Genomic DNA, 57,671 nt, shown 5'->3' with positions numbered 1-57,671 from the left:
GGATCGGCACCATCATGTCTCGGGGCAGGCTGACGACGGTGATGCGGCGGGGCTCCTCCGACACGTGCAGGAGGAGATTCACGTCATTGAGCGTGCCTTCGGAGTCGGCGCCGGTGCAGCGTTCGCCGAAGTACTGCGCATAGGCCTCTTCGCACGTGTCGACACCGGTGAGGAGCATGTTGAATCCGCCCTCGTACTCGCTGATGTCCGGCGGCAGCTCCTCGGTGCTGTCCAGCTCGACCGCGTTGGCCGAGACCGTGCTCGAGAGGTCGTAGACGATGTACGAGACGACGCCGAAGCCGCTCACCAGGACGACGGCGAGACCGATCGCGATGAACGTCAGAAGCTGGCTGACGGGGCCCGGCGAGTGGAGCTGTCCGTGTCGCGCGATGGTACGACGGCGTCGGGTGTGAGGACTCACTCGGTGCCTTTCGGTTTCAGCGTGCGGTGCGGGGGGACACCGTTCCCTGGAATGCGGAGGGTGTGGGATTCGAACCCACGAGACATCTCTGCCCACTGGTTTTCAAGACCAGCTCCATCGGCCACTCGGACAACCCTCCCGACAGACGAATCTGCCGACAAGCCGTGAGTCTAGCCGAGTTCTATTCTCTCGCGCTGACCTGGGCGGCCGCTGGAAGCGTGTTCAGTGCCATTGCGAGCCCGCCGTCCTCGACGTCGCCGGTCACCTCGCCCGCGGCATCCTTGACCTCTGCGGGCGCCTGCCCCATGGCGACGGCACGGCCGTCGAGCCCCAGCGCCCACCCGAACATGCCGATGTCGTTGCGTCCGTCGCCGGCCACGAAGACCTGCCCGCGCTCGAAGCCGAGCTCGGTGCGCACGCGCTCGAGCGCCGTGCCCTTGTCGACGCCCTGCGGCGCGATGTCGAGCCACGCCGTCCAGCCGATCGCGTACGAGACCTCGTTGAGTCCTGCGTCCGCGACGAGGCGGTGGAAGTCCTCCTCATCGTGCCCCGGCGACACGACGACGACACGGGAGACCGGCTCGGCGACCAGCTCTTCGAAGCCGACCTGTCGTCCGCCGTCGAGCGTCCAGTCGTCCAGGTGCTCGGTGTACAGCCTGAGCCCCGAGCCGAGCTCGACCATGTACCGGGCCTCCGGCAGGCGGTCGCGCAGGAGAGCGAGCACGGGAGACGGATCGAACGTCTCGATGTGCCACCGCTCCCACTCGTCGCCCACCCGACGCATGGTCACCGCTCCGTTCGAGCACACCACGAACTGCGGGGTCAGCTCGAGCTGCTCGACCCAGCGACGCGTGGCCATCCAGCTGCGTCCGGTGGCGATCGTCACCTCATGACCGGCATCCCGCAGCCGCGCGACGGCCTCGGGCACGCCGGGGCTCATCGTCTCGTCCTGCAGGATGATCGTTCCGTCGACGTCGAGCCCGACGAGCCAGGGGGCCGTCACGCGGTCGGCTCCAGAACCTCGAGCCCGCCGAGGTACGGCCGAAGCACCTCCGGCACGCGCACAGAACCGTCGGCCTGCTGATGCGTCTCGAGCAGTGCGACGATCCAGCGGGTCGTCGCGAGCGTGCCGTTGAGGGTCGCCACGGGCTGCGTCTTCGCGGTCTGGCCCTCGTGAGCCTCGGGCCGGTGTCGGATGTCGAGGCGGCGGGCCTGATACGTCGTGCAGTTCGAGGTGGAGGTGAGCTCGCGGAAAGCACCCTGCGTCGGCACCCACGCCTCGATGTCGTACTTGCGCGCTGCACTGGAGCCGAGGTCGCCTGCTGCGACGTCGATCACGCGATAGGCGAGGCCGAGCGAGGTCAGCATCTCCTCCTGCAGCGCGACGAGACGCAGGTGCTCAGCTTCCGCATCCTCCGGGTTCGTGTAGACGAACATCTCGAGCTTGTTGAACTGGTGCACCCGGATGATGCCGCGGGTGTCCTTGCCGTGCGAGCCCGCCTCGCGGCGATAGCAGGTGGACCAGCCGGCGTACCGCAGCGCGCCCTTGCCCAGATCGAGGATCTCGTCCTTGTGGTATCCGGCGAGCGCGACCTCGCTGGTGCCCACGAGGTACAGGTCGTCGTCCTTGTCGAGGTGGTAGACCTCGTCTGCGTGCTCGCCGAGGAATCCGGTGCCCTGCATGATCTCCGGCCGCACCAGGGTGGGCGTGATCAGCGGGACGAAGTCGTTCTGCAGCGCCTTGTCGAGCGCGAGGTTCATGAGCGCGATCTCGAGACGAGCCCCGACGCCGCGCAGGAAGTAGAAGCGAGCACCAGACACCTTCGCGCCGCGCTCCATGTCGATCGCGCCGAGGATCTCACCGAGTTCGAGGTGATCACGGGGTTCGAAGTCGAATGCGGGCACCTCACCGACTCGGCGCAGCTCGACGAAATCGGCCTCGCCCCCGGCGGGGACGCCGTCGATGACGACGTTCTCGATGCGTGCGAGAGCAGCGGCCAGGGCCTCGGCAGCCTCGTTCGCCGCCTGCTGCGCCTGCTTGACGCGCTCGGCGAGATCCTTGGCCTGCGCCACGAGCGCCGCCTTCTCGTCTTTCGGCGCCTTCGCGACCTGCTTGCCGAACGCGTTCTGCTCGGCCCTCAGCTCCTCGAACGCGGCGAGCGCCGCGCGGCGCGATCGGTCGGCCTCGAGCGCGATGTCGACGGTGCCCTGGTCGTTGCCACGGGCGGCCTGAGAACGGCGGACGATCTCCGGATTTTCGCGGAGGAGTGCGAGGTCGATCATCCACCAAGTCTATGGTGCGGCCCGGGCGCGTCCGCCGCGACCGGGTGGGTCGACGCCCGGGTTAGAGTAGCGCCATGACCACGAGCGCCACCGGCCGACGTCAGGCAGTGCTCATCTACAACCCGATCAAAGTCGACGAGAAGCATCTGCGGGCGAGAGTCCGCGCGCTCTCGAGCGAGGCAGGGTGGGAGCACCCGGCCTTCTATCCGACCACGATCGAAGACCCCGGCCAGGCTGCGACGGCCCAAGCCCTCGCCCGCGCTGTGGATGTCGTGCTCGTGGCCGGCGGAGACGGCACGGTGCGCGCGGTCTCCGAAGCCATCGCGAACACCGGGGTGCCACTCGCGATCCTGCCGAGCGGCACCGGAAACCTGCTGGCGCGCAACCTGGGGCTCCCGCTGGCCGACCCGGACGAGATGATCCGCGCGGCGCTGGGCGAGTTCCGCCACGCGATCGACATCGGCTGGGCGCGCCTGACGCGGGAGAACGGCGAGCACGAGGAGCACGCCTACGTCGTTCTCGCGGGCGTCGGGCTGGATGCCGACATGATCGCCAACACCCGCCCAGACCTGAAGAAGTCGGTGGGATGGATCGCCTACGTCGACGGAGCCGCGAGGTCGCTCGTGACCGCCGAGCCGTTCCGCTCCGTGTTCCAGATCGACGACGGCCGCCTGCACTCGACCAAGGTGCACAGCATCCTGTTCGCCAACTGCGGCACTCTGCCGGCGGGCATCTCTCTGATCCCCGACGCGTCGATCACCGACGGCGTCCTCGACGTCGCCGTGATCCAGCCCACCGGCATGTGGGGCTGGCTCGGGGTCTGGCGCAAGATCTGGTGGGACAACTCGGTGCTGCGGCGCTCACGCGCCGGTCGCCGGGTGCTCGAACGTCGGGGCCGGGATGCCTCGGTGCACTACTTCCGCGGAGCCGCCGCCGAAGCGGCCGTGACCTCCCCCACCCCGATCGAACTCGACGGCGATGAGTTCGGGACCGCGGTGCGCATCACCTGCCGCGTCGACCCCGGGGCGCTCCTGCTGGCCCTTCCCGCCGACCATCCGGTCGCGTCGTTCTGATCGCTGCGGCTCGGGCGTCCGAGTGCTGCGTCAGCCCCGTACCTCGACCGTGCCGTCGAGGCCGCCGCCGACGAGCGTGAGAGTGAAGGCGTCGTCATCGACGGCATCTTCGCCGAACTCCAGGATCGTCGCACGCGGCGCCATGTCCATGGTGCACACCTGGTCGTCGTCGGTCGCGAAAGTCGCCGTGCCCGAGGCGCCAGAGCCCTCGAGGTCCTCGACCACGGGGGCGCAGCTCGACGAGCCCCAGGTGAGCAGGACCAGCGAGCCGTCGTCGAACCAGCCGGCGGTCGGCGCGTACTCGGTCGATGAGCCGGGAGTGCCGGTGAACGAGGGGTCGCCGTCGAGATCGAGGTCGTCGACGACGTCGCCGTAGGTCACCTGCAGGGTGATCTCCTTCGTCGGGTCGACACCTTCCGGCAGCGCACCGACGCTCGCACGCGACGCCAGGTCGGCCGTGCATGCCTTCTCGCCGTCTCCCTCGGACTCCGGTTCGACGAGTATCACCGAGACGGTCTGCCCTTCCGCCGTCACCGTGTCGACCTGCGGAACGCAGGTGGAGGATCCCCAGGTGACGACGGCGAACATCCGGCCGTCGTCGAGCAGCGTGCCTTCGACGTCATCCGAGTCGTCCGTGCTCTGGCCGGGCCCGCTCGAGGGGTTCGAGGTCGCCTGCGACCCGGTGGCCCCAGGACCGATCGTGCACCCTGCGACGAGCAGCACGGCGGCCAAGGACGAGAGTGCGGCGATGACACGCGATGGGGATTCCATGCACACAGGGTACCGGCCGCAGTCTGCGGAGGGCACCCCCGCCTAGCCGCCCTACTGCAGCGCCGAGGTGAGGCGCGCGAGGTTGTCGAGGACGGTCGAGCGCAGAGGCTGCTGCATCCACTCCTCGAGAGTCAGCTCCCTGCTGAGGGAGCGGTAGACGTCTTCGACGGCGCGCATCTCGGAGACGAACTCCTCGCCCCGCACCAGCATCGACACCTCGAGGTTCAGACCGAACGAACGCATGTCCATGTTGCTCGAGCCGATCACGGCGACCTGGTCGTCGATGGTGAGGCTCTTCGTGTGCAGGATGTAGGGCTTGCGGTACATCCAGATCCGCACCCCGGCCTTGAGCAGCGCCTCGTAGTAGCTGCGCTGCGCGTGATAGACCATCGCCTGGTCTCCCTCTTCGGAGACGAACAGCTCGACCGCGACTCCACGGTCGACCGCGGCGGTGACGGCGAGCAGCAGCGCTTCATCCGGCACGAAGTACGGGCTGACGATCATGATCTTCTCTTTGGCCGCGTAGAGCAGCCCGAGGAAGAGACGCAGGTTGTTCTCGACCTCGAACCCGGGCCCCGACGGCACGACCTGGCAGTCGAGATCTCCCGACCCGGTCTCGGCGTGCGAGATGTCGATCTCCTGCAGGACCTCGTCGGTCTCGCTGTACCAGTCGCTGAGGAAGATGGCGTTCACACTCAGCACGACGGGGCCGTCGATGCGGACCATGAGGTCGACCCAGTGCAGACCGCGCTTGATGTTCTTGGGCAGGTTGTAGGTCGAGTCCGTGACGTTCTGCGAGCCGAGGAAGGCTACTTTGCCGTCGACGACGAGGAGCTTGCGGTGGTTGCGCAGGTCGGGCCGCTGCATGCGCCCCTTCAGCGGCTGCACCGGAAGCATCAGATGCCAGTTCGCGCCCATGCGATCGAGCCGCCTGACGGTCTGCCGATACTTCGGCTTCCATCTGTTCGCCCAGTGGTCGAGGAGCACGCGGACGTGCACGCCGCGCTCTGCGACCTCTTCCATCGCGCGGAAGAAGTTGTCTGTCGAGGCGTCGGCCTGGAGGATGTAGAACTCGATGTGGACGTAGTCCTCGGCCTTGCGGATCTCGTCGGCCATCGCGTCCAGCGACTCCTGATAGTCCGCGATCAGATGCGCGCCGTTGTCCCCCGAGATCGGCAGCGCTCCGAGCCTGTGGTTCATCTCGACGAGCGGGGGGAACCAGCTCGGCGCATCCGGTCGCAGGGTGCCGAAGTGCAGGTGCTCGCTCGTCTCGGCGATGTACTCGTTGATCTGATCCTGCTTGCGGCGGCGGGCGCGCGGCAGGCGCGGGTTCCCGATGAGCAGGAAGAGGAAGACGCCGATGAACGGGATGAAGAAGACAGCGAGCAGCCACGCCATCGCCGCAGTGGGTCGCCGGTTGCGCGGGATCACGATGATCGCCGTGATGCGGATCGTCAGGTCGAGGGCGATCAGGAACGCCGCGGTCCACCAAGCCCAGATCTCGGGCGTCATCCCTCGTCCTCTCGGCCGGTCGGCACTGCGACGCCGGGCGCGTCAGTGGGCACCGCGGACGGTGCGCTGGCTACACAGTAGCCGATGGTGCCGACGCCGCTCAGGAGCGCGGCGGCAGACCGCGCGCGGCCCGCTCCTCGGCCTCGATCCGTGCGTGCACCTTGCGTTCGGTGCGATCGAACCGCAGGATTCCGCGGAGCACGAAGAAGAACACGACGCTCACCCCGATGGTCGGGATGATCGACCATGCGGCTGCGAGCCAGAAGTTCTCCATGGCTCCATGGTACGCGACCCACTGCTCCTCCACACTCGGGGGCCTGCAGCTGATCGACGATCGGCGCTGTGGAATCGGACCGTCACGACAGCGGTGCGATGAGACTCGCCGGATGACAACACTGCTCCGTGCTTCCGGCTCCGCTGAGTTCCTCAGCATCGTCCCCTCCCTCGCAGGCTTCACCCCGACCGAGAGCCTCGTCCTGCTGCCGTTCCGAGGCACACGCACCTACGGTGCGATGAGACTCGACCTCCCCCGCGACGACGTCGAGCTCGAGGACTACGCGGATGCTGCGGTCGGTCTGGTCTCCCGAGTCGAGCGGACGGATGCGGTCGCCCTCGTCGTCTACACGGACGAGGCTGCGCAGCAGACGCGCGATGGGCTCGTCCTTCCCTTCGCCGTGGAGGTCGACGAACTCCTCGGGCGCGCGGAGGACGCGGGACTGCGAATCGTGGACGCGCTCTGCGTGACCCCCGGCGGCTGGTCGAGCTATCTCGTCGGCGACCCGCAGCTCCGCGCTCTCGATCGCACGGCCCCTGAGGTGCCCGGCGTCGGCGACGTCTCAGGCGACCAGCGTGCCGGCGCTGTTCTGCCGACCGCAGGCTTCGCCGACAGAGAGAGGGTGGGGCGAGCGCTGCGTGACGTCTCCGACCTCCTCGCGCAAGGCGGAGAGGCCCGGCCGACGGGCACCGAGAACCCCCAGGCGATCGCTGCGCTCGTGCTCCTCGAAGACATCCCGGCATTCTTCGAAGCCGTGCTCGCGTCACCCGATGATCTGCCGCCGTTCGCCACCGCCGCACTCCTCTGGTGCCTCGAGCGCCCGCTGTTCCGAGATGTGGCACTGACGCAGTGGGCGACCGATGTCCGCGGCGGCGAACGCACACTCGAGGCGCAGCTCACCTTCGCCGACTCCGGTTCCACGGTGCCGGACGACCTCGGCGAGGTCTTCCTCGGTCGAGGGCCCACTCCCGATCCGGAGCGGCTCGGGGCCGCCCTCTCACTCGTCCGGACCGCCGCATCGCTCGCGCCGCGAGACACCAGGCCCGCACCGCTCACCGCTGCGGCATGGCTCTCGTGGGCGCTCGGCCGATCGAGTCACGCCGGGCAGTACCTCGATCTCGTGCGGGCGATCGACCCCGAATACGGCCTCGCCGCGCTGCTCGAGACGATGATCAACGCGGCGATGCTGCCGGAGTGGGCGTTCAGACGCGGCGCGACGCCCGCTACTTGACCAGCGGGAACAGGATGGTCTCGCGAATGCCGAGCCCCGTGATCGCCATGAGCAGGCGATCGATCCCCATGCCCATTCCCCCGGACGGCGGCATGCCGTGCTCGAGTGCCCGCAGGAACTCCTCGTCGACGGGCATCGCCTCGACATCTCCCCGAGCAGCGAGCTTCGCCTGTTCGACGAAGCGCTCGCGCTGGATGACGGGGTCGACGAGCTCGGAATATCCGGTCGCCAGCTCGAAGCCGCGGATGTACAGGTCCCACTTCTCCACCACGCCCTCGATCGAGCGGTGCTCGCGCACGAGCGGCGAGGTGTCGACGGGGAAGTCCATCACGAAGGTGGGGCGCACGAGGTCGCCCTTCACGAAGTGCTCCCACAGTTCTTCGACCAGCTTGCCGTGCGTCGCCTGAGCGGGCAGGTCCACACCGTTCGCCTCGGCGAACGCGATCAGATCCTCGACCGAGTCGCTCGGCGTGATCGTGCGACCGGAGGCCGCCGACAGCGACTCGTACATCGAGATGCGATCCCATTCGCCGCCGAGGTCGTACTCGGTGCCGTCGGCCCAGGTCACCGTGGTCGAACCGGCCACCGCGATCGCCGCCTGCTGCACGAGCTCCTGCGTCAGGGCGGCCATCTGGTTGTAGTCGCCGTAGGCCTGGTAGGCCTCGAGCATCGCGAACTCCGGGCTGTGCGTCGAGTCGGCGCCCTCGTTGCGGAAGTTGCGGTTGATCTCGTACACCCGCTCGATGCCGCCGACCACGGCGCGCTTCAGGTAGAGCTCGGGCGCGATGCGCAGATAGAGCTCGGTGTCGAAGGCGTTCGAGTGCGTGACGAACGGACGAGCGGATGCTCCACCGTGCTGCACCTGCAGCATGGGCGTCTCGACCTCGAGATAGTCATGGCTGCCGAACGTCGCCCGAAGGCTCGCGTTGACCGCGGCGCGGGCGCGCACGGTCGTACGCGCCTGCTCGCGGACGATCAGATCGAGGTAGCGGCTGCGCACACGCCCCTCCTCGTTGAGCTCGGAGTAGGCATTGGGCAGCGGCAGGATCGCCTTCGAGGCGATCGCCCACGCATCGGCCATGATCGACAACTCGCCTCGGCGGCTGGAGATCACCTCGCCGTGCACGAACACGTGATCACCGAGGTCGACGTACTCCTTCCAGTCGGCGAGCGACTCCTCCCCGACGTTCGCGAGCGAGATCATCGCCTGGATCCGCGAGCCGTCGCCGGCCTGCAACGTCGCGAAGCACAGCTTGCCGGTGTTGCGGCTGAAGACCACGCGACCGGCGACGCCGACGACGACACCCGTCTCGGCACCGGCTTCGAGCTCGCCGTACTCGGCGCGCAGCGCGGGGATCTGGTGGGTCACGGGCACACTGACCGGGAAGGCTCCCCCGCCGGCGTCCGCTCGGTTCGCGACCAGACGCTCGCGCTTGGCCAGGCGCACGGCCTTCTGCTCGTGCACGTCTTCTTCGGTGGCGGCGGTGGTCGTGTCGGGCGCGGCAGACGCGTCAGTCATTCGGGGCTCCTTGAAAAGTCGTGTCCAGTTTACCGAGGTCGCGTCCCTCGCCCCGCGGTCGAGTCTGGGTAGCCTCGAAGCATGGCAGCCTCCAGACTCGCCCACGTTCTCGTCACGACCGGTCTCGCCGCCGCTGCGCTGCTCATGTCAGCGGCTCCCGCTGCCGCAGCAGCGCCACCCGCGGCCCCCGCGTCCGGTGCGACGGCGGTCCGCGCCGATGTCGACGACTTCGCGTACGCGTCGTGGGACGCGCGCTACGAGGTGGGGCTCGACGACGACGGGCGCGCCCGCATGCACGTCACCGAGACCCTCACGGCGCGCTTCCCCGACATCGACCAGAACAAGGGGATCGTCCGGGGACTGCCGACCAGCTACGAGAATGCGTGGCTCGATCCGCGTGTGCTGTCCGTGACCGACGAGACGGGCGCCGACGTGCCGTACGAGACCGAGAACGAGGACGGACTGCTGCTGGTCCTCACCGGCGACGACGACTACGTGCGCGGACTCACGACCTACGTCATCGAATACGAGATGCGCGACGTGATCCTCGCCGCCGACTCCGGCGTCGACGAGTTCTACTGGGACCTGCTGCCGCTCGACAGCACTCAGCGCATCGAGGCCTTCCATGCTGAGGTCGCGTTCGACGAGGCGATGACGGATCGGATGACCGGCGACGCGCGCTGCTACGCAGGCTTCCAGGGCTCGACAGACGAGTGCGATCTGATCGCATCCTCGGACGGCTCGCAGCTCAGCGTCGAGGCGACGGAGCTCTCCCCCGGCGAGGGCATCACGATCGCCGTCGGATTCGAGTCGAACACCGCCGCGCAGCCCTCGGCTCGGCAGCCCAACCCCGTGACCGACACAGTGCCCGCTGTCGCCGCGCTCGGTGGACTCGCGCTCTCGGTCGCCAGCTGGTTCACCGTCTCTGCCTTCAAGAGGAACCGGCGCAAGGCCAGCGGCATCATCGTGGCCCAGTACGACGTGCCGGACTCCCTGCCACCGCTGCTCGCCGCCGCGATCGTGCCCGGAGCCAAGGATCCGATCCCGGCCGAGATCATCCACCTCGCTGTGCGCGGCACGCTCCGCATCGAAGAGGGGACGGACGCCGAACAGCCGCGGCTGCGGCGCCTTCCGGGTGGCCGGATCCCCGACCAGCTCGATGTCGAGGCGCTGGACGCGCTGTTCGCCGGCGCGGACTCCGCGGGGGTCGCCGAACTCCCCCACGCGAGCGAGGAATTCGCCGCTCGCATGAAGACCCTGTCGCAGCACGGCATCGAGGCGGCTGTCTCACGCGGGCTCACCACGAAGGCCCGCAGCAGGGGCGCGATGATCGTGCAGTGGTGCGCGATCGGCATCGTGCTGGTCGGCTTCGCCCTGGGCATGTCGGGGATCATCGCGGGGAGGGTCTCGGCGATTCCCGCGTTCGTGGCGATCGCCTTCGGCGCGTTCCTCGTCTTCCTGTCATCCTTCTACAGCTTCTCGAGGCACACGGTGCTCTCTGCCGAAGGGGCTCGGCAGTACGAGTACCTCATGGGCGTGCGGGAGTTCATCCGCGTCGCTGAAGCCGATCGGCTGCAGATGCTCCAGTCGTACTCCGGCGCCGAGCGGCGACAGGACGGCAGCGCGAACGTGATCGTCGTCTACGAGCGCCTGCTCCCCTACGCGATGCTGTTCGGCATGGAGAACGAATGGGGAGCCCTGCTCGAGCAGGTGTACGCCTTCGAGCAGCGCGGGGCGACATGGATCGGCGACCCCAGCACACCGTTCGTCCACGGCCAGCTCATCGCATTCGCCGCCTCTTCGCAGGCTTCCGCGACGTACTCGGCGCCGAGCGCCAGCAGCTCGTCGAGCGCAGGCGGATCGTTCGGCGGCGGCTTCTCGGGCGGCGGCGGGGGCGGCGGCTTCTCGGGCGGTCGCTGACCTCAGAGGAGCGGCTGCGGGCCGGACGCGTCTCGGAGCGCCCGCTCGACGGTCGACTGCACGAGTGCAGAGAGATAGCCGCCCGGGTTCTCGATGCCGAGTTCGCCGAGGCGCGAGGTGGACTGCGCGATGATCGAGCGCGAGAACTCGGTGACGGTCTGGATCGCGTCGGCATAGGCCTCACGATCCGCCTCCGATATCACCACCGGCTCGCACCCCATCTCGACGGCCAGGGCCTGCGCGATGGGCAGCACTGCGGCGGGAGCGGTGACCGCCGCATAGCTCGCCTGCAGCTGACGCAGATCGACCGAGGTGCCCGTGAAGGCGATCGCCGGATGCACAGCGAGCGGGATGGCTCCGCTCGCGGCCGCAGGTCGCAGCACCTCGATGCCGTGACCGGGATCGGTGTGCAGCACGAGCTGGCCGAGCTGCCAGCCTCCGACCTCGGCGATGCCGGTGATCAGAGCGGGCAGCTGGTCATGCGGCACGGCCACCACGACGAGCTCGCTGCGACGCACGACCTCCAGAGCATCGAGGATCGGCACGTCCGGCAGCACTGCTGATGCCCGGTCATCGTCCGAGCCGCTGGTGATTCCCGTGATCGCGTGTCCCGCTCCGGCGAGAGCCGCACCGATGACGGGCCCCACGCGCCCGGCCCCGATGATGCCGACCCCGAGGCGCCCGTCACGGCGCAGCGGATCACTCACCGTTCGGAGCCGGCGGCGCCGGAGGTGCCGGAGAGACGGGCGGCGCAGGAGGCGGCGAGACCGGTGACGCAGGAGGCGGCGAGACCGGCGGCGCGGGCGGTGCCGGAGCCACGGCCGGCCGAGCAAGAGGCGCCTGCGGAGCCGCAGGAGGTGCCGGAGGCGCCGGAGGTGCCGGAGGCCCGGTCGGAGAACCGACCGGAGCAGCAGGCGGCGCGGGAGGCGGAGGAACGGGAGCCGCGAGATCGGGAGCCGCGGTGTCCGCCCCGGCGCCCGGGTACCCGGGAACCTGCGCCCCCTCGGCATCCGTCACGTACTCACCCCATCGATGGGTATGATCGCGCGCTGCGGCGGCGACCGCTGCCGAGCTCACGCCATCCAGGAGATACAGAGCGTCGTCGCGCTCGAGACCCGACAGATACCCCGTGATGAGGCCCTGCACGGAGTGCACCTGCGCACCTGAGACACGCTGCGCGCGATCGATCGGTCCCTGAGAGAGCGACACGCCCTGCAGTCGTGCCAGCGGGAAGATGGCCAGCTTGCGCCAGACGACTCCGCGCCTGAGCAGCAGTCCGAACTCGGTCAGCGCGAAGCCGTGCCGCTTCCACGACACCGGTCGGCGCCACCATGCGCGCCGCGGCATCGTCCGATAGGGATCGCCCTCGACCGGACCGAGGATGCCGTGCTCCCAGACGAGCGGGATGTCGGCGACCGGAGCATCCGGGAGGATCAGGGCGAGCACCCGTTCGACATCGGCGCGCTTGCCGACAGGCAGCACGACGTTGAACTGCTGTGCGGAGCCCGACGACTGCTGCGCGGCGCTCTTGCCGCTCATGCGGTTGATCCTGATGGTCCACCAGCCGAACGGACGCCACAGCAGCGACTGCGTGACCTCCACGGCGAAGATGCGCCCCGGCGGCAGCGTCTCGGTCACGGTCGTCAGCAGACCGTAGGTGATCCGCACGCCATCGGGTGTCGGAGCGATCGAATAGCGCAGCGACTTCGAGATCTGCGCCCAGGTGATTCCGACGATCGCGATGATCATGGGGATCCCGATGCCCAGCGTGATGCCGAGGCCGAGGAACCCGCCGATCGGATCGCCGTCGATCAGGGAGCCGATCGCGACGCCGCCGACCGCCACGCCGAAGATGATCCCGAAGAAGACGAACCAGATCACGCTCGAGATCAGCTGCGACCCGACCAGGCGACCGGTCGGGATCTTGACCACGCTCTCGGGCTCGACATCGGCGAGGTCGACGCCGCTGATCAGATCGTTGACCCCGGCGTTCACCGACCCGACGAGCTGCGCTCGCGCCGAACCAGGCGCACCGCCGGCGGCACCCGCGGCATCCGAGGGCCGCACTCCGGCTGCGGCATCCGCGGCTGTCAGTCTCGCCGCGCGCGCACCCGAGGCGAGACGCAGGATGTCGGTCCGCACCGCCTCTGCGCGCGGCGTCGCGAGGTACTCGAGCTCGACGTTGGAGTCTGTGCCCGCCCCGACGACCTCGAGCTTCGCGAGTCCGATGATGCGCGCGGGGAACGGGCGGGTGAGGTTGACGCCCTGAACCCGATCGAGCGGTGCGCGCCGGTGCGAGCGGAAGACGATGCCCTTGCGCACCTCGACATGATCGCCGGTGATCCGGAACTGCTGGAACCGCCACACGAACCAGAAGACGAGCACGAGCACGGCGACGAGCGCCAGCACGCTGAGCAGCACCACGATGAGCAGGTTGTTCTCGAAGACCCAGTCGACGGGATCCCCGCCCGAGTAGTCGTCGTAATGCACCTCATCGGGAGTGAAGAACTCGACGAACCAGGCGATGAGCCGATCACGCAGGTTGGCGATCGCGATACCCGCGATGATGATGAGCGCCAGCCCGCCCTTGAAGAGCGGGGTGAGCGGGTGCATCCGGTGCCACTCGCCGTCGGCGAGGGTCGCGTCCCGCTCCGGGGATTCGGCCGGTGCCGGGGGCGATGGGAAGGACTGATCGCTCACAGGCCCGTCCGGCGGGTCTCGGCGACGGCGATCAGGGTGTCGCGCAGCGCCTCGGCGGCAGCCTGGGCGAGTCCGGGGATCTGCACGCCTGTCGTCGCGGCGGCGGTGACCATCTTGAGCTGCGAGACGCCGAAGGCCCGGTCGAGGGGCCCCTGCGTGATGTCGACGAGCTGCATGCGGCCGTACGGCACCGCGATCATGCGCTGCCAGAGGATGCCCTTGCGGAAGACGATGTCGTCGTCGCGGAGCATGTACCCGATCGCCTTGGCCTGCCGTGGAAGGATCACCAGCGTGATCAGGGTGATGAGCACGATGACGCCTGCCGGGATCCACACCCAGGTCTGGTCGAGCACCAGCGCCAGCACGATGGCGGCCGCCAGCACGAACGCGACGAAGATCAGATTCTGAAGGACCTGCGAGACCACGTAGCGCGGCGAGATCTGATGCCAGGTGCCGTCGAGCTCCAGCCTCGCCTCGTTGCGCACGGTGCGCAGCTGCGAGTAGCTGCCCTGGTCGAGGGCAGCGAGATCGGTGACCTCCGTCGAACTAAGCGGTGCCGGGGTCCCCGGCTCGATCTCTGGGTTCTGAGTCATCAGGATCCTTCGGCAGGGTGCAGAACTGTTCGGCGATGAGCGCGACGACCGCGAGCACGATCGCGCTTCCGATCAGTGCCACCATCGCCACAGTCGACCCTACCGGGGGATCGATCGGCCTGGAGAGAAGGAACGCCAGCAGCCCCGCGCCGAACCCGGCCATGATGGCCCCGACCAGGCTCGACGCGCGGGCGAGCGTCACCGCACGGGTCGCGCGGAACGGATCGATGCGGATGCCGTTGCGAACGCTCGCACGCACCGGCCAGGCGACCCCCAGCGAGGCCCCCGCGATGAGCAGCAGCAAGACGGGCAGGAGCAGTGACGGCGTGAAGGTCGTGCGGCCCATCGCCGTCAGCATGTGGTCGAGGACGAAGCCCCCGGCCGTGGCGAGCACTGCGAGGACCGCGAGGAGTCCGAGCGAGGTGCGCTTCATGAGCGCTCCCGGCGACGCAGCCCGGCGACGAGCTCGGCGACGCGGCCTCTGCCTGGCAGCACGGCGTCACTGTCGAGCTCGAGCCACGGTTCGAGCACGAACAGCCGCTCGAAGGCACGAGGGTGCGGCAGCTGCAGACCATCGCCGTCGGCCGACTCGTCGCCGTATGCGATCAGGTCGAGGTCGAGGGTTCGATCGCCCCAGCGCTCATGGCGCTCACGCCCGTGCTCGTCCTCGATCGCGTGCAGCATGCCGAGCAGGATCGACGGGGCGAGGCGCGTGGTGACCAGCGCGACCGCGTTCACGTATCCGGGGGCCTCCGGATCAGGCCCGTCGAGCCGCAGCGCCACCGTCTCGAACAGCGACGACAGGCGCACGTCTCTGACCAGCGGCAGCCGCGCGATGCGCTCGGCTGCGGCCCGGATCGTGTCCTCGCGATCGCCGAGGTTCGCGCCGAAGGCGACGACGGCCACGGCCTCCTCCCGCCCGGGTCGGGGGCCGGGCAGGCTCGGCGGGTTGGCCAGGTTGCGACTCATCGCGATGCCTCCTCGGCGGATCGCTGCCGCGCCCGGCGCACCGTGACGGCGACATCGGAGAACGTGAGCGCGATCGGGGCGTGCGGCTTGTGCACGGTGACGGTGACCGAATGCACCCGATGGTCGGTGAGCGCGACGGCGGCGATGCGCTCCGCGAGCGTCTCGATGAGGTTCACCGGCTCGCCCGCGACGACCTCGGCGACCTTCTCTGCGAGCTCTCCGTAGTGCACGGTGTCGGCCACATCGTCCGATGCGGCCGCGTCGTTCAGCGGCATCCTGAGGCGAAGGTCGATCGTGAACTCCTGGCCGTTCTCACGCTCGTGGTCGTAGACGCCGTGCCGACCGAACACGGTGAGTCCTGTCAGGGCGATCTCGTCGAGGACATCCATGGTCCTACTTCCCCTCCCAGGCGTGCACGATGGCGAGAGCATCACGGGTGGCACCGACATCGTGCACCCGCACGGCCCACACCCCCGCCCGCGCGGCCAGCGCGCTGGTGACGGCGGTCGCGAGATCGCGCCGCGCTTCCGAGACCTCCTCGGGGTTCACTCCGATGGTCTCCGCGAGGAATCGCTTGCGTGACGTGCCGATGAGCACGCGCGGGCCGAGCGCGACGATCTCGTCGAGTCCGCGCAGGACGCCCCAGTTCTGTCCGCCTCGCTTCGAGAACCCGATGCCCGGATCGAGGATCAGCCGCGACGGCGCGATCCCCGATGCCGCGGCCTCGCCCATCCGCTCCTGGAGCTCCCCCGCCACCTCGCGAGCAGTCCGACGGTAGATGGCGTTCGCATACATGTCTTCAGGGCTGTCGCGCCAGTGGCCGATCGCATAGTCGGCGCCGGATTCGGCGACCGCCGCGAGCATCTCGGGGTCGGCCAGTCCACCGGAGACATCGTTGACGATCCGTGCCCCCGCACGCACGGCTGCCGCGGCGGTGGAGGCGTTGATGGTGTCGACGCTCACGGGCGCTCCGGCAGCGACGAGGCGCTCGATGACCGGGAGCACGCGCTCCTGCTCGACCTCGTCTCCCACCCGCTCGGCGCCGGGCCTGGTCGACTCGCCGCCGACGTCGAGCACGGTGGCTCCGTCGGCCCGCAGCCGCAGGCCGTGCTCGACTGCCCGATCGACGTCGAGATAGCGGCCGCCGTCGCTGAACGAGTCGGGCGTGACGTTGACGATGCCCCAGATGCCTGTCATCCGTGCGCCATTCCCAAGCCCGACGCCCCGATCAGCGCGATGAGCTCGGCCCGTGCGATCGGCTCGGTGTATTCGCCCCGGGCGGCGATCGTGAGCGTCGAGGCCTCCGGCTGTCGTCCACCGCGCATGGTCACGCAGCCGTGGCTCGCGTCGAGCACCACGAGCACGCCGCGGGTGTCGAGATGCTCGGCGATCGTGTCGGCGATCTGCTCGCCCAGGCGCTCCTGCACCTGAGGGCGACCGGCGAGGATCTCGACCACGCGCACGAGCGCTCCGAGTCCGACGACCTGCTCCCCCGGCAGATACGCGATGTGGGCACGCCCGGCGAACGGCAGCAGGTGGTGCTCGCACACCGACCGGAAGCGGATGTCTCTCAGCAGCACGGCACCCGACGGGAGGGTGTCGGGAGCAGGACCCCGAGCGACGCTGATCGTGTGCGCGAGCGGAGCCGCCGGGTCCTCGCCCACGCCCGCGAAGAACTCCGCATAGAGATCGCCCAAGCGGGTCGGTGTCTGCTTCAGTCCCGGACGATCAGGGTCTTCGCCGATCGCCTCGAGCAGTTCCCTGGTGAGCCGTTCGACACGCGCGCGGTCGACAGACACGGGTCAGGCCGTCGCGGGTCGAGCCTGGCCGGCTCCCGCCGATCCGGGCTGCGTGCGGGGAGCCGAAGTGGGCGCTTCGACCGAAGCCACCAGCGAGACGTCCTTCTTCGGGACCTCGATCGGAGGCCGCTCCGAGACGGGGCGGTCCTCGCTCGAGAGCCACAGCGGACGCTCGGGGAGCTTCTTCACCTCGGTGAAGATCTCCGCGATCTGGTTGTGATCGAGGGTCTCCTCCTCGAGCAGCGACAGGGCGAGGCGATCGAGGATGTCGCGGTTGGCGCTGATGACCTCGTAGGCCTCGTTGTGAGCCTGCTCGATGAGCGCGCGCACCTCTGCGTCCACCCGCTCGGCAACCCTCTCCGAGTACTCGCGTCCCCTGCCCATGTCGCGACCGGCGAAGGGCTCGCCGCCCTCGCTGCCGAGCTTGACCGGTCCGACCTGGGTGGTCATGCCGTACTCGAGCACCATCTTGCGAGCGATCGACGTCGCCTTCTCGATGTCGTTCGAGGCGCCGGTGGTCGGGTCGTGGAACACGATCTCCTCAGCGACGCGACCGCCCATGGCGTAGGTCAGCTGGTCCTGCAGCTCGTTGCGGGTGATGGAGTACTTGTCGTCGAGCGGCAGCACCATCGTGTAGCCGAGAGCCTTGCCCCGGGGCAGGATCGTGATCTTCGTGACGGGGTCGGTGTAGTTCATCGCCGCGGCAGCGAGAGCGTGACCGCCTTCGTGGTACGCGGTGATGAGCTTCTCCTTGTCCTTCATCACGCGGGTGCGACGCTGGGGGCCGGCGATCACGCGGTCGATGGCCTCATCGAGGGCACGGTTGTCGACCAGCTGCGCGTTCGAGCGAGCGGTCAGCAGTGCGGCCTCGTTGAGGACGTTCGCGAGATCCGCTCCGGTGAAGCCGGGGGTCTTGCGGGCGACGACTTCGAGGTCGACGCTCTTCGACAGCGGCTTGCCCTTGCTGTGCACCTCGAGGATCTTCTGGCGCCCGCGCAGGTCGGGGGCGTCGACGCCGATCTGGCGGTCGAAGCGGCCGGGGCGCAGGAGAGCCGGGTCGAGGATGTCGGGGCGGTTGGTCGCCGCGATCACGATGACGTTCGCGTTCGGGTCGAAGCCGTCCATCTCGACGAGCATCTGGTTGAGCGTCTGCTCGCGCTCGTCATTTCCGCCGCCCATGCCGGCGCCGCGGTGGCGACCGACGGCGTCGATCTCATCGATGAAGATGATCGCCGGCGCGTTCTCCTTGGCCTGGTTGAACAGGTCACGGACGCGGGAGGCGCCGACACCGACGAACATCTCGACGAAGTCAGAACCCGAGATCGAGTAGAACGGGGCTCCGGCCTCTCCGGCGACGGCGCGGGCGAGCAGCGTCTTTCCGGTTCCTGGAGGGCCGTACAGCAGCACGCCCTTCGGGATGCGGGCGCCGATGGCCTGGAACTTGGCCGGGTCCTGCAGGAACTCCTTGATCTCGTGGAGCTCCTCGATCGCCTCGTCTGCACCCGCGACATCGGCGAAGGTGACCGTCGGGGTCTCCTTGTTGACGAGCTTCGCCTTGGACTTGCCGAACTGCATGACCTTGCTGCCGCCGCCCTGCATCGACGAGAGCAGCCACCAGAACAGCAGGCCGAGCAGCACGAGGGGAAGAAGAAGGGAGAGGATGCCGTCGAACCACGTCGCGCGCGGCACGGCGTCGTTGAAGCCGTCCTTCGGTTCGGCGGCGTTGATCGCCGAGACGACCTCTTCGGCGCGCGCCTCGACGTAGTAGAACTGAACGTTCTCCGAGCCCTCGAACGCCTTCGACAGGGTCATGTCGACGCGCTGGTCTCCGTCGGTGTTCACGACCTCGGTGACCGTCTTGCCGGAGAGCAGCTCCAGACCCTCCTGGGTCGTGATCTGCTTCGGCGCGCCGAGGTTCGAGATCAGCAGGAAGCCGCCGAACAGCAGCAGACCGATCAGAGCGACGTAGATCAGCGGATTCCGAGTGAGCTTCTTGACATCCATGGTCGGATCAGCGTATCGCGCGGGCCCTAGGTGGCCGCTGTGCGTTCACCCACGGCGTAGCGGTGCGCCCCGAGCAGCCGATCAGCTGTAGACGTGGGGAGCGAGCACCGCGACATCGCGCAGGTTGCGGTAACGCTCGTCGTAGTCGAGGCCGTAGCCGACGACGAAGTCGGTGGGGATGTCGAAGCCGACGTACTTGCAGTCGATGACGACCTTCGCGGCCTCCGGCTTGCGCAGCAGTGCGAGCACCTCGATCGACTCCGCACCGCGCGACTCGAAGTTCTCGAGCAGCCAGCTGAGGGTGAGGCCCGAGTCGATGATGTCCTCGACGATCAGCACGTGCTTGCCGTTCAGGTCGGTGTCGAGGTCCTTGCGGATCTGCACCACGCCGCTCGACTTGGTGCTCGCGCCGTAGCTCGAGACCGCCATCCAGTCCATCGGGGCGTGGAAGGGGAGAGCACGTGCGAAGTCGGCCATGACCATGACCGCGCCCTTGAGCACGCCGACGAGGATGATCTCCTTGCCCTCGTAGTCGGCCGCGACCCGAGTTGCGAGCTCATCGAGCTTGGCGATGATCTCCTCCTCTGTGACGAGGATCTGAGCAAGGTCGTCCTGGATCTCCGCGGCGCGCATGGATTGATTTTAGGTGACGCACCGGCATGGTCCCGCACAGGATCCGCAGATCGTCCACCAGAATTCCGGGTACAGGTCCGGCATCCGCACTACTCTGGCGCTTGAACGGGCGTGGGCCCGCAGACGGAAGGATTCACCCATGGCACTCGACGACATCCTCACGCAGGTCCCGATCGACGACATCGCCGCGAAGCTCGGAGTCTCCCCCGACGTCGCCAAAGAGGCAGTCGAACAGGGCGGCGCGGTGCTGCTCGGCGGCCTCGCCAAGAACGCGTCCACCGCGGAGGGCTCTGCGGCGATCGAGAACGCTCTGAAGCGCCACCAGGGCAAGGCCGGGGCGGCGAAGGTCGACGACATCGATCAGGCCGATGGTGGCAAGATCGTCGCGCACATCCTCGGCGACGACGAGAAGCAGGTCACCGAGAAGCTGACGGAGTCGAAGGAGACCGCCGGCATCGACTTCGGCAAGCTCCTCCCGATCCTCGCCCCGATCGTGATGGGCCTGATCGCCAACGCCACGAAGGACAAGTCCGCGAAGCCCGACGCGGCAGAGACGCAGTCGGGTGGCGGCGGCATCGGCGATGTGATCGGCGGGATCCTCGGCGGCGGCAGCTCGTCGGGTGGCGGCGGCATCGGAGACCTGCTCGGCGGCATCCTCGGCGGCGGAAAGTCCTCGGGCGGCGGCGGCATCGGAGACCTGCTCGGCGGCCTGCTCGGCGGCAAGAAGTAGCAGCCGCCCCCGCCTGACCAGAACCCCTGCGGCCCCCGAGGACGGGACCGCAGGGGTTCTCTCGTCGCTGCGGGTCGCGGGATGCTGCGACTCAGCGCGCGGTGAAGACGATGCGTCCGCCCACCCGGGCCGCCGAGCACGACGGCAGGTCGATGGGTCCCTGACCCGCCCAGTCCGTGGCGAGCCGCGCGACCTCGAGAGTCTGCAGGCGCGTCAGGCTCACCCCGAACTCGCTGTCGACCACCAGTCGGATGATCCGATTGCGCAGAGCCGCCGGGTTGGCGGCGAGAGCGGCGACGCTGACCGAGATCCCTGCCTCGGCATGCTCGACGATGTCCTCGATCGTCTCATGGATCATCTCGTCGAACGCCTCGGCGTCTTCCCGCAGCTGTTCGGCCGTGCGCGCCAGAGCCTCGGCGATGCCGGGGCCGAGTTCCGCTTCGAGCACCGGCAGCACGCGGTCGCGCACACGCACCCGCGCGAATCGCTGGTCTGCGTTGTGCGGGTCGTCCCAGACCTCGAGGTCGGATGCCGTGCAGCACGCTCGCGTGGTCTCGCGCCGCACCGCGAGCAACGGCCGCACCCAGCGCAGCCCGTCGTCGTCTTCGCGCACCGGCGCCATCCCCTGCAGGCTCGCCGCCCCGGATCCGCGGGCGAGGCCGAGCAGCACCGTCTCGGCCTGGTCGTCGAGCGTGTGTCCGAGCAGCACGGCTGAAGCGCCGGCATCCGCGGCAGCGTCCTTCAGCACCCGATACCGCGCGTCGCGGGCCGCGGCCTCCGGACCGCCGTCCTCGCCCACCTCGACCCGGACGATGAGAGCGTCGAGCCCCAGCGCCGCCGCCGTTCGCGCGGCGCGTGCGGCGACAGCATCCGATCCGTCCTGAAGACCGTGGTCGACCGTGAGACTCCCCGCTCGGAGTCCGAGCTTGGGGGCTTCGAACGCGGTCGCCGCGGCGAGCGCGAGCGAGTCCGCTCCCCCGGAGAGAGCGACGACGACGGTCGATCCCGCGGGCAGATCGGCGAGCGCGGTGCGCACGGCGAGGCGGATCTCGGCGATGGCGGGTGATAGCGACGGCACAGACCAACGGTAGATCACGAGGATGGATCGCCGCGCAGGTCTCGCGCTCTGCAGGCTCTGCGTCCTAACCTGGCGCCGTGACGGATCACCCAGTGCGTTTCAGGGCAGTGCGGTTCAGGACAGAGCGGTTCAAGGCGTTCGTCGATGCCGTCGTCGCGATCGCGATGACTCTGCTGATCCTTCCGCTCATGGAATCCGTGTCCGAGGCCGCCTCCGGCACGCTCAGCACGGCCGAGTTCTTCGTCGAGCATTCGGGTCAGCTGCTGAGCTTCGGGCTGAGCTTCGTCCTCATCGCGACGTTCTGGATGGGCCACCATCGGCAGTACCGCGACGTCGAGTGGGTCACGGGCCCGCTGCTCTGGATCAACATCGCCTGGATGGCGACGATCGTCTGGCTGCCCGTGCCGACCGCGATGATCGGACAGATGGAGACCGACTCTCTGCAGCCGGTTGTCTACATCGGCACGCTGATCCTCACGCAGATCACGACCCTGGCGGGGTGGCTCTATCTGCTGCGTCATCCCGACTTCACGACGACGCCGGTCGACGTTCTGCGAGCTGGCGTGATCGGCGACCTCGCCGCGATCATCCTGTTCCTGATCGCCCTCGCGATCGCGGTGTTCGTGCCGTCGCTCGGCTACGCCGGGCTCCTCGTGCTGCTGCTGACAGGGGTCGTGACGACGCTGCTGAGCCGGGCGTCGCGGCAGGCGCCCAGGCCATCCACCGGCCGCGGGTAGGCTAGTGCGCGGCATCCAACCGTCATTTCTGAGGAGCACACGCATGGGCGCACACGACGCCGTCATCGAGATCCCGCGCGGCAGCCGCGTGAAGTACGAGGTCGACCACGAGACCGGACGAGTGCACCTCGACCGCGTGCTCTACACGACCTTCGGGTACCCCGCCGACTACGGCTACTTCGACAACACCCTCGGAGAGGACGGCGACCCACTCGACGTGCTCGTGCTTCTCGACCACGCGATCTACCCCGGCGTCGTCGTCGAGGTGCGACCCGTCGCCGTGCTCAAGATGAGCGACGAGGCCGGCGGAGACGACAAGCTCGTCGCCGTGCTGTCGAAGGACCCCCGTTGGGCACACATCCAGGACATCGGCGACGTCGCCGAGTTCACCAAGAAGGAGATCGAGCACTTCTTCGAGCACTACAAGGACCTCGAGCCCAACAAGTGGGTCAAGGTCGACGCGTGGGGCGACGCCGCAGAGGCGCAGCGCATCCTCGACGAGGCGATCGTCCGCTTCGGCGAGCAGGGTCACTGACCCCTCGCTGCAACGAGGAAGACCCCCGGATCCGCACAGCGGTCGGGGGTCTTCCTCGTCGTGGACGCGGAACTCAGACCGAGACGCCGCGATCCGCGAGGAAGGTGATGGGGTTGGTGTACGCGCCGTTGATGTAGACCTCGAAGTGCAGGTGGCAGCCGACGGATGCTCCGGTGTTGCCGGCGTAGGCGATGACCTGACCGGAGTTCACCCAGGTGCCGCTGCGGACCGCGAATCCACCGTCCCTGATGTGCGCATAGCCGGAGGAGACTCCGCCGCCGTGCTGGATGCGGATGTAGTTGCCGTAGTTGCCCCGGGGGCCGGCGTAGTCGACGGTGCCGGACTGCGCCGCGTAGATCGCCGCTCCGCAGCCGTTCGCGAGGTCGACGCCGTAGTGGTAGCCGGAGCATGCCGCGCAGGGCTTGGGACGAGGGCCGAACCCCGCGCTGCGGTGGCCGCCGTGCGGTCGGACCCAGCCTCCCGATCCGGGTGACCCGCCGACTCCTCCGCCGCCACCGCCACCGCCGCCATTGCCTGCGGCGGCAGCAGCGGCCTCGGCCGCTTCGCGACGCTTGCGTTCTTCCTCCGCGACGCGCACGCCCTCCTGGTAGCCGGCCACGGTCGTCGCCGTGGCGTCCTTCAGGGCGGCGAGCTGCGCCTGCATCGTCGCGAGGTTGGCCGACTGCTCGTCGAGCGCCGCCTGGGCGGCGTCGGCTGCCGCCTGGGCCTCGATCATCTTCTGCTCGGCGATCTGCTGCAGACGGTCGCGCTCGGTGCGGGCGACGACGGCCTGATCGGTGAGCGCCTGGGCCGAGTTGCGTGCGGCGACCGCGTTGTCGTGCACCGTCTGGTTGTACTGGTAGACCTTGTCCATCGTCCCGAGACGAGAGAGCAGCTGGTCGGCGTTGTCGGCCGAGCCGGCGAAGAAGAGTTCGAGGGCGGTGTCATCGCCCCCGTTGCGATAGAGCTGAGCGGCGAGCTGGGCGGCCTTCTTGGTCGCGTCGTCGGCGACGAGCGCCTGCTCGTCGGCCTTCGACTGGAGCTCATCTGCGACGGCGATGGCGTCGAAGTACGCCAGCTGTGCGGCGTTGTACTCCTCGCCGGCGAGGACGGCCTTCGCCTGCGCGTCTGCCACCCGCTGCTTGAGCGACTGGATGAGCCCCTCGATGCGCGTGACCTCGCCTGCCTTCGCGGCCTCGTTGTTCATCGCGTTCTGGACGTCGTCCCAGCTGGGATACGTCGCCGCGTACGCGGCGGTCACGCCGTTGGAGACGCCGAAGGCGCTGAGGGCGACGACGCTGAGCGCGCCGAGAGTGAGGGCGCCGCGACGGGTGACCGAGCGGTCCTTCCAGAACGCACGGCTCTCCGCGGGCGTCGGCGCGCAGCCGCAGTCGTCGGATGCCGCCGCAGCAGCATTCGTCGTCGAGTCCTTGTCGTTCACTCGGCCCCTTCCGCCGGTTTCACAAATGCCACACTAACAACTTCTTTCACATCCGCACCAGGAGGCGGACAGCGCGAGAGGACACAGCGATACGGGTCCATCGTCCTCCCGAACACGCCCGGGGTACAGCAGGCTCGCCCTCGATTCGCGTTTTGCTCAGATCTTCCCTTATGCTTGAGCGTCGGCAAGGAAGTCCTCCGGGACAGACTTCGGCCCCATCGTTTAGCGGCCTAGGACGCCGCCCTTTCACGGCGGTAGCACGGGTTCGAATCCCGTTGGGGTCACTCCTTCCGGTATAATTGAAAACAAGTATGGCCCTGTAGCGCAGTTGGTTAGCGTGCCGCCCTGTCACGGCGGAGGTCGCGGGTTCAAGTCCCGTCAGGGTCGCTCTAAGCGACGGGCCTTTCTCTTCGAGAAGGGCCCTTTCGTCTAGATGCGACAGGTCTAGCCCGTCGCACGGCTCTGTAGCTCAGTTGGTAGAGCGCACGACTGAAAATCGTGAGGTCACGGGATCGACGCCCGTCGGAGCCACAGGGTGATCATTACAGTCACCTTAGGAACCCTCGCCTAGCTTCTACATGGCGGGGGTTTCCGCTTTTCCCGGGCGGAGGCGATCTGCTCGCCGGACACCGCACTTGATACCGTCGATGACATGTTCGTCTTCGGAATCGCTGCCGCTGTCGTCGGGATCGCGATCTTCCACACCGCTCTCGGGATGACTCTTCGAGCCAACGCGACCACGCGAGTTCCGTTCGGCGGCAAGCCTCGGACGACGCCTGAGCGCTCGATCGCACTGCGGGCCGTGGGCGCCGGACTCATCGTGCTCGGCGCCGCGCTCGTGAGCACCGCGGGATGGCACTGGACGATCATGGTGGTTCTGGCCGGTCCCGTCGCAGCGCTCGTCGTGCTGATCCTCCACAACCGGCGCGTCAGCCGCGAGGTCTCGTTCACACGAGAGTGACGGCCGCATGGATGCAGTCCATGAGTGCGGCTGCAGCACGATAGACACGCAGGTCGTCTCTCGCGGTCGATATCCCACCCGACGTATGCGAAGTAATATATTGATATGGGACCTGACCTGCCAGTTGTGCCTGGGGCGCAGCGGAACCTCGGAGCTGAGGAGCTCTTCCGCCGATTGGCGACGTCGATCGCCGACGGCACTTATGCTCCGGGCGCGAAACTGAGCGACAAGGCGATCGCCGACGACCTCGGCGTCACCCGCACCCCGGTGCGAGAGGCAGTGCAGCGACTCGCGCGAGCCGGGCTGATGGAAGTCCACGCGAATCGCTACTCGATGGTCACCGACATCACCGACGAACGCTCACGCATCACCCGCGAGTTCGCCGCGTCTCAGGGCGGCGAGATCATCCGCGAGGCTGCACTCGCGCTGTCCGAGGCGGACCTCGCCATCGCGTGCGAGCTGATCGGCGAGGCGATCGAGTCGGTCGAGTCCGGCAAGGGCTGGATCGAGGCCCATGTCGAGCTCTTCGAATTCCTGACCGACCGTGCGCTGAACGATCTCTATCGACTGATGCTGAGCGACTTCTGGTATCTCGTGTTCCGCGATCTCTACCTCGGAGAACCGCGAGTGAACACGCGGGAGTCACTCGAGGAGCTCGAGTCCGCGATGCGCGCCCGCAGCGCGAACGCCGGCGTCAAGGCCGTGCAGAGGATGCTCCGCCTGAAGTAGCGGATCGACTCCGAGGAGTTGGTTCCGGTCCCCCGCGCCCGAACGGGGGGACCGGATCAGTCGATGAGAAGGTCCGCAAGCGCACCCACCCCCCAGTGGGCGCTCAAGACCGAGAGACTCGAGGGCACGTCTGGTTCGACCGACGGAGAGCAGCAGACTGCGGCTCGTCGTATTGCCAGCGTATTGGCGAGACGGGCGCTGACGCTGATCGGGGCTCAACCATTGACGCCGAGACGCTCGAACTGCTATGCCGAGATCCCTGCCCGAGCCGCCGGTGACGACGGGGTGAGTCCGGGCTGGATACGCTCGAACCATGCTCGAGACGTTCACCGGATTCGCGGTCGTGGGGGTGGCGATCGCCCTCGGGTACCTGCTCGGGCGGATCGATCTGCTCGGCCCGCACGCCCGGCATGTGCTCGGCCGCCTGATCTTCTTCGTGCTGTCGCCGTTCCTGCTCTTCACCGTGCTCGCCCATGCCGATGCGAAGATGCTCTTCTCCTCGCTGCTCCCCGTCTCGGCGATAGCGGCCGTCGCGATCATCGCGATCTACACGCTGGTGGCGCGACTCTGGTGGAAGCGCCCCGTCGGAGAGACGCTGATCGGCGCCCTGTCGGCCGGGCAGGTCAACTCGAACAACATCGGCATCCCACTGTCTCTGTACCTGCTCGGCAGCGCCGCCTACCCCGCGCCGGTCGTGCTCATGCAGCTGCTGGTCTTCACGCCGGTCTCGCTGACGATCCTCGATGCCGTCACGAGCGACCGGGTCTCGCTGCGCAAGACCCTCGTGCGCACGGCGACCAACCCGATCATCATCGCCTCGCTCCTCGGAACCCTCGTCTCGGTGCTGGGCATCACTGTTCCGCCCATCGTCATGGAGCCCGCGCAGCTGATCGCCGATGCTGCCGTGCCGGTGCTGCTGATCAGCTACGGCATCTCGCTGCACGGCCAGCGCGTCCTCGGAGCCCCCGGACACCGCCGAGACATCATCGTCGCCACATCGCTCAAGCTCATCGCGATGCCTCTGATCGCCTGGGTCGTGGCGGAGTTCGTCTTCGGACTCTCTTCGGCCGAGGTGCTGATCGTCGTCATCCTCGCGGCGCTTCCGACCGCCCAGAACGTCTTCAACTACTCGCAGCGATACGACATCGGCGAGACCATCTCGCGTGACACCGTGTTCCTCACCACGCTCGGCTGCCTGCCCGTGCTGATCCTCATCATGTTCCTGCTGGGGTGAGCACCGCAGCATCCCGCCGGCCGCCGACGCCGGAGAGGGTCAGCGGAAGATCGCGCATCACGACGACGCTGTCGAAGACCGCAGCCCCGGCGGGAAGCGCCTCGAAGAACGACGACCGAAGGTGGTGCAGACGGGCACCTTCGACCTTCCACGAATCGGACGCGAGCGCGACCGGTTCGACGGTGCGTCGGTCGCGCGCCAGTGACCACCCGATGCGACCGGAGCGGTAGAAGTCGGAGGCCTCGTCGACAGACGCGAACAGGGCACTCGACCACTCGCCGCCCACTTCGACATCGGCGTCGAGGCTGTGCCCGGCCGCCTCCATCGCGAGCGCGTAACGATCGCCGGATTCCTCGATCCGGAATCGCGCCCTCCGATGCACCCCGGGGAACAGTCGCCCACCGAACAGCACCGGATGCCATGCCGAACTGTGGCGTTCGAAGATGAAGACCCCCTGCTCGACGCCGTCGGGGCCGTCCCACTCGACGGCGATCCGATGAGCGGCGTTCTCGGAGCGGAGACCCCATCGACCGCTCGACCAACCCGGGCGGATCGATTCCAGACCCAGCACGCACACGCCGGCGACCGCAGAGCCGTCGACGATTCGAGGGCGGAACCCCGCAGGCAGCAGCGAGACGGCGACGTCAGGGTCCACCCGGTAGCTGATCAGAAGTCGTCGGCGCAGCTGCGCCCGTACGTCGCGAATGATCCTCATATTGTGAATCTAGCACTGTAGCTAAATTACTCCAAGGGTGTCGGCGTATCCGCCTCCCGTAGGTTGTATGCGTGGACAACGCGCTCATCTACGTCGCCGTGATCGCCGCGATCCTCGTGCTGGCGATCTTCCTCCCCCGCTGGGTGCGCCGCTCGACCGACGCGGCGGGAGGAAGAGAAGGGCGGCGCTACGCGACGACCCGCCTCACCGGGATCCTCGACGAACTGGACACGACCCTGGTGCTGCATGCGCCGGAAGCCACAGCACGCGAGGTCGTCGACGGTGTCGTGCTGCAGCAGCCGCGCAAGTTCACCCGGCTCGGGGGCGGGGGCTACGGCATCCGATTCATCGAGCCCGACGACGCGATCGTGCGGCTCGTCGACGATGAGCGCGGAACCCGGCTGGAGGTCGAGAGGGTCCGCGAGCACCTGGGCGTGCCGAACACCTCGGAGTTCTGGGCAGACCTGCGCTCCGGCGTCTCCGCGGCCGCGCACGTGAGGGGCATCGATGTCTCCCCGGGACGGCCGACCCACCACCGGCGCGACGAGGCGACGGGAACATGGATGCCGGTCTAGACCGACCGCACGTCGCGTACCGGAACACCGGGTGCATCTCACAGTCGCCGCAACTAGGCTGTGGTATTGCTGATGACGCACCGGCCCCACCACCAGCCGGCCTCGCGACGGCACCATTTCTCATCACAGCCCTCAGTCCCTCTGTGACCTGCGCCGGAAAGGCCGACCAATGAGTGAATCCCCCAATAACGACCGGACTCCCGACTTCTTCGACAAGCTGATTGAAGAGACGCCGCGTGAGCAGTCCGGCTTCACAGCGTCGTTCCGCGGCTACGACAAGGCCGAGGTCGACTCGGCTCTGAGCGCGCTGCGCAATCAGCTGCAGCAGGCGAAGGCGGACCTCGCCGCCACCGAGGCGCGCCACGAAGACGCCGTCGAGGCGCTCCGTGAAGAAGAGCGCATCGCCCGCGAAGAACTCGAGGCCGAGCTTCTCGCCACCAAGGCGAAGGCCGCGGAGACCGAGCAGCAGGTCGCCACCCTGACCAACGAGCTCGTCGACACACCGCGGGCGGACGGCCAGGAGGCGCCGTCGCGCGAGCAGTTCGAGGCCATCCTCCGCGTCGCCGAAGAGCAGGCGAACGTGCTCATCCAGAACGCCGCGGTGCAGGCGGACCGCCTGATGGCCGCAGCGCGCGAAGAGGTCACCACGCAGCGTGCCGAGGCGGATGCCGATGTCACCCGCATCATCGCCCACGCTCAGCACGATGCCGACCAGGTGCGCCTGAAGATCGACACCGAGTACACCGCGCACCAGGCGACTCTCGAGCGCGAGGCCGCGCACGCCGCCGAGCGGGTGCACCAGGCGACGCAGGAAGCCACGGCGATCCGCACCGAGGCCGAGAAGGGCGCTGCGGCGCTCCGCTCGCTCGTCACTCGCGAGACGACCCAGCTGCGTGCCGAGGCGGAGCGCGAGGTGCGCGAGATGAACGCGCGCGTGCTCGAGTTCGAGGAGACGCTCACCCGACGCCAGGACGACGCCCAGCAGGAGTTCCTCGTGCTGCACAACCAGGCCGTCGCCCACGCTGAGCGCATCACGAACGATGCCAACGAGCAGGTCGCCGCGTCCCTCGATCATGCACAGCGCATCTCCGCGAAGGCCGACGACTACGAGCGGCTGATGCGCTCGCAGGCGCAGACCATCGAAGCGGATGCCCAGGTGCGCGCCCGCGACACGCTCGACCGTGCGCGTGTGAAGTCGCAGAAGATCGTCGACTCTGTGACGAGTCACACCTCGGCAGTACTGCGGGATGCCGAAGACCAGGCGCGCCAGCTGCGCTGGCAGCAGCAGCAGCTCGCCAGCTTCATGGCCGAGGTGCGCGAGCTGATCCGCCCGGAGGGGATCTTCAGCGACCAGCAGAAGGAGGACGCCGTCGCCCCGGCGGCCGACGCTGACGACGACGTGCTCGACGTCGACACCCTCGATGCTGAGATCCTCGAAGATGACCAGGACGACATTGTCGAGCCCGTCGAGGAGTTCCGCGGAGACGAAACCCTCGACGACGAGATCCTCGACGACGATGCCGGGACCATCGACGGAAAGATCACCATCGAGGTCGTCGAGACCGACGAGAAGGCCTCACGCTGACCTCGATCTCCTGACGAACAGGGGCGTGGGCGGACATTCCGCTCACGCCCCTGTTCCGTCCTCAGCGGGCATCCACCGATCGGTGGATGCCCGAGTCCGTCGCTTCACGGCTACCGCGCGCGCTCTTACACGGGCACGCTGGGAACATGACAGACAGCGTGATCGAGGTGCGGGATCTCCGCAAGGACTACGGCGGGTTCGCCGCCGTCGACGGCATCAGCTTCGACATCGGCCGGGGCGAGACGTTCGCGCTGCTCGGCCCGAACGGTGCAGGAAAGTCGACGACCATCGAGATCCTCGAGGGATATCGACACCGCACGTCCGGCGAGGTGCGTGTGCTCGGCGTCGACCCGCAGCGCGGCGGGCTGGACTGGAAGGCACGCCTGGGCATCGTGCTGCAATCCACCGGCGAAGCGGGCAACTTCACCGTACGTGAGCTGCTCACCGAGTTCGCCGGGTACTACCCCCGCCCTCGCGACATCGACGAGGTGATCGCCGCGGTGGGCCTCGAGCAGAAGCAGCGCTCCCGCGCGGGAAAGCTCTCCGGCGGACAGCAGCGCCGCCTCGACGTCGCACTGGGGATCATCGGTCGACCCGAGATGCTGTTCCTCGACGAACCGACCACGGGTTTCGATCCAGAGGCACGCCGCCAGTTCTGGGATCTCATCCGCTCGCTCAAGGCAGAGGGAACCACCATCCTGCTGACCACTCATTACCTCGACGAAGCGGCTCAGCTCGGCGACCGCGCCGCGGTCATCACAGGGGGGCGGATCGCCGCGATCGGACCGATCGACGAGATCGGCGGCCCGGACGCACGCACACCGCTGGTGCGCTGGCGGGATGCGACGGGCACGCGTCATGAGCAGCGCACCCCGACTCCTGGAGCGTTCGTCTCGGGGCTGCAGACGACGATCGGCGAACCCGACGCCCTGGAGGTCGTCCGCCCGACCCTCGAGGACATCTACCTCGGCCTGATCCGAGAGCACGATGCCGCATCCGCCGCGGACCCCACGGCAGACGACAGCCTCACCGACCTGAAGGAGCCGGCATGAGCACCATGACCGCACCGACGCGCTTCGGCCTCCCCCGCACGATCCGACTCGGCGTGCGTCGCATCGGCTTCGAGCTGCGACAGTACTTCCGCGCGGGAGATCAGGTCTTCTTCACGTTCCTGTTCCCCACCGTGATGTATCTGATCTTCGCGACCATCTTCACCGGCGACGTCGGCGAGGGCGCTGACAAGGTGAGCATGGCGACGTACTACCTCCCCGGACTCATCGCGGGCGGCATCTTCCTCTCGGGAGTGCAGGGCCTGTCGATCGAGATCGCAGTCGAGAAGAGCGACGGCACGCTGAAGCGCCTCGGAAGCACCCCGATCTCGCCCGCGACATATTTCATAGGCAAGATCGGCGAGGTGTTCGTGACCGCGATCCTGCAGATGGCGCTGCTCCTCACCGTCGCGGTCGTGCTCTACAAGGTGCAGCTGCCCGTGGATGCAGAGTCGTGGGGCCTGTTCGCCTGGGTGTTCGTGCTCGGTCTGCTCTCGTGCACGCTGCTCGGCATCGCCCTGTCGGCGCTCCCCCGTTCGGGCAAGACCGCGTCGGCCGTGGTGATCCCGGTCGTGCTGCTGCTGCAGTTCATCTCGGGCGTCTACATCGCCTTCTCAGCCCTGCCCGAGTGGCTGCAGAACGTCGCCGCCGTGTTCCCGCTCAAGTGGATCGCTCAGGGGATGCGCGCGGCGATCCTGCCCGACTCGTTCAGAGTCGCAGAACCGGGAGGCGAATGGAACCTCGGTCTCGTCGCGATCATGCTGGCGATCTGGCTCATCGCAGGCTTCATCCTCAGCCGCGCGACCTTCCGCTGGATCCGTCAGAGCGGATGACATCGGCATCGCGGTCGCCCCGGCGCACGGTTCGACGTCATCGCGGCGTCGGGCTGTGCGTCGGGCTGTGCCGAACAGTGGAAGAGTGGTGCGCATGAGCCGCGTGATCCGCCGAGAGCGCCTGGGGTGGGACATCGCCGCGACCGCGCTGCTGCTCGCGGTGGCCGGCCTCTCCCTCACCCTCCCGCAGAACTTCCCCGGGTCACGCTGGGTGCTCGTCGCCATCACCGTCGGGGTCTTCCTCGTCTACGCGTTCGGCGCCCGCTCCTATGTCGGGATTCATGAGGGCGTCGAGGATCCTGCGCCCGCTGTCTCGGCGCTGCTGCAGGTCGCGATGATCTCGCTTCTCGCGGTGGGCGTGGCGATCGAGCCGAACATGCTGCTGCTGCAGACCCTGGTGCTGCCGCTCATCTGGATGACGTCACGATCGACCCTGCAGGCCGTGCTGGTCACGGTGGGCAACGGCGTCGTGCTCGGTCTCGCCTACGGCTACTGGGGCGACTTCACCGCCGATGCGCTCAGCACCGGTTTCCTCTCGTCCGGTCTGTCGACCGCGTTCAGCCTCGCTCTCGGCCTCTGGATCACGCGCATCGCCGAGTGGGGCGTCGAGCGCCAGAATCTCCTGGCGGATCTGACCGACGCACAGGCGGGCCTCGAGACGGCGAGCCGCGAAGCCGGTGCGATCGAGGAGCGCGCTCGTCTCGCTCGCGACGTGCACGACACGATCGCCCAGAGCCTCGCGAGCATCGTCATGCTCGCTGAGCGCGCGCGTATCGACGGCTCGCCCGCCGCGATCGAGCTGATCGAGAGCGCGGCACGAGAGGCGCTCGTCGAAGCCAGGGCTCTCGTGGCCGTGACCTCGCCCGCGCCGTCCGCCGGCTCGCTCGGAGACGCGCTCCGCCGCCTCGGCGCCCGCTTCGCGAGGGAGACCGGCATGCGCGTCGACGTGTCGGCATCGGATGCTGTGCTGGCGCGAGACGTGCAGGTCGTCCTGCTGCGTTGCGCGCAAGAGGGCCTCGCGAACGTGCGCAAGCACTCCGGCGCCGCATCCACTCGGGTCACCCTCGCGATCGCCGATTCCGCGGAGCTCCGCATCCGCGATGACGGCCGCGGACTCGGAGGAGTCTCGATCGACGATGACCGCGGATTCGGTCTTGCGGGGATGCGGGAGCGGGTCTCCCTCGTCGGCGGCACCCTGACCGTCGCAGACGGAACGCAGACCGGCACAGACCTGACCGTGCGCATCCCGCTGCACGCCGAGGCCACGACCGAGGCCGAGTCCACGGCCGAGGCCGAGAAGGAGACGACGCCATGATCCGCGTCATCGTCGCCGACGACCATCCGATCGTGCGGTCCGGCATCGTGGGACTCATCGCCCTCGATCCGGGTCTCGAAGTCGTCGGGCAGGCGGCGAACGGCGCGGAGGCGGTCGACCTGGCCGCTCGTCTGCGCCCGGAAGTCGTGCTGATGGATCTCCGGATGCCCGGCACCTCCGGCATCGAGGCGACGTCGCGCATCGCTGCAGAGCTGCCCGAGGTGCGCGTTCTCGTGCTGACGACGTACGAGACCGACGACGACATCCTCGGTGCGATCGAGGCGGGGGCGAGCGGTTACCTCCTCAAGGCCGCCCCGCAGGAGGAGATCGTCGCGGGGATCCGGGCCGTCGCTGACGGCCATACGGTCCTCGCCCCGACGATCGCCGCCACGCTCGTCACGCGGATGCGCGGCGACCGACCGGGCAGACCTCAGCTGAGCCCGCGGGAACGCGAAGTGCTCCGCCTCGTCGCGGCGGGTCGCAGCAACCCGGAGATCGCTCGAGAGCTGTTCATCGGCGAGGCCACGGTGAAGACTCACCTGATCCACGTCTTCGAGAAGCTCGAGGTCTCCGACCGCACGCGTGCCGTGACGCGGGCGCTCGAACTCGGCCTGATCTAGACGACGACGGAGAACGCGAACGGCCCCCATCCCGAGGGATGAGGGCCGTTCGAATCAGCGATGCGGACTGTCTACGCGCGGACGAACTGCGTGGCTGCGGGGCAGTCGAAGGGATCAGCACCGGCGGCGAGGCCGACCCGGTTGAGGTACTCGATGACGATCGCGTACGAGCGCAGAAGGCTCGTCTCGGTGTAGGGCACGTCGTTCGAGACGCAGTAGTCGCGGACGATCTCGCGGGCCTTCGAGAGGTGCGGACGCGGCATGTTCGGGAACAGGTGGTGCTCCACCTGATAGTTGAGACCGCCCATGAGCCAGGTGGCCCACCATCCGCCGCGGATGTTGCGCGAGGTGCGCACCTGCTTCGAGAAGAAGTCGAGGCGGGCGTTCGGGTCGATGATCGGCATGCCCTTGTGGTTCGGGGCGAACGACGCCCCCATGTAGACGCCGAAGACGGCGAGCTGCACGCCCATGAAGGCGAATGCCATGCCGAGCGGGAGCATCAGGAAGACCGGGATCAGAACGATCGCGAACCGGAGGGCGATCAGCCCCAGCTCGATCCAACGGCCCTTGGCCTTCTTGCTGGTCACCAGGTGCTTGACGCCGAGATAGTGGAGGTTGAGCCCCTCGAGCGTCAGCAGCGGGAAGAACAGCCATCCCTGCTTGCGCGTGATCAGGCGGACGATGCCGCGCGACTGCGCCGCATCCGTCTCGAGGAACGAGATCGTGTCGACCTCGATGTCGGGGTCCTTTCCGACCTGGTTCGGGTTTCCGTGGTGCTTGGTGTGCTTGGAGTCCCACCACGAGTAGCTGATGCCGACGACGCCGGCGGCCAGGATGCGAGCGAGGCGGAAGTTCGCCGGGCCCGAGGTGAGGATCTGGCGGTGCGCCGCCTCATGGGCGAGGAACGCCACCTGCGTGAGGACGAGGCCGAGGCCAGCGGCGATCAGCAGCTGGAACCAGCTGTCGCCGAGCAGGATGAAGCCGGTGATGAGTCCTCCGAGGGCGACGGCGAGGCCGGCGGCGACGAAGATGTAGAACCATCCGGCGCGCCGGAGAAGGCCCGTCTCCCGGACGACCTGCGACACCTGCTTGTAAGCGTGCGTCATCGGGGGGATGTCTGCGTTTCCGGAATACGTCTGGCGTACCGGTCCGAGCGTGGCCGCGGTCTTTTCGACCTGTGAAATGGAGATGTTGCTCTCCCGTCGATTGGAGCCCTTGAGCTGTGATAAGCCCAAGGCAGATCGCCCAACGCTTAACTCAACCTAACCCCCCGCACATGCGCCGTGGGGAATACATCGGCACCCCTTGACGATTCACAGGTCCTGTGAATGAAACGGTCAGGCGCGGGCTCGCCGAGGGCGTCTTCTCAGCGCCCGCGGGAGCGCGAACGAGAAGGTGCGTGCGCGGCGTTTCGGGGCGCACGCGCCCTCGAGTGCCTCGCGCGCGTCGTCGAGAGAATCGAAGGCGCCGAGCTCGGTCCCGCGCTGATCACGGGCGAGGTGGGTGGTGCCGTCGAACTCGATGAAACCGGCGAATTCGCCTGATCGGGTCGCGACGTGCACGTCTGCGTCGGCCTGTTTCCAGGTCAACGGGTCAGAAGGACGAAAAGTGGTCATGCTCATGGTCATACTCATTGCTGTGTGACGGGCACGCGATATCGCGACCCGCAAGATGTGAGATCAAGGGCGGATGCCGCGCGCATCGATGCACGTGGTCCGTAATGGCCCTGATCAGTGGCTCCGTGGACGGCCTAGATAGGGCCAGAACACACGGTGCTCCATCAGTCTAGCAGGTCGGCTTGGCCGGTGCTCGTTTCAGCTTTCGGTCGGGACCCACACACGCCGCGGGTGGCCCGACGACCCCGCCATGATCCAGGCCCCCTCGGGCTCGGGCCGTGCGTCATCGGCCGCATCCGCCGTCGCCGAGTCCTCCGTCACAGCGTTCTCCGTGACAGTGTTCTCCGTGACGATCGGCACCTGCTCCCTCGGCTCCGCGCTCTCCCCCGCCGCCCACGCGTCGCGGATGATCCGCCGAGGGTCGTACTGCCGAGGATCCAACGCCGTCCAGTCCTGGCGGATGCTCGCCACACCGGTCTCCTGCTCGGCTCGCCGCGCCGCGTCGCCTGAGAGCAGGGTGACACGGCGGACGAGCGCCCCGAGACGGCGCGCGTACTCGGGCAGCCGTCGAGGACCGATGATCACCGCCGCGATCAGCGCGACGAGGAACAGCTTCTCGATCGTGAGTCCGAACATCGTCATCCCTCCGTCGCGCGGGCGGTCATCGCAGCAGCGCTGCGGCGCGCTCTGCGGTCATGGAGCCAGGCGATGAGCAACGCCACCAGGAACAGCACGGTCATGGGAACGGCGATCAGGAACATCGACAGCACGTCGGCCGCCGGGGTCACGACCGCGCTGAACAGGACGATGGCGACGATGACGATGCGCCAGCTCCTCGCGATCGCCCCGGACGACACGACGCCCAGCAGATTGAGCATCACGAGGAACACCGGAAGCACGAAGGCGATGCCCGTGGCGAGCACGATCTTGAGGATGAAGTCGACGTAGTACGACGCCTGCAGCAGGGTGCTGTCTTCGGCCGAGGCGAAGCTCGCCAGCAGTTCGACCATGTGAGGGAACAGGAGGAGACCCGTCAGGCACCCGCCGGCGAACAGGGGGACGGATGCTCCGAGGAACCCGAACGTGTACCTCTTCTCCTTCGTGGTGAGGCCCGGGGCGAGGAACGCGAAGAGCTCGTACATCCACACGGGACTCGACAGAGCCACACCCGCGAAGAGTGCGATCTTGAGCTTGAGGTCGAACGCCCCGGTGATGCTGTCGTAGTTCAGGCTCGCATCGCGCGACTCGGCGAGCGCAGTGATGGGTGCCCGCACCACCTCGAGGATCTGGTCCGACAGGACATATCCGGCGGCCACCCCGACCAGGAGCGCTGCCGCCGCGCGGTACGAGCGCGTGCGCGCCTCCCGCAGGTGCGACGACAGCGGCATCCCGGTCGGAGCGGACGACGTGCTCGCCTCGACGGCGTCAGCGACGAGCGCGGACACGTTCTACTCCGCGGCCCGCAGGGCAGGCCTGACGATGTCGGCGGAATCGCGAGCATCCGCAGGACTGCCGACACTCGGTGTCGGCGCGATCCGCGCCTCGCTCGGGGTCTCTGCGACCTCCGACTTGAGGATGCGCATGGACTGGCCGACGCTCTTGGCGAGGGCGGGGAGCTTCGCGGCGCCGAAGATGAGGACGACGATCGCGAGGATGATCAGGGCGTGCCACCCTGTGAGGTTCTGAAGCATGTCTTCCTTCTTTCTCGTATGAGGTGCGTGGTTCGTGATCAGTCGGACGGCGGCTCACCACCGCCGCCTGGGCCGCCCTCGCCGCCCGACGGGGCGGAGCCCGCGCTCGGCGTCGTGGTCGTGTCGACGCCCACCACGAGCGACGCGGAGTACCCGCTGCCGGCGTCACCGGTGACCGTGGCCAGTTGAAGGGCCCCGGAGTCGTCGCCGAAGACGTTGTCGGAGGAGAGGCTCGTCTGCGCGAGGTTCTGCGAGGACCCCGGGTACCGCGAGTCGGCGTAGACGGTGGCGCAGACGTCTTCCGGCAGCGCCAGCTGGGAGGTGGCGATGGCGTTGGCCGAGTCCGTGATCGAGTCGACGTCCGGATAGACCTCGAAGTGGATGTGCGGCCAGCGGCCCGAGTAGCATCCGGGGAAGATCGACGTGAACGAGACCTTGCCGTCGGCATCCGCGACCTGCACTCCGCGGAGGTAGGTGACGTCCTCGAGGCCCGAGGAGTACATCGAGTACTCACCCTCGGCCGTGCAGTGCCACGCGTAGACCGCGACTCCCTCGAACGGGACGCTGCCGTTCGCGAGATCCACGACCTGCAGCTCGAAGGTCAGGGGGATGCCGTCTGCGGTCGCCGACCCGTCGATCGAGGTCGTGATGTCCTGACGCACGATGCCGGACTCCTCGAGGACATCCGGCCCGTTCGAGCCGTTGCCGGGGTATGGCCCTGCGGTCTCATCCGGGATCTCGCCCGTCGCTGTCGTGGCCGTCGATCCGGACGAGCCATCCGTGTCGGTCGTCGCCGTCGAGTCGCTCGTGCTCGACGTGCTGCTCTGCGACGGAGCGCATGCGGCGAGGACCAGCGCACCCACCCCGAGCCCGGCGAGTCCGAGCACGCCGCGGCGGGTCACCAGCGTGCGGATGTCGAAGGCGGCGCCCTGATCGACGACCTCCTCGTCGGCGCGGTCGAGCAGTCGCCCCTCGTAGGTCGGGCCCTCAGGGGTCTGGACGGGTTCGGGGATGCGGCTCATGATCGTGCTCCTCTCGGTGTGGATGGGTGTCGATGTACCCATGGTCACGGAGGGCCCGATCAGCGAGCTATGTCTCGTCTATGCGAAGACTATGACTCCCGGCGGACGGGCGGGTGCAGGACGAGCACGACGACGATCACGACGAGGACGGCCGCCGTGATCGCCACCGGGATCGGCAGGATCGGGTCGAGCAGCACCACCGCCGCACCGAGCGGGATGACCGTGTTCACGACACCGTCGGCGTGCTCGCGGATCGCGATCCACCAGATGCCGAGCAGGAACAGCGCGATGGGGATGGCCACCGTGAGAGAACCGACGGCGTGAGGGAGATGACTCTCGCCGGTCAGGACGTCGAGCTCGACCTCGATTCCGGCCGAGAACGCGGCGGCTGCGGCGAAGACGAAATAATGCGAGTACCCGTAACGGAGCGACCGCCCGAACGTCGTGATCGCCTTGTGGTGCGGCGGCCAGAAGTAGATCCACCACAGCGAGGCGGTCACCACCAGGGTCAGCACGGAGATCGAGATGAGCGGTACGAAGGAGTCGAGCTCGTTCCTCGCATCGATGATCGCGTTGGCGGAGGCGAGGAGGCTCTCGCCGAGCACGATGAGCGTGAAGAGACCGTAGCGCTCCGTGATGTGATGCGGATGCCAGGGCGTCTGCCTGCGGTGCTCGGCGAACACCGGCACGCTGATCTCGACGAGCGCGAAGACGACGAAGGCCACGATCTGGAAGGGCCCCGACGGGATGAACAGGAACAGCACCCACAGCGCCTGCACACCGGCGATGCCGAACGCGTACCGACGGGTCGCGGCCTTCAGCTCTCCCGCACCACGTGACGCGCGCAGCCATTGCCCGATCATCGCGAGACGCATCACGATGTAGCCGATCACCGGCAGCGTGAAGTCACCGCGCTCGAACGCCGCAGGGATCCCGGCCGCCAGCACGAGGACTCCGCCCATCTGCACGATCGTCGTGACGCGGTAGAGCCAGTCGTCGGTGTCGAATGATGTGGCGAACCACGTGAAGTTCATCCACGCCCACCACACCGCGAAGAACACCAGCGCATAGGAGGTGATGCCGTGGACGAAGTCGCCGTGGCTCAGCGCATGGTGCAGCTGGGCCGAGGCGATGCTCACCGCGACGACGAAGACGAGATCGAAGAACAGCTCGAGCGTGCTTGCGGTGCGATGGGGTTGCGCCGGATCCCTGGGCAGCATGCGGCTGAGATGGAATCGGGTCGCTGAGGTGGTCGTCACGCGGTCAGAATATCGGCGCCGCCGACCCCGGAGCGCATGTACTGGAATAAAGGTTGATCCACTCGCGTGAATTACCTTCCGCTGAACGTCCGGTTCCGCTAGAGTGAACGAAGTCTGCAGTGCCTGCTGCCAGCACCACCGTGTGGGACGGTGACCGCAACTCGTGATTTGGGATCACGGATGCAGCAGGACCCGAGGGGTCGGGACGCAGACGATGCCATGGACGTGGGGTCCGTGGTCTGGGGAATATCTGGGGAAAACTATGGCGCACTGGGGAATTTTGCGTACATTCACGGCTCAAGGGGCCTCGGCATGACTTCCGTCGAGGATGCTCTGAGCATCACCCGCACGGGTACGGTCTTCACGCCGGTCGCTGCTCCTCGAGCCGCCAAGTCGGTCACGCGCACGGTGGTCACACCTCGCGTGTCCGCAACGCTGGAGCGACGCCGTCAGTGGGAGCGGCGTTATCGGATGCGACTGCGGATCACGGATGCCGGGGTCATCCTGTTCGCAGTCGGAATCACAGCAGCGGTCCAGGTGATGACCGGTGTCGCAGGGGAAGAGGCCCTGCGAACCGGCACTCTGCTGGGCACGCTCTGGTATCTGATGCTCGGCGCGCTGCACACCCGTGACGCAGCGCTGTTCCGCGCCAGCGCCACCGAGTACCGCGGTGTGGCACACGCCAGCGGGCTGGCGTTCGGGATCATCGCCATGCTCAGCGTCGTGCTCGGTTGGCAGACGACGCAGCTCGTGCTGCTCGTCGGCCTGCCGCTCGGTGTTCTCACGCTGCTCGTCACCCGCTGGGCGTGGCGGCACTGGCTGACGGCGCAGCGTGCGCGAGGGCGTTTCGCCTCGCGCACGCTCGTCGTCGGCAACCGCGACGACGTCGAGTACGTCATCCGCACCCTGCACCCGATCGGCGCCTCCGGGTATCAGGTCGTCGGCGCGACGCTGCTCGACGGCAACGCACGCGACGTCGAAGCCCGCGGCGCGCAGTTCCCGGTGCTCGGCAACGTCAACTCGGTCTCGACCGTGGCCGCCGAGCTGGGCGCGGACACGATCATCGTCGCGAGCCGTCCCGACGGCGAGCCCGATTTCGTGAAGCACCTCAGCTGGCAGCTCGAGGGCACCGCAGCAGAACTCGTGCTCTCCAGCCGCCTCACCGACGTCGCCGGTCCGCGCATCTCCTTCGCACCGGTCGAGGGGCTTCCGCTCATCCAGGTGCAGATCCCCTCGTACGAGGGCGGTCAGCACGTGCTCAAGCGTGCACTCGACATCGCCGTCGCATCCGTCGCGCTCATCCCGATCGCACTGATCACGCCGATCCTCGCCCTGCTCGTGAAGCTCGACTCGCCGGGGCCCCTGTTCTTCTCTCAGGAGCGCGTCGGCCGAGATGGCCGCACCTTCCAGATCATGAAGTTCCGCTCGATGAAGACCGATGCCGAGCAGCAGCTCGCGACGCTCAAAGAGCAGAACGAGGGCGCCGGCCTGCTGTTCAAGATGAAGGACGACCCGCGTGTCACCCGAGTCGGCCGAATCCTGCGCAAGTTGTCGCTCGACGAGCTGCCGCAGTTCTGGAACGTCCTCATCGGCGACATGAGCGTCGTGGGTCCGCGCCCGCCGCTTCCTTCCGAGGTCACCGCCTACGACGGCACCGTGTTCCGTCGTCTCTACATCAAGCCGGGCATCACGGGTCTGTGGCAGGTCTCCGGCCGCAGCGACCTCTCGTGGGACGAGAGCGTTCGTCTCGACCTGCGCTACGTCGAGAACTGGTCGGTCATGAACGACCTGCAGATCATGTGGCGCACTGCCAAGGTCATGGTGCGGCCCAGCGGGGCATACTAGTCACAGAACACTGTGGTTCGGTCCGCCGGGGAGGCGGATGCAGAACCGTGACGCAGTGAAGTGGGTGCGGAAGCACCCGACATGAGGGGAAAATCACCGTGCCATCAACCGTCCGGATACTTGGCACCCATGGCGTTCCCGCCGCCTACGGCGGCTTCGAGACGGCCGCCGAGAACGTCGGTCTGTACCTGCGCGAGCAGGGGTGGAACGTCATCGTCTACTGTCAGATCCCCGGGGAGGGGCCGACGACGGTGGATGAATGGAACGGCCTGCAGCGCGTCCTGATCCACGAGCCCCGCGAGGGCTGGAAGGGGACCTCCGCGTTCGACCTGACCTCCATCCGTCACGCGATGCGAGCGCACTCGGATGGCGACGTCTGGCTCACTTTCGGCTACAACACCGGGGTGTTCGACGTGATCCCCCGGCTTCGCCGGATCCCCAATGTCATCAACATGGACGGCATGGAGTGGACCCGCAAGCGGTGGGGTGTCGTGAAACAGGGGATCCTGCTCGCCAACGAACGCCTGGCCGGCCTCGTCGGAGACGTGCTGATCGCAGACCACCCGGTGATCGCGACGTACCTCCGTCGGCACTTCGGGAAGAAGCGGGTGCAGACGATCACCTATGGCGCGCACGAGGTCACCGAGGCACCGACGGGCCCCGTCGAGGCGCTCGGCCTCGTCCCCGATCAGTACGCGACGATCGTCTGCCGCCCGATCCCCGAGAACTCGGTGCTCGAGATCGTGAAGGCGTGGTCGTCCGCGAAACGCGGCATGCCGCTCGTGGTCGTGGGTCCCTACGGAGATGATGATCCATACCATCTCGCCGTGCGCGCCGCAGCCTCCGATGAGGTCCTGTTCCCGGGGGCGATCTTCGAACCCGAGCGTCTGCAGTCGCTCCGCTTCCACTCCGCTCTCTACCTGCACGGGCACACGGTGGGCGGCACCAACCCGTCACTGGTCGAGGCGATGGCCGCGGGCAACGCCGTGATCGCCCATGACAATCCCTACAACACCTGGGTCGCCGGACCCGACAACGCCTACTTCACCGGAACCGACGATCTCGCCGGCCTGCTCGACGATGTGCTCTCCGATGACAGCAGAAGGCGGCGCATGGGCGCCGCCAGCCGTGACCGTTTCCACGCTGAGTTCACGTGGACCAAGATCGGCTCCGAGTATGAACACGCTCTTCGCACCGCGCTCGCGCGTCGCGGGCACGTACAGCAGCAGACAGGGGTAAACGCATGATCGATGTCGCAGTGGTCGGACTCGGGAAGATGGGGCTGTCTCATCTTTCGATGATCAAGGCCCATCCCGACGTGAATCTGGTGGGGGTGTGCGACGCCACCGGATATCTGCTCGACATCCTGGCCAAGTACACCGGGGTCAAGCCCTACAAGGACCTCGACAAGATGCTCGACGAGGCCCGCCCGCAGGCCATCATCATCGCGACGCCGACGCATCTGCACGCCGGGATGATCCGGAACGCACTCGAGCGCGGCATCCACGTCTTCTGCGAGAAGCCGCTCGTGATCGATCCGGCCGACAGCATCGAGCTCACCGCGCTCGCCGAGCAGAAGGGACTCGTCACGCAGGTCGGTTATCACAACCGCTTCGTCGGTGCTTTCAGCGAGGTCAAGCGCCTGCTCGACCTCGACGCCATCGGCACCGTCAACACGGCCCTCGCCGAGGCGTACGGCCCCGTCGTGCTGAAGCCCGCCGGGCGCACCTGGCGCAGCGAGCGCGCGACCGGGGGCGGCTGCCTCTACGATTACGCGGCCCATCCGCTGAACCTCCTCACCTGGTATCTCGGCACGCCGGACTCGGTGAGCGGAAGCCAGTTGACGAGCATCTTCTCGGCGCAGATCGACGATGCGGTCGCGAGCACGCTGCACTACCCGAACGGCACGGCGCAGATCATCTCGAACTGGTCCGACGAGTCGCAGCGCAAGATGACGACCAAGATCACCCTCTGGGGAACGAACGGGCGGATCTACGCCGACCGGCAGGAGATTCACGTCTACCTGCGCGACACCGCGACCATCCCCGACGGATATCGCGTCGGCTGGAACGTGCGGTACACGACCGACCTGACGGAAGCGCCCTGGTTCTATCTTCGGGGCGAGGAGTACAGCGCTCAGCTCGACTCGTTCGTGCAGCGCGCTCAGGCGGGCGCGTCCGCCGGGCTCAACGACTTCGCCTCAGCGGCGGTCACCGACAGGGTGATCTCGATGATCAGCGAAGATGCTCTGCGCGACGGTTCACGGCTCACCGCCGACGCCGCGTCGGATCTTGCAGTGAACACGGCACCGAAGGGGCGCATCGCGGCAGCACTGACCGCACTGCGCGGAGGGAAATGACCATGACGACACCCACGCGAACCATGGACCGGCTTCTGTTCGGTGACAACCAGTTCTTCGGCGTCAATCACATGTCCGAAGAGAAGGCCCGCGCTCAGCAGATGCGGTTCCAGGACACCGGTGCGATCATGGGGGTGCTCGATGCCGCGTACGACGAGGGCGTTCACACGTTCATGTGCACCACGCATGATCGCATCTCGGAGGTGACCGACCACGTCCGCGCACATCCGGACCGTTATGCGGACATGACGTTCTTCCCGTGCATGCCGTATGCGCACAAGTACGCGAACGCTGTGACGGAAGACGGGTTCCTCGGCGCGATCCGCAAATTCCTCCCCGAGGAAGGGCTGCTCGACAGCATCGCGCGCGGCACATCGTCGCTCGCTCGCAAGGACATCGAAGGCGTGACGACCCTGCTCATCGACGCCGAGATGAAGATGTTCGAGGGGCTCGACACCCCCGTCATCTGGCTGCAGAACGTCGTCGTCGATCTGCTGTCGGGTCTGGGATTCACCGACGCCTTCCGGATCTTCGCCGACCACGTGCGCAAGCGCTACAACGCGGAGCCCGGTTTCATCACCATGAACCTCCCTCGATTGCTCGATGACCTCGACAAGGCCGGCGTCGAGAACCCGATCGTGTGCTCCAACATCAACAAGCTGGGGTTCCGCATGTCCGGCGGCGTCGAGGCGTACCGTGACGCCATGGAGAAGCGCCAGTTCCGTGCCGTCGCGATGTCGGTGTATGCGAGTGGCGCGATCCCGCCTCGCGAAGCCATCGAGTGGGTGACCTCGCTGCCGAACCTCGAGTCGATCGTCTTCGGCGCATCCAGCCGTGCGAACATCGCATCGACGGTGAGCCTGGTCGACGAGTACTGGCCTCAGCGCTGACATGCCGAAGGGTGACCCGAACGTCGTCCTGATCGCCAACCCCGGCTCCGACCTGTACGGCTCGGATCGGATGGTTCTCGAGACCGTCCGCGCGCTCGTCGGCGCGGGGCGGAGGGTCGTGGTGACCGTGCCGATGGCAGGGCCCCTCGTGCCACTGCTCGAGGACGCCGGAGCCGAGGTCGTCGAGTGCGCGACGCCGATCGTCCGCAAGGGCCTGCTGAACGCACGGGGACTCGTGGAGCTGGTCGTGACGACGATCAAGGGCGTCGGCCCCGGCCTCAGACTCATCCGACGCGTCGACCCCGGCGCGGTGATCGTGAACACCATCACTCCCCCGCTGTGGATCCTCCTCGGCCGCATCAGCCGACGCCGCACGGTCTGTCACGTGCACGAGGGCGAGGGCTCCGTCGCCGGGATCGTGCGCCGCGCCCTGTACCTGCCGCTCGTGTTCAGCGATCGCGTCATCGCGAACAGCGACTTCACGCGTCGCGTCCTGGCGTCCTCCGCTCCTCGGGTCCGCGACAGGACGATCGTGGTGCACAACGCGGTCCCCGGTCCAGGTGAGGTCGTTCCACCGCGAATCGCGCTCACCGCCCCGACGCGCCTCCTCTACGTCGGTCGACTGTCGCATCGCAAGGGCGTGCATGTGGCGGTCGATGCGCTCGACGCGCTCGTTCGCGAGGATCGCGACGTTCGTCTCGACGTGGTCGGCGCCGTCTTCCCCGGCAACGAGGCATACCTCGATGAGCTTCGCGCCCAGGTCGCCCGCTGCGGACTCGAGGATCGGGTGTCCTTCCTGGGATTCAAGTCGTCGGTGTGGGACGACCTCGCACGCAGCGACATCGCCGTGATCACCTCCCTGGTCGACGAGACGTTCGGCAACACCGCCGTCGAGGCCGCTCTCGCCGCGCGTCCTGCGGTGGTGAGTAAGGTCGGTGGTCTGCCGGAAGCAGTGAGTTCGTCGCAGAGCGCGACGCTCGTGGCCCCCGGCGACGCTGCTGCGCTCGCGGCGGCGATCGCTGCCAAGATCGACGATTGGCCCTCGCAGGCGGCTCTCGCGGTATCGGATTCCTCGGCGGTCGCGGACGCGTTCTCGGTCGATCGGTACACCGACGGGATCCTCGCCGTACTTCCTCGCTGAAGGTCTAGCGAGATCTATCCACAGGACTCTTGTCCCCCATCCGGTGGACATGATAGGATCGCGCTCACTGGGGATAGCGTCATTTGGGGATGACGCAAGCCGATCGACTCGTTCTGAACGGGTCGACATCGGCAACCCTGATTGGGGAATCTGGGGAATCGACAATCATGGTGATTGCGCGTACAAGCATGTCCATCGCGGCCCTCGCGCTCTGCGTGAGCCTGGTCGCCTGCAGCGGCACCGGGGAGCCGTCGAGCGGAGCGGATCCGACGGTCACATCGTCGGCGACTCCCGCTCCTGAACCGTCCGCGAGCTCCGCGCCGTCGGCGAACTCGGGAGCGACCACCCCCGACGAGCCTGTCGCGAAGATCGAGCGTGCGGGGCACTCGGATGCACCGACCGTGAAGGCGGATCCGGCGGACACCTCGGATGCCGTGTCCTACGACGACGGCGTCAGCGTCCGCATCGACGACGTGTCGTTCGGCAAGGAGACGTCGCAGGGACCGGGGAGCTTTCCGGGCCGCGAATACGCCCGACTGACGATCACGATCGACAACGGCTCCTCCGACTCGATCGACCTCGGCACGTCGGTGCTCACGGTGCTCGATGCGAGCGGCGCGACCGCGGTGCGCGTCTACGCCGCCGAAGCGGAGGTCACCGACTTCGCCGGCACGGTGGCCGCAGGCAAGAGCGCCACCGCGACCTACGCCTTCGCGCTGACCGTGGATGCGCGCGACGAGGTCACCGTGGTCGTCGACTTCGACGGCGACCATACATCCGCCGTCTTCCGCGGAGGGCTCGGCTGACATGTCCACGCTGAGCCCGTCCGCGACCACCGATTCCGACCGCTTCCCGACACGAGGAACCTCCATGACACGCACCGCTCGCGGAGCAGACCGTCTCCGTCGCGTGATCGCCACGATCGCCACCGCCGCGACAGCCCTCGCCGCGATCGCATTCATCGCTCTGCCCACCGAGTCAGCGTCCGCCGACACACCAGGACAGCCCAACACCGTCACCGCTGACGTCCTGCCCACCTGGCAGATCAACGGTGTCGTGTGGAGTCAGGTCGTGGCCGGGAACACGGTGTACGTCACGGGCAGCTTCACGAAGGCACGCCCGCCGGGGGTCGCCGTCGGCGGGCCAGGCGAGATCGACGCGAACAACGTGTTCGCGTTCGACATCACCACGGGAAACCCCGTTCCGAACTTCAGCCACTCCTTCGACGCTCAGGGACTCGTCGTACGAGTCACCCCCGACGGCAAGACCGTCTACTTCGGCGGCGACTTCACGGCCGTCGACGGGCAGGCCCGCGCGCACGTCGCGGCCTTCGACGTCGCCACCGGCGCGATGCTCGACTGGGCGCCCCGCACGGACGGACAGGTGAGAGGTTTCGCCTTCGCGGGCGACACCGTCTACGTGGGCGGCAACTTCCGCTCCAGCGGCGGTCAGCCGCGCAGCGAGCTGGCGGCCTGGAACACCACCTCCAAGACGATCACGTCGTGGGCTCCGTCTGCGGCCGGAGACGGATTCGTGTGGGACATGCTGATGTCGCCCGACTCCTCCCGCGTCATCATCGGCGGCTCGTTCACCACTCTCAACGGCGCGACCGCATACGGCATGGCCTCTGTCGACACCGCGACCGGGGCCGCACTCCCCTGGGCCGCCACCGACAAGATCAAGACCGCCGGGCTCAACGGCGCGATCTCGAGCCTCAGCACCGACGGCACGCAGGTCTACGGAACCGGGTACGCGTTCGGTGCAGGAGCATCTTTCGAGGGGACCTTCGCGGCTGACCCCTACACCGGCCAGATCAACTGGCTCAACGACTGCCTCGGTGACACGTATGCGAGCTTCCCGCAGGGCGGCGTGCTCTACTCCGTCTCGCACAAGCACGACTGCAGCGTTGTCGGCGCCTTCGGCGACACCAACCCGCGCTCGCGCTGGGTGAAGGCGATCGCCGAGAGCACCACGCCCACGGGTGGCGTGATCACCAAGAAGGACGCCTACGGGTGGGACTTCACCGGTCTTCCCTACACGGAGCAGCTCAACTGGTACCCCGATCTCGAGTTCGGCACCTACACGAGCGCGCGTCAAGCCGCATGGTCGGTCACCGGAAACGCGAACTACGTCGTTCTGGGCGGCGAGTTCCCGAAGGTGAACAACGTGGCGCAGCAGGGCCTCGTCCGGTTCGGCAAGACGAACGTCTCGCCGCACGCCGTCGCCCCGGTCTACAACGCCGGCCTCACCCCCGCGCCGTACTCGAACGAGTCCGGAGTGGTGAGGGTCCCGTTCACCAGCGTCTGGGATCGCGACAACGCCACGATCACGTACGACGTGTTCCGCAGCCCCTCCGTCAAGATCGCGACCTTCACCCGCACCGACGGCCGGTTCTGGAACCTGCCGAGCCTGAGCATCACCGACAGCGGCCAGACGCCGGGAGCGCAGGTGCGCTACCAGGTCAGGGCCAAGGATGCCGACGGCAACGTGCAGTGGAGCGCCTGGTCGCCCTATGTGACCGTGTCGAGCACGCCGACCGCCACGTACCGCGCAGCGGTGAGGGCAAGCGGTGCCAGCCACCTCTGGCGCCTCGACGAGACGACCGGAACGCGACTGTACGACGACGTGGGGAACGCACCCGGTACGGCCACGAGCCTCACGCTCGGCTCGTCGGGCGCACTGCTCAACGACTCCAACGCGGCGATCACCTCTGCCGGGGGAAGCACGCCCAAGATGACGACGCAGGATGTCAGCACCGCGACGCCGGCCGCGACGGTCGAGGCGTGGGTGAAGACCACCAACACGAGGGGCGGGCGGATCGTCGGCTTCGGCGACTCCGCCACGGGCACGTCGACGTCGGGGATCACCGACCGAGTGCTCTACCTCGACAACTCGGGACGCGCGAACTTCGCGATCAACGACGGCTCCTACCGCACGATCTTCAGCCGCACCGCGGTGAACGACGGCAACTGGCACCACATCGTGGGCACCGTGGGCGCCGAGGGCATGCAGCTCTTCGTCGACGGCAAGCGCGTGGATCGCGATCAGGCACGCACCTCGCCGAGGATCTACGACGGCTACTGGCGCATCGGCGCAGACCAGACGAACGGCTTCACCAACAAGCCGACCAACGCCGGTCTCGCGGGCACGATCGACGATGTGGCGGTGTACCCGTCCGCCCTGACTCCGGCCGACATCCAGTCGCACTACCTCGCGAGCGGGCGTTCGGCCGCGTGGACCGCAGCTCCGACCGACGTCTACGGCGCCGCGGTGTCGACGGACAAGCCGGATCTCTACTGGCGTCTCAACGAGACGGCGGCAGGCACCATCGTCGACTCCGCCTCCGGCGGGACGACGGGCAACCTCGCTGGAACCGTGACCCGCGGGCAGACGTCCGCGATCGGGACCGGAACCGCGACCACCTTCAACGGCACGACCGCGCTCGTGGTCGCGCAGGAGCCCTGGACGGCGCCGACCACCTACAGCGCAGAGCTGTGGTTCAAGACGACGAGCAACAAGGGCGGCACGCTGATCGGATTCGGCAACGCCACCAGCGGGCTCAGCACCCAGTACGACAGACACGTCATCATGCAGAGCGACGGAAGGGTGCAGTTCGGAAGCGGTCAGCCGCAGACGACCCTGGTCACCCCCACCGCCTACAACGACGGCCAATGGCACCACGTGGTCGCCACTCAGGGCGCCGACGGGATGCGGCTGTGGCTCGATACGCAGCTCGTCGGCAGCAACTCGATGGCGGGTTCGGAGAACTACCGCGGATACTGGCGCATCGGCGCGGACAGGACGTGGGGCAGCACGTCCAGCAACTACATCGCCGGAACACTCGACGAGGTCGCCGTGTACCCCTCGGTGCTCTCGGAGCAGCGGGTTCGCGATCACTTCGCAGCGAGCGGCCGCACCGTTCCCGGGCGTGCACCGGTGGCGGCATTCACCTCGGTGGCCGACAAGCTGAAGATCGACGTCGACGCGAGCACGTCGACCGATGCCGACGGAGGGCCGCTCGCCTACGCGTGGGACTTCGGTGACGGCACGGTCGCGACGGGGGCGACGGCGTCGCACGTCTACACCGCCGGGGGCACCTACACGATCACGCTGAAGGTGACGGACAGCACCTCGCTCGTCAACACCCTCACCCGGTCGGTCACGGTCGCCCCTAACCAGGCTCCCACCGCGGCGATCAGCGCCACCACGGATCACCTCGACGTCGCGCTCGACGGATCGGCATCGTCCGACCCCGACGGCACGATCGCGTCGTACGAGTGGGACTTCGGTGACGGCACGACCGGCACCGGCGCCACCACGACCCACACCTACGCGACGGCGGGCGACTTCACCGTGACTCTCACGGTGAAGGACGACAACGGCGCCACTGCCACCAAGACGCGGGCCGTCACGACGACGCTGGCGCCGAACCAGGATCCGACGGCGGCGTTCACGACCGCGGCGAACCTGCTCGCAGTGACCGTGGATGCCACGACATCGACGGACCCTGACGGGACCATCGACATCTACGCCTGGGACTTCGGTGACGGCGGCACCGGATCCGGAGCGACGGCGTCCCACACCTATGCGAGCGCCGGCACCTACACCGTGAAGCTCACGGTGACGGACAACCGAGGTGGCACGGCGACCGTGACGCATGACGTCACCGTGGCGCCGAACCAGGCACCCTCTGCGGCCTTCACCACCTCGGTGGCGAACCTCGCTGTGGCTGTCGACGGCTCGGGCTCAGCGGATGCGGACGGAACCGTCGAGTCCTACGCCTGGGACTTCGGCGACGGCGGCACCGCTTCGGGTGCGACGTCGTCCCACACCTACGCAGCCGGGGGCACCTACACCGTGACCCTGACGGTGACAGACGATCGGGGGGCGACAGCCACCACGACGAAGTCGGTCACCGTCGCGGCACCGCAGGTGTGGGCGCAGGATGCCTTCACCCGGACGGGCACCAACGGATGGGGCACCGCGACCACCACCGGCGGCGCGTGGACCATGTTCCCGACCAGCGCGACGGCACTGAGCAAGTTCGCCGTCAACGGCACCGGCGGAACCGTCACCCTGTCGGCGGGGAACAACTACTCGGCCTCGCTCGCCGGCTCGACGCCGTCGACGAACACCGAGGAACGGTTCACGGTGGCCTTCAACCAGCCGTCCACTGGTGGCGGGTTCTACTTCTCCGCTCTCGGACGACAGATCGACACTGCCAACGACTACCGGGCGAAGTTCCGCGTGGCGTCGAACGGCGTCGTGTCCCTCTGGCTGACGAAGACGATCGCCGGGGTCGAGACGGTCCTCTCGTCGACGACCGTCCCCGGTCTGACGATCACGAGCGCCGACCAGCTGAGCGTCAAGTTCCAGGTGACGGGCACCAACCCGACGACCCTCAAGGCGAAGGTCTGGCGCACCGCCACCACAGAACCGACAGCGTGGACCCTTTCGACGACCGATGCCACGGCCTCGCTGCAGGCCCCCGGCTACGTGGGCGTGAACAGCTACCTGTCGTCCAGCGCGACGGCCGTGCCTGTCGTCTACACGTACGACGACTTCTGGGCAGGACCCGCACAGTAGTCAGTCATCCGTGACACGAAGGGCCGAGGCGATCACCGCCTCGGCCCTTCTGGGTTGATGACACGCCCTCACCGAAGGTCGGGAGTCGCGATGAGGGGGCACCGGGCCCCGATCAGGGGAACCGGATCGCGATCAGGGGAACCGGGCCCCGATCGTGGGTGTCGTCGATCCGAGGATCGTCGCCACGATCGCCGGAAGACCTCTGGCGGGGGCCGTCACACCCGCGAGCAGCCTTCCAGAGGCATCCGTCGCCTTCCTGCCCTCGACCGCGGTGGAGTTCGCGTCCTGCCCTGTCGTCGTCCGGTAATCCGCCCACGTCGTGAACACATACGGGTTCACATTGGCCGTGCCACGCGACCAGATGACGAACCACGTGGGCGCCGCAGCGCTGTTCCGCTGCACCACATTTCCGTCCGAGCGGATGTTGAGGTCGGCCGGGGTGTACCGGTGCGTGTAGTCCTCGACGCACACCGTGCAGTTTCCGGCGCTCTCACCGATGACGTTGTTCCCCATCGAGATGTCGCGGATCAGCCACGGCATCGTCGAATCCGGGAACGGGCGCCGAGCGTTGTGTCCCGGGACGGACGAATCCGTGGAGCTGCGGCTGTCCTGCACGATGTTCACAGCCCGGTCACCGCCGATGATCGTGTTGTTCCACAGGTTCACGCCGCCGGTGTTGTTGATCTTGACGCCGTTGCCCGCGTTCCGAAGGACGAGGTTGTTGACGAAGTCGATCTTCTGGGACAACTCGAGGAAAGCGCCGGCACCCCTGTTCTCGACGAGGTCGGATCCTGTGATGCGAACGTCGTAGACCGATTGATCGAGCCACACCCCTGGGCCGTCGTTGCGCAGCAGGGCGGAATCGCTCACGGTGACTCCCCGCGACTTCGCGATCTTCACGCCGCCGGACACGGGCGATGTGTTGAAGTGCTCGGCGTTGTTCTCGACGGCGAGGAGGTCATCGATCGTCAGCGCGTCAGCGTAGTTGGCGCCGAGCCCCATCAGGCCGTTGCGAGCCAGCGTCACATCGCGCACCGTCGCGTTCGAGGCGCCGACGAAGAGTCCGGTCGACGCCGTGTCGTAGATCACGACGTTCTCGATCGTCGCCTTCGGCGCTTCGACGGTGACGGCGCCCATCATCCAGACGGACGTCGCGTAGTTGCGGACACCGATGCCTCGGACGACCGCGCCCTCCCCGCGCAGCGAAAGCGCCTTGGTCAGAGTCGACGCGCGCACCGTGCGGCCTGCAGGGTCGCTGCCGAGATAGAGCCGGTCGTTCGCCACGTCGGTGAAGAAGGTGCCCGGCTTCAGTGCCGCCAGCGAAGAGACCTCGGCCTGAGCGGCGCCGTCGATCCAGACCTGCTCGGGGTGCGCGGCCATGGGATACGCCGCGTTCAGCCACCGCCAGCCGGGTTCTGTTCCGTCGGCCTCGCCCTTGGTGAAGGACGGCGTCGAATCGAAGTCGTACTTCCAGTCCGCGCTGAACCAGCGACCGCTGGAAGCCTGCCAGTTCTTCAGGGTCGAGGCGCCGTCGAACCAGACCGCCTCACCCGGATAGGACTGGATCGTGATCTTCTTGCCCGCGGGGATCACGACCGTCTCGTGATACGAGCCCGCGCGAAGCACGAGCGTCGAACCTGAAGGCGCCCGGTCGACTGCGGCCTGGACCGTGGCGAAGGGGGCCGCGGAGGTACCCGAGCCGGACGCTGTGCCGCTCGGGCTGACGAAGAGCGCTCCAGCGGAAACCGGATACTTCGTGGTTCCGACGAGCGCCGACCCCGCGCCCGTCCTCGCGCCGGCGACGTTCCAGACCGGGGCCGCTCCGGCCGCACCGGCGGGAGCCGTCGGGGTGGTCGGTGTCGTCGGAGTCGTGGGAGTTGTGGGAGTCGTGGGAGTCGTGGGAGTCGTCGGAGTCGTCGGAGTCGTCGGCGGAGCAGGCGTCGTCGTCGCCTTCGCGGTGACAGTGAGGTCATCGAAGAGGGCTGCCAGCGCGGGTGTGCTCCGCGAGACATAGAGCCGCACCCCCACGCGCCCCTGGGCCGCGAGGCGCTTCGCCGAGCGATCCGTGACAGAGAGCTTCCACGTGGTCGGCTTCGTTCCTGCCGCGGTCACCCGTGCATCGACCGTGACTGCGGTCGTCCCAGCGAGGCGGGTCTCGAGGACGAACGGGACGCCGGCCTTCACACGGAGCTCGGGAACCCACGCGTGGCCGAGGCTCGTCTGCACCCCCGCGTTCACGCGGAGCGTCTCGAGAAGCACCACGCCCTTCGGATCCACGCGGACCTGCGTCTGATAGAAGCCGTCGGCCGTGAGTCGCGACTGCAGGCTCACGTACACACCCGAACCGGACTTCGGCAGCTGCGGAAGCGTGAAGACCGTCGACTGAGTGGAGTCGCGGACGGAGAGACCGACCGGTCGCGCGGTCACGGTGGCACCCGGCGCGGCGGCGGACAGCTTCGCCTTGCCGTTCGCGACCGAGATCGAGGTCAGCGGTGAGGCGTCGTACGTTCGGCCGTCGGGCGCGGTCCCCAGGCCCTTGGCGACGGTGCGCGTCATCGAGTCTTGGATGAGGACCACGCCTGAGCTCTCTGCGGCCGCGGCGGGGGCCACGGAGGCGAAGGGAAGGAGTAGTGCGGATAAAGCTGCGATCAGGGGGAGGGAGTTTTTACGCATGGGGGGAGGGTCTCCGATGTGCTTCTCGTCACTGCAGGGTCGGGTGTGGCAGCTACGACATCCGACTTCGGTGGCGGATTGTCGTAGACAATAGCCTGAATTCCCTGCGCAGTGGCTGAGGATTCGCTGATACTGGTCTACAGACTGTCAGCGTTCGGAGCGAGTGCGGGCTCAGCCGAGCGCTGACATCTTCCGGAACCATATGGCCAGAGCGGCGGCCAAGTACAGCAGCGCGGCGAGGGCGAGGAGGCTGTATATCAGCATGAAAGCCTGCGGCCAGCCCCACAGCACGAACGCGAAACAGAGGATGCCGTAGTCCGTCGGAAGCCCGAGCAGAGAGCGCCCGAGTGAGAACCCACCGGCCTGAGCCGCCTGCGCGACGCCCTTCTTGCCGCGCAGCAGGTCGTTCAGGATCATCCCGAAGAACGTCACCGTCGAGATGACTGCGAAGCCGAGCGGCACCAGAAGCCAGAGGTCCGACGGCAGCGGGAAGAACCGGTACCAGCCGATGGCGACTGCGAGCGGAAGAGCGACGAGCTTGGTGGAGTCCAGCACGTGGTCGAGCCACTCCCCCGCGAGCGAGCCTCCTCCACGGAGCCTCGCGACCTGACCGTCTGCGCTGTCCCAGGCATAGCCGACCGCGAGGAGCAGCCAGACGATGATCCCGAGCACGATCGACGGCGGGACCGTCGCCAGGAGCACGATCCCCGTGAAGGTGAAGGCCGCGCTGATCAGAGAGACCTGATTCGGCACGAGCCCTGCGGTGAATGCGCCGGCTGCGATGACCCGGCCGACGGGACGGTTGATGAAGACCGAGTACGCAGGAGCCCCGCGTGCACGCCCCTTCTGGGCGGCCGCGAGGCTCCGGTACGAATCTGCGAAAGTCAGGGCGTCACTCCTCGTGCTCGGAAGTCGTCGAATGTCAGGGTGTACGGAACACTGGTGAAGCCGGATCCCGCGTAGGTCGAGATCCCGACGTGACCGGCGGTCTGCAGTGCTGCGGTGGAATCGGTCGTGGACAGCTGCCAGGCAGCCGGCTCCGTCGTTCCCGCCGCCCAGAGCTTACTCCGGAGCGTCGTCGTACCCGTGCCGAATGCCTGCACCCGCACGTTATATACCGTTCCGGCGGCGAACGTGAAGCCCGCCATGTTCTGCGAGACCAATGCCGTGCCACCGCGGGCGAGCTGTGCCGTCACCGATCCGTCGGCACCGATCAGCCACCGCGCCCGGTAGTCATCCGACCCGACGACCCGAGCGAGTGCCGCGACGTAGACGCGCGCTCCGGCCGGCATCGCCGGCGCGGTCACGGTGAACGTCAGATCCGTGCTCGTCGAGGTGGCGGAGTTCAACGATGCCGTGCGAGTCTGCCCCGCCGCCTGCGTCGTGAACTTCGCTGCCCCGTTGTCGATCGCGACGTTCGCCGCTCCGCTCGTCTGCGTCCAGACACCACCGGTCTGGGCCGTCCCGAGCGTGCCGTTCGCCCGACCGAAGTCGTCGGCGGCGAAGGCCGCACCGGCCGGAGCGACCACCGTCACGGACTTCGTCACGGTGTTCACCGCGCCGAGGTTGTCGGTCACCGTCAGCGTCACCGTGTATGTGCCCGCTGCGGCATACGGGTGCGAAGCCGTCGACCCGGTGGCGGTCGACCCGTCACCGAAGTTCCACGCATACGAGGCGACAGAGCCGTCAGGATCCGTCGATGCCGTGCCGTCGACCGCGACCGTGAGATCGGTCGGAGTCGCCGTGAACGATGCGACAGGGTTCTGGTTGGCCGGGCCCGCCGTCACCGTGACCGCCTTGGTGACCGTTCCGGTTGCGCCCTTGTCGTCCGTGACCGTCAGCTTCACCTGATACGTGCCTGCGGCAGCATATGCATGCGCAGCGGGCGTGACGCCCGTGGCCGTGGCTCCGTCTCCGAAGTCCCAGGCGTACGAGGCGATGGTGCCGTCGGCGTCGGTCGAGGTCGATCCGTTCACCGTGGCCGAGAGCCCGCTCACCGAACTGGTGAATGCGGCGACCGGCGCCTGGTTGGCGGGAGGCGTCGGGCCGCCCGTCGTGGATCCTGCCCAGAAGTTGTCGAACCGGGTCTGGAACGGCACGTTGGTGACCGAGCCGCCGAGATACACACCGAGACCGACGTGTCCGGCCGACTGCAGACCAGCGGTGGAGCTCGTCGTCGACGAGGTCCAGTTCGCGGGCTCAGCCGTGCCGACCTTCCACACCTTGGCCCTGACCGTCGTCGGCGAGGTGCCCGTGGCCTCGGTGCGCACGTGCAGTGCGTCACCGGCGCTCACGGTCAGCCCGGTCGACGCGGTCGTCAGGACGGTAGCCGTCTGCTGCAGCTGCAGCTGGACCCCGCCGGTCGGCGAGACGATGACCCGCGACCGGTAGTCCTCCGTGCCCACACGACGTGCGGCCACCGTGTAGTACGCGCTGCCCCCGGTCGGGAGCTGCGGCAGCACCACGTCGACGTCGACTGCGGTGTCGGTCGAGGAGACTCCCGTGAGGTACGCGTACCGCTGCGCTCCTCCGGCCGGCTGCTGGAACGCCGCGTAGGCGCCGCTGACGAGGTAGTTGGATGCCGTGTTCGACAGGGTCCACGCTCCCCCGGTGTTCGCGGTACCGAGGCCGCTGGCGACCGTGCGGTTGAACGAGTCGGTGGCGTAGGTCACCGCTCCCACCGGCGCCGTGACCGTGATCGACGCCGTCGTCTGCGACGTCGCTCCCTCGTCATCGGTCACGGTGAGCGTGATGGTGTACGTTCCCGCTGCCGCGTACGTGTGGGTCGCGGTCTTGCCCGATCCGGCCGCCGAGCCGTCACCCCAGTTCCACGAGTAGCCGGCGATCGTGCCGTCGGTGTCCTGCGAGGCGCTCGCGTCGACATCGGCCTTCAGGTCGGTGGCGGCGGAGGTGAACGAGGAGACCGGCGCCTGGTTCGCGACGGCTTCGACGACGGACGTCGACGTGCCCGTCGCGCCCTTGTCGTCCGTCACCGTGAGGGTCACCGTGTAGGAGCCCGCGACCGCGTAGGTGTGCGTCGCCGTGGCTCCGGTGCCCGCAGGCGTTCCGTCGCCCCAGTTCCAGCTGTAGCTCGCGATCGTGCCGTCGGCATCCGCGGAGGCGCTCGCGTCGACCGCGAGGCCGAGCTTGGTCATGGTGTTCGTGAAGCTCGCCGTCGGTGCGATGTTCGCGGGCGCTCCCGTGGTTCCCAGCGCGTAGTGCTGCGAGACGGTCGTTCCGGACAGCGGCGACAGGTAGACCGCGACCTCGTCGATCGATCCGTCGAACTCCCAGTCGCCCGGACCCCACGTGACGTCGCCGCCCACGTGCCAGTACCCGGTGTAGTCCTGAGCGTTCGTCTGGCCGTTGGACCCCTGCTCCACGCCGTCGACGTAGAGGCGCATTCCGGTGGCGCCCTGCGTGGCGACCACCTGGTGCCACTGGCCGTCGTTGTACGACGCGGAGGTCTGCAGCGTGTCGGCGAAACCGACCCACACTCCGTAGATGAGCTTGCCGTCCGGTGTCATGTAGACGTGACGGTCGTAGCCCGAGGAGTTGCCGTTCGAGCTGTTGCCGAAGCCGATGATCTTGCCACCGGTGGTCGTGCTCGTCTTGAACCATGCCTCGAGCGAGTACGAGCGGGGGTTCGTGTAGGAGTTCTGGCTGATGACCTGGCCACCCTCGAACGAGGCCGCCTTGTTGGTCACACCGGCGAGGGCTCCGTCGGCGCCCTTGCTGACGCTGCCGAAG

The 57,671-nt window shown here is 67.8% G+C and carries 52 protein-coding genes and 4 tRNA genes (1 of these 56 running past the window's edge); 25 read left to right on the top strand and 31 right to left on the bottom strand.

Annotated elements, in window-relative coordinates; genetic code table 11:
* From RU09_RS02215 to serS, 4 genes are all read right to left on the bottom strand, one after another.
* Nucleotides 1–421, bottom strand: the 5' end (the start) of a protein-coding gene (locus RU09_RS02215; RefSeq protein WP_052492826.1) for an LCP family protein. The gene continues 833 nt to the left of window position 1, outside the view; the window shows 421 of its 1,254 coding nt (coding positions 1–421); it begins with the start codon at nt 419–421; its stop codon lies beyond the left edge, outside the window.
* Between the two features lie 54 nt (nt 422–475).
* Nucleotides 476–560, bottom strand: a tRNA-Ser gene (locus RU09_RS02210).
* A gap of 42 nt (nt 561–602) precedes the next feature.
* Entirely contained in the window at nt 603–1,424 is an 822-nt protein-coding gene (locus RU09_RS02205) for an HAD family hydrolase (protein ID WP_042537005.1), read from the bottom strand.
* Nucleotides 1,421–2,704 carry a serine--tRNA ligase gene (gene serS, locus RU09_RS02200; protein ID WP_042537003.1) on the bottom strand — a complete coding sequence of 428 codons (1,284 nt, stop codon included), beginning with the start codon at nt 2,702–2,704 and terminating at the stop codon, nt 1,421–1,423. The genes RU09_RS02205 and serS overlap by 4 nt, the downstream gene beginning before the upstream one ends.
* 74 nt (nt 2,705–2,778) lie before the next feature.
* On the opposite strand from serS, the gene RU09_RS02195 reads away from it, so the two are divergent.
* On the top strand, nt 2,779–3,777 hold the full coding sequence (locus RU09_RS02195; protein ID WP_042537001.1) for a diacylglycerol/lipid kinase family protein: 999 nt from the start codon (nt 2,779–2,781) through the stop codon (nt 3,775–3,777).
* A gap of 30 nt (nt 3,778–3,807) precedes the next feature.
* Here RU09_RS02195 and RU09_RS02190 read toward each other — a convergent pair whose 3' ends face one another.
* The 3 genes from RU09_RS02190 to RU09_RS18665 form a co-directional block, all read right to left on the bottom strand.
* Nucleotides 3,808–4,548, bottom strand: coding sequence for a hypothetical protein (locus tag RU09_RS02190; RefSeq protein WP_042537000.1), 741 nt, complete (start codon nt 4,546–4,548; stop codon nt 3,808–3,810).
* Nucleotides 4,549–4,599: 51 nt separating this feature from the next.
* On the bottom strand, nt 4,600–6,060 hold the full coding sequence (gene cls / locus RU09_RS02185; protein ID WP_042536999.1) for a cardiolipin synthase: 1,461 nt from the start codon (nt 6,058–6,060) through the stop codon (nt 4,600–4,602).
* 100 nt (nt 6,061–6,160) lie between these two features.
* Nucleotides 6,161–6,334, bottom strand: a complete 174-nt coding sequence (locus RU09_RS18665; RefSeq protein WP_164481682.1) for a hypothetical protein — start codon at nt 6,332–6,334, stop codon at nt 6,161–6,163.
* Between the two features lie 112 nt (nt 6,335–6,446).
* On the opposite strand from RU09_RS18665, the gene RU09_RS02180 reads away from it, so the two are divergent.
* Nucleotides 6,447–7,565, top strand: coding sequence for a DUF4192 family protein (locus RU09_RS02180; RefSeq protein ID WP_042536998.1), 1,119 nt, complete (start codon nt 6,447–6,449; stop codon nt 7,563–7,565).
* Here RU09_RS02180 and lysS read toward each other — a convergent pair.
* Nucleotides 7,558–9,084 carry a lysine--tRNA ligase gene (lysS, locus tag RU09_RS02175; protein ID WP_042536997.1) on the bottom strand — a complete coding sequence of 509 codons (1,527 nt, stop codon included), beginning with the start codon at nt 9,082–9,084 and terminating at the stop codon, nt 7,558–7,560. The two genes, RU09_RS02180 and lysS, sit on opposite strands and share 8 nt — an antisense overlap.
* Before the next feature lie 81 nt (nt 9,085–9,165).
* Here lysS and RU09_RS02170 point away from each other — a divergent pair, with 81 nt between their 5' ends.
* Nucleotides 9,166–11,004, top strand: coding sequence for a DUF2207 domain-containing protein (locus RU09_RS02170; RefSeq protein WP_042536995.1), 1,839 nt, complete (start codon nt 9,166–9,168; stop codon nt 11,002–11,004).
* A 2-nt stretch (nt 11,005–11,006) separates the two neighbouring features.
* On the opposite strand, the gene RU09_RS02165 is transcribed toward RU09_RS02170, so the two are convergent.
* From RU09_RS02165 to hpt, 10 genes are all read right to left on the bottom strand, one after another.
* Nucleotides 11,007–11,711 (bottom strand): DUF2520 domain-containing protein, encoded by a 705-nt coding sequence (locus RU09_RS02165; RefSeq protein WP_042536992.1) that lies wholly within the window; start codon nt 11,709–11,711, stop codon nt 11,007–11,009.
* On the bottom strand, nt 11,704–13,704 hold the full coding sequence (locus RU09_RS02160; RefSeq protein ID WP_042536989.1) for a PH domain-containing protein: 2,001 nt from the start codon (nt 13,702–13,704) through the stop codon (nt 11,704–11,706). Before RU09_RS02160 ends, RU09_RS02165 begins: the two co-directional genes overlap by 8 nt.
* Complete coding sequence (locus RU09_RS02155; protein ID WP_042536987.1) at nt 13,701–14,297, bottom strand: PH domain-containing protein; 597 nt, start codon at nt 14,295–14,297, stop codon at nt 13,701–13,703. The genes RU09_RS02160 and RU09_RS02155 overlap by 4 nt, the downstream gene beginning before the upstream one ends.
* Nucleotides 14,251–14,730 carry a DUF3180 domain-containing protein gene (locus RU09_RS02150; protein WP_042536985.1) on the bottom strand — a complete coding sequence of 160 codons (480 nt, stop codon included), beginning with the start codon at nt 14,728–14,730 and terminating at the stop codon, nt 14,251–14,253. Before RU09_RS02150 ends, RU09_RS02155 begins: the two co-directional genes overlap by 47 nt.
* Nucleotides 14,727–15,266 carry a 2-amino-4-hydroxy-6-hydroxymethyldihydropteridine diphosphokinase gene (folK, locus tag RU09_RS02145; RefSeq protein WP_042536983.1) on the bottom strand — a complete coding sequence of 180 codons (540 nt, stop codon included), beginning with the start codon at nt 15,264–15,266 and terminating at the stop codon, nt 14,727–14,729. Before folK ends, RU09_RS02150 begins: the two co-directional genes overlap by 4 nt.
* Nucleotides 15,263–15,655 carry a dihydroneopterin aldolase gene (gene folB / locus RU09_RS02140; RefSeq protein WP_042536981.1) on the bottom strand — a complete coding sequence of 131 codons (393 nt, stop codon included), beginning with the start codon at nt 15,653–15,655 and terminating at the stop codon, nt 15,263–15,265. Before folB ends, folK begins: the two co-directional genes overlap by 4 nt.
* 4 nt (nt 15,656–15,659) lie before the next feature.
* Entirely contained in the window at nt 15,660–16,463 is an 804-nt protein-coding gene (gene folP / locus RU09_RS02135; RefSeq protein WP_042536979.1) for a dihydropteroate synthase, read from the bottom strand.
* Nucleotides 16,460–17,065 carry a GTP cyclohydrolase I gene (gene folE, locus RU09_RS02130; protein ID WP_042536978.1) on the bottom strand — a complete coding sequence of 202 codons (606 nt, stop codon included), beginning with the start codon at nt 17,063–17,065 and terminating at the stop codon, nt 16,460–16,462. The genes folP and folE overlap by 4 nt, the downstream gene beginning before the upstream one ends.
* 3 nt (nt 17,066–17,068) lie before the next feature.
* Nucleotides 17,069–19,069, bottom strand: coding sequence for an ATP-dependent zinc metalloprotease FtsH (gene ftsH / locus RU09_RS02125; RefSeq protein WP_042536976.1), 2,001 nt, complete (start codon nt 19,067–19,069; stop codon nt 17,069–17,071).
* A gap of 81 nt (nt 19,070–19,150) precedes the next feature.
* Entirely contained in the window at nt 19,151–19,702 is a 552-nt protein-coding gene (hpt, locus tag RU09_RS02120) for a hypoxanthine phosphoribosyltransferase (RefSeq protein ID WP_042536974.1), read from the bottom strand.
* A gap of 139 nt (nt 19,703–19,841) precedes the next feature.
* Here hpt and RU09_RS02115 point away from each other — a divergent pair, with 139 nt between their 5' ends.
* Nucleotides 19,842–20,432: a DUF937 domain-containing protein gene (locus RU09_RS02115; protein ID WP_042536972.1), complete on the top strand. Its 591-nt coding sequence runs from the start codon at nt 19,842–19,844 to the stop codon at nt 20,430–20,432.
* Between the two features lie 91 nt (nt 20,433–20,523).
* Here the strand turns inward: RU09_RS02115 and tilS are convergent, their stop codons facing one another.
* Complete coding sequence (gene tilS, locus RU09_RS02110; protein ID WP_042537183.1) at nt 20,524–21,510, bottom strand: tRNA lysidine(34) synthetase TilS; 987 nt, start codon at nt 21,508–21,510, stop codon at nt 20,524–20,526.
* A 77-nt stretch (nt 21,511–21,587) separates the two neighbouring features.
* Here tilS and RU09_RS02105 point away from each other — a divergent pair, with 77 nt between their 5' ends.
* Together RU09_RS02105 and RU09_RS02100 are read left to right on the top strand one after the other, a co-directional pair.
* On the top strand, nt 21,588–22,247 hold the full coding sequence (locus RU09_RS02105; protein ID WP_052492825.1) for a TMEM175 family protein: 660 nt from the start codon (nt 21,588–21,590) through the stop codon (nt 22,245–22,247).
* A 43-nt stretch (nt 22,248–22,290) separates the two neighbouring features.
* Entirely contained in the window at nt 22,291–22,782 is a 492-nt protein-coding gene (locus tag RU09_RS02100) for an inorganic diphosphatase (protein ID WP_042536967.1), read from the top strand.
* A gap of 73 nt (nt 22,783–22,855) precedes the next feature.
* Here RU09_RS02100 and RU09_RS02095 read toward each other — a convergent pair whose 3' ends face one another.
* On the bottom strand, nt 22,856–24,223 hold the full coding sequence (locus RU09_RS02095) for a peptidoglycan DD-metalloendopeptidase family protein (protein WP_042536966.1): 1,368 nt from the start codon (nt 24,221–24,223) through the stop codon (nt 22,856–22,858).
* 211 nt (nt 24,224–24,434) lie between these two features.
* Between RU09_RS02095 and RU09_RS02090 the strand changes: the two genes are divergently transcribed.
* From RU09_RS02090 to RU09_RS02065, 6 genes are all read left to right on the top strand, one after another.
* A tRNA-Glu gene (locus RU09_RS02090) sits at nt 24,435–24,507 on the top strand.
* Nucleotides 24,508–24,536: 29 nt separating this feature from the next.
* Nucleotides 24,537–24,610, top strand: a tRNA-Asp gene (locus RU09_RS02085).
* Nucleotides 24,611–24,681: 71 nt separating this feature from the next.
* A tRNA-Phe gene (locus RU09_RS02080) sits at nt 24,682–24,754 on the top strand.
* A 121-nt stretch (nt 24,755–24,875) separates the two neighbouring features.
* Nucleotides 24,876–25,184, top strand: a complete 309-nt coding sequence (locus RU09_RS02075) for a hypothetical protein (RefSeq protein ID WP_042536964.1) — start codon at nt 24,876–24,878, stop codon at nt 25,182–25,184.
* A 105-nt stretch (nt 25,185–25,289) separates the two neighbouring features.
* On the top strand, nt 25,290–25,913 hold the full coding sequence (locus RU09_RS17990) for a GntR family transcriptional regulator (protein WP_056375555.1): 624 nt from the start codon (nt 25,290–25,292) through the stop codon (nt 25,911–25,913).
* Nucleotides 25,914–26,226: 313 nt separating this feature from the next.
* Nucleotides 26,227–27,147, top strand: coding sequence for an AEC family transporter (locus tag RU09_RS02065; protein WP_042536962.1), 921 nt, complete (start codon nt 26,227–26,229; stop codon nt 27,145–27,147).
* On the opposite strand, the gene RU09_RS02060 is transcribed toward RU09_RS02065, so the two are convergent.
* Nucleotides 27,128–27,862, bottom strand: coding sequence for a DUF2071 domain-containing protein (locus RU09_RS02060; RefSeq protein WP_042536960.1), 735 nt, complete (start codon nt 27,860–27,862; stop codon nt 27,128–27,130). The genes RU09_RS02065 and RU09_RS02060 overlap by 20 nt on opposite strands.
* A 71-nt stretch (nt 27,863–27,933) precedes the next feature.
* Between RU09_RS02060 and RU09_RS02055 the strand changes: the two genes are divergently transcribed.
* The 6 genes from RU09_RS02055 (at nt 27,934) to RU09_RS02030 (ending at nt 33,839) form a co-directional block, all read left to right on the top strand.
* On the top strand, nt 27,934–28,437 hold the full coding sequence (locus RU09_RS02055) for a hypothetical protein (protein ID WP_042536958.1): 504 nt from the start codon (nt 27,934–27,936) through the stop codon (nt 28,435–28,437).
* 169 nt (nt 28,438–28,606) lie between these two features.
* Entirely contained in the window at nt 28,607–30,022 is a 1,416-nt protein-coding gene (locus tag RU09_RS02050) for a hypothetical protein (protein ID WP_042536955.1), read from the top strand.
* A gap of 146 nt (nt 30,023–30,168) precedes the next feature.
* A complete protein-coding gene (locus tag RU09_RS02045; protein ID WP_042536953.1) occupies nt 30,169–31,074 on the top strand; it encodes an ABC transporter ATP-binding protein in 906 nt (301 codons plus the stop codon).
* The gene (locus tag RU09_RS02040; protein WP_042536950.1) at nt 31,071–31,904 is read left to right on the top strand and encodes an ABC transporter permease; all 834 of its coding nucleotides are present in this window, start codon (nt 31,071–31,073) and stop codon (nt 31,902–31,904) included. Before RU09_RS02045 ends, RU09_RS02040 begins: the two co-directional genes overlap by 4 nt.
* Nucleotides 31,905–31,998: 94 nt before the next feature.
* The gene (locus tag RU09_RS02035) at nt 31,999–33,219 is read left to right on the top strand and encodes a sensor histidine kinase (RefSeq protein ID WP_153302130.1); all 1,221 of its coding nucleotides are present in this window, start codon (nt 31,999–32,001) and stop codon (nt 33,217–33,219) included.
* Complete coding sequence (locus RU09_RS02030; protein ID WP_042536948.1) at nt 33,216–33,839, top strand: response regulator; 624 nt, start codon at nt 33,216–33,218, stop codon at nt 33,837–33,839. The genes RU09_RS02035 and RU09_RS02030 overlap by 4 nt, the downstream gene beginning before the upstream one ends.
* A 71-nt stretch (nt 33,840–33,910) precedes the next feature.
* On the opposite strand, the gene RU09_RS02025 is transcribed toward RU09_RS02030, so the two are convergent.
* The 7 genes from RU09_RS02025 to RU09_RS01995 all read right to left on the bottom strand — a co-directional run bounded on the left by RU09_RS02025 (nt 33,911) and on the right by RU09_RS01995 (nt 39,388).
* Nucleotides 33,911–35,029 (bottom strand): fatty acid desaturase family protein, encoded by a 1,119-nt coding sequence (locus RU09_RS02025; protein ID WP_042537176.1) that lies wholly within the window; start codon nt 35,027–35,029, stop codon nt 33,911–33,913.
* A gap of 147 nt (nt 35,030–35,176) precedes the next feature.
* Nucleotides 35,177–35,428 carry a hypothetical protein gene (locus RU09_RS02020; protein ID WP_042536946.1) on the bottom strand — a complete coding sequence of 84 codons (252 nt, stop codon included), beginning with the start codon at nt 35,426–35,428 and terminating at the stop codon, nt 35,177–35,179.
* A 225-nt stretch (nt 35,429–35,653) separates the two neighbouring features.
* On the bottom strand, nt 35,654–36,091 hold the full coding sequence (locus RU09_RS18425) for a Sec-independent protein translocase subunit TatA/TatB (protein ID WP_197065938.1): 438 nt from the start codon (nt 36,089–36,091) through the stop codon (nt 35,654–35,656).
* Nucleotides 36,092–36,093: 2 nt separating this feature from the next.
* Nucleotides 36,094–36,900 (bottom strand): twin-arginine translocase subunit TatC, encoded by an 807-nt coding sequence (gene tatC / locus RU09_RS02010; RefSeq protein ID WP_311879859.1) that lies wholly within the window; start codon nt 36,898–36,900, stop codon nt 36,094–36,096.
* 3 nt (nt 36,901–36,903) lie between these two features.
* Nucleotides 36,904–37,146, bottom strand: coding sequence for a twin-arginine translocase TatA/TatE family subunit (locus RU09_RS02005; RefSeq protein ID WP_042536944.1), 243 nt, complete (start codon nt 37,144–37,146; stop codon nt 36,904–36,906).
* Between the two features lie 38 nt (nt 37,147–37,184).
* Nucleotides 37,185–38,168 carry an intradiol ring-cleavage dioxygenase gene (locus tag RU09_RS02000; RefSeq protein ID WP_042537170.1) on the bottom strand — a complete coding sequence of 328 codons (984 nt, stop codon included), beginning with the start codon at nt 38,166–38,168 and terminating at the stop codon, nt 37,185–37,187.
* Nucleotides 38,169–38,257: 89 nt separating this feature from the next.
* A complete protein-coding gene (locus RU09_RS01995) occupies nt 38,258–39,388 on the bottom strand; it encodes a low temperature requirement protein A (protein WP_042537168.1) in 1,131 nt (376 codons plus the stop codon).
* Between the two features lie 351 nt (nt 39,389–39,739).
* Here RU09_RS01995 and RU09_RS01990 point away from each other — a divergent pair, with 351 nt between their 5' ends.
* The 7 genes from RU09_RS01990 (at nt 39,740) to RU09_RS01960 (ending at nt 51,248) form a co-directional block, all read left to right on the top strand.
* Nucleotides 39,740–41,272, top strand: a complete 1,533-nt coding sequence (locus tag RU09_RS01990) for a sugar transferase (protein WP_042536941.1) — start codon at nt 39,740–39,742, stop codon at nt 41,270–41,272.
* Between the two features lie 98 nt (nt 41,273–41,370).
* A complete protein-coding gene (locus RU09_RS01985) occupies nt 41,371–42,519 on the top strand; it encodes a DUF1972 domain-containing protein (protein ID WP_042536939.1) in 1,149 nt (382 codons plus the stop codon).
* Nucleotides 42,516–43,631 carry a Gfo/Idh/MocA family protein gene (locus tag RU09_RS01980; RefSeq protein WP_042536937.1) on the top strand — a complete coding sequence of 372 codons (1,116 nt, stop codon included), beginning with the start codon at nt 42,516–42,518 and terminating at the stop codon, nt 43,629–43,631. The genes RU09_RS01985 and RU09_RS01980 overlap by 4 nt, the downstream gene beginning before the upstream one ends.
* 2 nt (nt 43,632–43,633) lie before the next feature.
* A complete protein-coding gene (locus RU09_RS01975; RefSeq protein ID WP_197065936.1) occupies nt 43,634–44,521 on the top strand; it encodes a hypothetical protein in 888 nt (295 codons plus the stop codon).
* A 1-nt stretch (nt 44,522) separates the two neighbouring features.
* On the top strand, nt 44,523–45,662 hold the full coding sequence (locus tag RU09_RS01970; RefSeq protein WP_042536935.1) for a glycosyltransferase: 1,140 nt from the start codon (nt 44,523–44,525) through the stop codon (nt 45,660–45,662).
* A gap of 188 nt (nt 45,663–45,850) precedes the next feature.
* Nucleotides 45,851–46,468: a hypothetical protein gene (locus RU09_RS01965; RefSeq protein ID WP_042536932.1), complete on the top strand. Its 618-nt coding sequence runs from the start codon at nt 45,851–45,853 to the stop codon at nt 46,466–46,468.
* 64 nt (nt 46,469–46,532) lie between these two features.
* Complete coding sequence (locus tag RU09_RS01960) at nt 46,533–51,248, top strand: LamG domain-containing protein (protein WP_042537163.1); 4,716 nt, start codon at nt 46,533–46,535, stop codon at nt 51,246–51,248.
* 132 nt (nt 51,249–51,380) lie between these two features.
* Here RU09_RS01960 and RU09_RS18420 read toward each other — a convergent pair whose 3' ends face one another.
* From RU09_RS18420 to RU09_RS01945, 3 genes are all read right to left on the bottom strand, one after another.
* Nucleotides 51,381–53,804, bottom strand: coding sequence for a right-handed parallel beta-helix repeat-containing protein (locus tag RU09_RS18420; RefSeq protein ID WP_156145857.1), 2,424 nt, complete (start codon nt 53,802–53,804; stop codon nt 51,381–51,383).
* Between the two features lie 288 nt (nt 53,805–54,092).
* Nucleotides 54,093–54,674, bottom strand: a complete 582-nt coding sequence (locus RU09_RS01950; RefSeq protein WP_327037341.1) for a CDP-alcohol phosphatidyltransferase family protein — start codon at nt 54,672–54,674, stop codon at nt 54,093–54,095.
* Between the two features lie 131 nt (nt 54,675–54,805).
* Nucleotides 54,806–57,671: PKD domain-containing protein (locus RU09_RS01945; protein WP_156145856.1), on the bottom strand; the 2,866-nt coding region annotated here is incomplete at its 5' end.

It is taken from the genome of Microbacterium sp. MEJ108Y, assembly GCF_000834175.1.
GTDB classification, from domain to species: Bacteria; Actinomycetota; Actinomycetes; order Actinomycetales; family Microbacteriaceae; genus Microbacterium; species Microbacterium forte.
This window is presented reverse-complemented; position numbering and strand designations above follow the sequence as displayed.

Excerpts from the sequence above, each read along its gene's own strand:
- lysS (WP_042536997.1), bottom strand. The coding sequence starts at position 9,084 with ATGACTGACGCGTCTGCCGCGCCCGACACGACCACCGCCGCCACCGAA.
- RU09_RS02005 (WP_042536944.1), bottom strand. The coding sequence starts at position 37,146 with ATGCTTCAGAACCTCACAGGGTGGCACGCCCTGATCATCCTCGCGATC.
- RU09_RS02150 (WP_042536985.1), bottom strand. The coding sequence starts at position 14,730 with ATGAAGCGCACCTCGCTCGGACTCCTCGCGGTCCTCGCAGTGCTCGCC.
- RU09_RS01995 (WP_042537168.1), bottom strand. The coding sequence starts at position 39,388 with ATGCTGCCCAGGGATCCGGCGCAACCCCATCGCACCGCAAGCACGCTC.
- RU09_RS02170 (WP_042536995.1), top strand. The coding sequence starts at position 9,166 with ATGGCAGCCTCCAGACTCGCCCACGTTCTCGTCACGACCGGTCTCGCC.
- folB (WP_042536981.1), bottom strand. The coding sequence starts at position 15,655 with ATGGATGTCCTCGACGAGATCGCCCTGACAGGACTCACCGTGTTCGGT.
- RU09_RS02065 (WP_042536962.1), top strand. The coding sequence starts at position 26,227 with ATGCTCGAGACGTTCACCGGATTCGCGGTCGTGGGGGTGGCGATCGCC.
- ftsH (WP_042536976.1), bottom strand. The coding sequence starts at position 19,069 with ATGGATGTCAAGAAGCTCACTCGGAATCCGCTGATCTACGTCGCTCTG.
- RU09_RS18665 (WP_164481682.1), bottom strand. The coding sequence starts at position 6,334 with ATGGAGAACTTCTGGCTCGCAGCCGCATGGTCGATCATCCCGACCATC.
- serS (WP_042537003.1), bottom strand. The coding sequence starts at position 2,704 with ATGATCGACCTCGCACTCCTCCGCGAAAATCCGGAGATCGTCCGCCGT.
- RU09_RS02040 (WP_042536950.1), top strand. The coding sequence starts at position 31,071 with ATGAGCACCATGACCGCACCGACGCGCTTCGGCCTCCCCCGCACGATC.
- RU09_RS18420 (WP_156145857.1), bottom strand. The coding sequence starts at position 53,804 with ATGACGCGCACCGTCGCCAAGGGCCTGGGGACCGCGCCCGACGGCCGA.
- RU09_RS18425 (WP_197065938.1), bottom strand. The coding sequence starts at position 36,091 with ATGTTCGGACTCACGATCGAGAAGCTGTTCCTCGTCGCGCTGATCGCG.
- RU09_RS01965 (WP_042536932.1), top strand. The coding sequence starts at position 45,851 with ATGTCCATCGCGGCCCTCGCGCTCTGCGTGAGCCTGGTCGCCTGCAGC.
- RU09_RS02035 (WP_153302130.1), top strand. The coding sequence starts at position 31,999 with ATGAGCCGCGTGATCCGCCGAGAGCGCCTGGGGTGGGACATCGCCGCG.
- RU09_RS01990 (WP_042536941.1), top strand. The coding sequence starts at position 39,740 with ATGACTTCCGTCGAGGATGCTCTGAGCATCACCCGCACGGGTACGGTC.
- RU09_RS02115 (WP_042536972.1), top strand. The coding sequence starts at position 19,842 with ATGGCACTCGACGACATCCTCACGCAGGTCCCGATCGACGACATCGCC.
- RU09_RS02050 (WP_042536955.1), top strand. The coding sequence starts at position 28,607 with ATGAGTGAATCCCCCAATAACGACCGGACTCCCGACTTCTTCGACAAG.
- RU09_RS02075 (WP_042536964.1), top strand. The coding sequence starts at position 24,876 with ATGTTCGTCTTCGGAATCGCTGCCGCTGTCGTCGGGATCGCGATCTTC.
- cls (WP_042536999.1), bottom strand. The coding sequence starts at position 6,060 with ATGACGCCCGAGATCTGGGCTTGGTGGACCGCGGCGTTCCTGATCGCC.
- RU09_RS02195 (WP_042537001.1), top strand. The coding sequence starts at position 2,779 with ATGACCACGAGCGCCACCGGCCGACGTCAGGCAGTGCTCATCTACAAC.
- RU09_RS02100 (WP_042536967.1), top strand. The coding sequence starts at position 22,291 with ATGGGCGCACACGACGCCGTCATCGAGATCCCGCGCGGCAGCCGCGTG.
- hpt (WP_042536974.1), bottom strand. The coding sequence starts at position 19,702 with ATGCGCGCCGCGGAGATCCAGGACGACCTTGCTCAGATCCTCGTCACA.
- folK (WP_042536983.1), bottom strand. The coding sequence starts at position 15,266 with ATGAGTCGCAACCTGGCCAACCCGCCGAGCCTGCCCGGCCCCCGACCC.
- RU09_RS01975 (WP_197065936.1), top strand. The coding sequence starts at position 43,634 with ATGACGACACCCACGCGAACCATGGACCGGCTTCTGTTCGGTGACAAC.
- RU09_RS02190 (WP_042537000.1), bottom strand. The coding sequence starts at position 4,548 with ATGGAATCCCCATCGCGTGTCATCGCCGCACTCTCGTCCTTGGCCGCC.
- RU09_RS02180 (WP_042536998.1), top strand. The coding sequence starts at position 6,447 with ATGACAACACTGCTCCGTGCTTCCGGCTCCGCTGAGTTCCTCAGCATC.
- RU09_RS02045 (WP_042536953.1), top strand. The coding sequence starts at position 30,169 with ATGACAGACAGCGTGATCGAGGTGCGGGATCTCCGCAAGGACTACGGC.
- RU09_RS02155 (WP_042536987.1), bottom strand. The coding sequence starts at position 14,297 with ATGACTCAGAACCCAGAGATCGAGCCGGGGACCCCGGCACCGCTTAGT.
- RU09_RS01960 (WP_042537163.1), top strand. The coding sequence starts at position 46,533 with ATGACACGCACCGCTCGCGGAGCAGACCGTCTCCGTCGCGTGATCGCC.
- RU09_RS01970 (WP_042536935.1), top strand. The coding sequence starts at position 44,523 with ATGCCGAAGGGTGACCCGAACGTCGTCCTGATCGCCAACCCCGGCTCC.
- RU09_RS01980 (WP_042536937.1), top strand. The coding sequence starts at position 42,516 with ATGATCGATGTCGCAGTGGTCGGACTCGGGAAGATGGGGCTGTCTCAT.
- RU09_RS02060 (WP_042536960.1), bottom strand. The coding sequence starts at position 27,862 with ATGAGGATCATTCGCGACGTACGGGCGCAGCTGCGCCGACGACTTCTG.
- RU09_RS17990 (WP_056375555.1), top strand. The coding sequence starts at position 25,290 with ATGGGACCTGACCTGCCAGTTGTGCCTGGGGCGCAGCGGAACCTCGGA.
- RU09_RS02000 (WP_042537170.1), bottom strand. The coding sequence starts at position 38,168 with ATGAGCCGCATCCCCGAACCCGTCCAGACCCCTGAGGGCCCGACCTAC.
- folP (WP_042536979.1), bottom strand. The coding sequence starts at position 16,463 with ATGACAGGCATCTGGGGCATCGTCAACGTCACGCCCGACTCGTTCAGC.
- RU09_RS02030 (WP_042536948.1), top strand. The coding sequence starts at position 33,216 with ATGATCCGCGTCATCGTCGCCGACGACCATCCGATCGTGCGGTCCGGC.